Genomic DNA, 57,671 nt, shown 5'->3' on the forward strand with positions numbered 1-57,671 from the left:
TACTGGGTCAGTTTTCGGTCAGCGGCAACATCCTTGCCTTCTTCGCCCTTCTTGGCTTTGGATTTGTTGCGCGGGATGCCGTAGGTGTTGAAGCGACGGTCGTTCTCTACCGAGGCCAGGGAGACATCGTCGACGTTGAACGGCGGATTGGCCATTACATAATCGAACTGACCAAAGCTGTTGTGCGGGTCCTCGTAGTAACTGTTGGCCTGCATGATGGTGCCGCGCAGGCCGTTGACCGCCAGGTTCATCTTGGCCAGCTTGACGGTTTCCAGGGTCTTTTCCTGGCCATAGACATAGATATCGCCGTCGTTGGCGTGATTGGCGTCATGACGGTGTTGCTCGATGAATTGCGCGGACTGCACGAACATACCTGCCGAACCACAAGCCGGGTCATACACCTTGCCGCCGTGGGGCTCGATGATTTCCACCATCAGCTTGACCACCGAGCGCGGGGTAAAGAACTCTCCGCCGCCCTGGCCTTCGGAGAGGGCGAACTCGGCGAGGAAGTATTCGTAGATCTGGCCGAAGATATCGCCGCTGGCATCCTGAGGAATGTCATTGAAGGTGCGCAGCAGCTCCTTGGGTATGCCCTTGTTCTGCGCTGAGCGGGTCAGGCGGAAGTATTCGTCCTGCGGCAGCACGCCCTGCAGCTCAGGCTTGTATTCCTCGATGGCCTTCATCGCCTCCTTGATGGATTTGGCGATGTCTTTGCTGTCTTCCAGATTAAGTAGGTAGTCGTATCGGGCGTGGTCTGGCAGGTAGAAGCCGCATTTCTCGATGGCGATATCGGCCAGCGACTTCTCCATACGGGTGTCCTTGAAGACGAGAAAGTCCCGATGAATGGCCTTCTCATGCTGCTTGAACTTGTTGTCGGCGAACTTGAGAAAAATCAGCCCCAACACCGGGGTGGAATATTCGCTGGCCTTGAGGTCGGAGTTGGCGCGCAGGTTATCGGCAGCGCGCCAGAGATCGGCTTCGAGTTTCTGTAACTGCTCTTTGGTCATGGGGCTCTGCTTGGGAATTCGGGGATACTCAACATAATGTGAGGAGTATCCCAAGGCCTGCAGCTGCATTCCAGTCAATCACTGCCACTTCCGCAGAGAGCCCTGCCAGATTGGATCTGGTAACGAAGCCAAGCACATCCGCACATCCGCAGTTTTTCCACACCCGGCGCGCTTAGCTTAGCGAAAAGGGTTTAGACCGACTAATGCAACCCTTTGATTTTTAAATATTAAACGCTAAAGGGTGACTTTTAGAACTCCGAACGCAGGGGTCGTGGGTTCGAATCCCGCCGAGGCGCCAGATCATCAAAGGCTCCAAGTGAAAACTTGGGGCCTTTTTTGTTTGGCCAGAACAGCGGATATCAGCACTTCGCAGCTCACTTACGGGCCGGGCTAGCCTATCCAGCCCGGCCCTCAACAGCTCGGCAACGCGCTCATTCGAATCGAGCCGTTTTAGCCTGGGAATAGCCCGCATGGTAAGGTGTTAGCCCCTGCTCACCTTAAAAATGGGCACTCGAGGCCCTCACAAGAGCGATCTGGATGCAAGCCAAGGCCCACGAAGTTCCTGTGCCGCCGGTGCTGCAAGATCTGCGGGCCGGAACGGCGAAACTGCACGTCAGTCTGGAAAAAAAGCTTCCTTTTTTTCAGACCACTTCGACACGAATGCCTTTCAACGGCTGATGCAGGCGTACTACGGCTTCTATCTGCCGCTTGAAAACGCGTTGCTCGATGCCGCCGTGACACCGGCTGATTTCGATCTCGCCTCACGCCTCAAAGCACCCACCCTGCGCGAAGACCTGCTTGCTCTGGGCCTGTCAGCCGAGGACATCGAGGGCTTGCCGATCTGCCAGTCATTGCCCGCAATCAGCGACAGGCCGGCCTGCCTGGGCGTTTTATATGTGCTCGAAGGGGCGACGCTTGGTGGGCAAATTCTGCGCCGGGAAATGGCTTCACGGCTGGAGCTGAATGCCGACAACGGGGCGGCATTTCTCGACATCTACGGGGCGGAAACAGGGCGGCGCTGGCGCAATTTCATCGATTTTTTGAGTAGTCGACCACTGGATACGGTCGAACGTAGGGCTGTTGTCATGACAGCCCAAGCCACATTTAGCTGTTTCGAGCGCTGGCTTGAAAGCAGAGAGGTACTGATATGACCCCGCAGAACAAAGATGCTTTTGAGGAATTGCTGGCCAACTGCGCCGACGAGCCCATCCGCTTCCCCGGGGCGATTCAACCCCATGGTTTGCTGCTGACACTCAGCGAGCCCGACCTTGCGATCATCCAGATCAGCGCCAACGTCGAAACCTTGCTGGCATATACGCCGCAAGAGCTTATCGGCCAGCCGTTACACAGGCTGGTTGGCGAGACTCATGCCGAAGCAGTGCGCGAGGCGCTGGTACAGCCAGCGTTCGCCGACGCCGGCCCACTGCACGTTCATATCAATGGCACGACCTTCGAGGGCTTGCTGCACCGGCATCAGGGCGTGTTGATCCTGGAGCTGGAAATCCACGTCGAAAATTTCCAGCCGCGCAACGTCGCAGGGCTCAACACCAACCTGGGACGCATGCTCCAGCGCTTGCAAATGGCGACCACGCTGCAAGAGCTGTATGACATCAGCGTCAAGGAAATTCAGGCGATGACCGGTTATGACCGGGTGCTGATCTATCGCTTCGAAGAAGAGGGCCATGGTCAGGTCATCGCTGAAGCCTCCGCACCGTCAATGGAGGTCTTCAATGGTTTGTTCTTCCCCGCCTCGGACATCCCCGAGCAGGCTCGTGAGTTGTATCGCACCAATTGGCTGCGGATCATCCCCAATGCCGATTACCAACCCGTGCCCCTGGTGCCGAAACTGCGACCCGACACGCATACCCCGTTGGACTTGAGCTTCGCTACCTTGCGCAGCGTTTCCCCGATTCACTGCCAGTACATGAAGAACATGGGCGTGCTGTCGTCGATGAGCATTTCCCTGCTCAAGGACGACAAACTCTGGGGCCTGATCAGTTGCGGCAATCGCCAGCCGTTGCACGTACCGCATGAGCTACGCAGCGCCTGCCAGACGATCGGCCAGGTATTGTCGTTGCAGATCAGCGCCATGGAGTCGTTGGAAATCAACCGCCAGCGCGAAGAGAAAATCGATGAGCTGACGCTGCTCAATCAGGCAATGCTTGATTCGCCGCAGAATGTTTTCGATGGGCTGGCAGGGCAACCTGAGGTGCTGATGGCGCTGACCGGAGCCGGCGGCGTCGCCATCATCGAAGACAAGCAGTTGCACCGCTACGGCAACTGCCCGGAGCCCCAGGAAATCCGCGCGCTGCACAAATGGTTGCAGGAAAGAGGTGAACCGGTGTTTTCCAGTCACCACCTTGCTGGTGTCTATCCGCCTGCCGCGCAGTACCCGCAGGTGGCCAGCGGCGTGCTCGCGATGAGCCTGCCCAAACCGGTGGATAACGGTGTGTTGTGGTTCCGGCCGGAGGTAAAGGAGAGCATCCACTGGAGCGGCGACCCGCGCAAACCCATGGATCTGGAAAACTCCGATGCAGGCCTGCGCTTGCGCCCTCGCACATCCTTCGAAATCTGGAAGGTCGAGATGGCTGGTATCTCGACCAAATGGAGCCACGGAGATTTGTTTGCGGCCAACGACCTGCGCCGCTCGGCGCTGGAACATGACCTGGCCCGGCAAGTACGCCGCGAGCAGGAGGCGGTGCGTGCCCGTGACGAGCTGGTTGCCGTGGTATCGCATGATCTACGCAACCCCATGACGGTGATTTCGATGCTTTGCGGCATGATGCAAAAGACCTTCAGCTCTGACGGTCCGCATACGTCGCGACGCATCGCTACGGCACTCGACACCATGCAGCAGGCTGCCGGACGGATGAATACGCTGCTTGAAGATTTGCTCGACACGTCGAAGATCGACGCCGGGCGCTACACCATCGCCCCGCAGAAACTCGATGTCGGGCATATGTTCGAAGAAGCGCAATCGCTGCTCGCACCACTGGCCCTTGATAAGGACATCAGCATCTCCTTCGAGGCTGATCCCGATCTGCGGATTCACGCTGATCCAGAGCGGCTGTTCCAGGTGCTATCGAACCTTATCGGCAATGCCATCAAGTTCACCCCACGACGTGGCACGGTCGGAGTCCGCGCGAAATCCGTCGGTGGCGAGATCGTATTCACCGTGCGCGATAGCGGCGAGGGCATCCCCAAGGAACACCTGCCTCACGTATTTGATCGCTACTGGACGGCCAAGGATGGTAATCCGACCGGGACTGGGCTTGGTTTGTACATTACCCAAGGCATCGTGGAAGCCCACGGCGGACATATCGTCGTCGAGAGCGAATTGGGTGAGGGCTCGGAGTTTCAGTTCACGGTGCCAGCGCTTGCAGAGAGCCCCGCGTAGTATTTTTATCTACATGCTCTCGCCCATCTGACGCCTCTCTGGCGGCGAGAATTTTCGCCGCCTTTGGCGTCCGGGATCGGTCGGCCACTGCATCGCCAGGCAATGGAGAGAACACATATGGAAATTCTGCTGCTGATCACCGCCGCCTTCTTGGTGCTCTTCATCTACAGCTGGCGGCGCTCACGCCCCAGGCCTCTGCCGCGCAAGAGAAAGCACAGCGGTCTGAGCGGACAGGACTCCGGCTCAGGTTTCACTGACGGAGGTTTCGACTACAGTGGAGGAGGCGATGGTGGCGGCGGAGGGGGCGACTGATCGCTCAAATCACCCCCAAGGTCAGCGCCTTCAAGGTCGCCGCCGCACGCGTCGAGCAGTGCAGCTTGCGGAACACGCTCTCGACATGGGTGCGCACCGTGCTCGGGCTGATGCCCAGGTCGCGCGCCACTTCCTTGTTACTCGCCCCGCTGCTGATGCGCTGCAGGATCTGCGTCTCGCGTTCGCTGAGCAGGCCGTTGCCGGGCTTGCTGGTAAGCGGCGCCTGCTCGCCGTGCGCAGCGCTGATCACTGCCTGGCAGGCGCGTGAGTCAAAGCGGCCCTGCTCGGCTTCATCCAGTAATACGCGAGCAGCCTGATCGTCGCTGAAGGCCGGGCGCCAGGGGCGCTCACCGCGCAATGCGAGCCAAGCCAGTGCGGCGCTCAGCAGTCGGTGTTCGGCGCTCAGGGCATCACCGCTCAGCGAGCGGAAATAACCGCTGCCATCCAGCCGTTCGTAGGCATGCGCGGCCAGCTGTCCGGCTTCGCTCAGGCCACCGATCTGACTGCAGGCGCGGTGTGTCCAGTAGGGCACCAGGCGTATCGATTCGAGGTCACCTTCGAGCAGCGGGCCAGGCATGCTCCAGATGCGATTGGGCACGGCCGCGCGCCCCAGGCCATGGAGCAGCGCGGCCTTGGCCAGCAGTTCGATACGCGCGTCGGGCAAGCCCCAGAGCCGGCCGGCATCACGCACCAGATTCGACGCCTGGCGTGAATAGCCGGCCATCCAGGACAGCTTGAGATCGATCACGTCGCCCCACCAGGTTCAGCGAGACCTGCGGCCCGACGCCAGGCAGCATGCTCTCGGGCGTACGCAGTGCCTCCAGCCAATCCGCTGCGTGGTGGACAAGCAGCTCGGCGAGGTCCGCAGGATAGCGGCGGTCGCCCTGCGCACCGATCCACTCCAGCGCCGCCTCCAGACCGTGGACGCGCGAAAGGATTTCCAGATCCCCGGCCAGCACCACGTGATAGACCACCTGCGGAATATCGGGATGACGCAGGCCCAGCGGCCGGCCGCTGCCGTCGAAGCATTCGAAGATATGTCGCAGCCCCAGCTCGACCTGCGTCGGCAGAGCGAGCGTGCGGGCCACCTCACCGGCTACTTCGCAATGCACCACGGCCAAGGGTGTGGTGCGCAGCATAGCGCGCTGGCCGGCAGCATCCAGGGTGTGCGCGAGCATGTCGCGGCGCCCGCCGACATCGTCGCCAAACAGGCGCATGAAGCCCTCGGCGTTGGCCGTACAGCCGGACCAACGCAGCAGCGCCACCTGCCGGGCGGCATCGATCTGCGCCTGATCGCCGCCAGCAGCCTGCACCAACCACTGCGCCAGGCGCGCGGTACGCCGCGACTGGTCGATGGGCTGGCCCATGCTCAGGTCACCGACCATGGCCAGGGCCAGCATGGCGTCTTCGAGGGCGACGGCGTCATTCACCTGCATGGGCAGCTCTCCTGTTTTTTTGCCAGCCTCGGATAAACGACCGATACCGGGACACCGGCGCATTATCGACACTGAACTCCCCCAAGCACAGGAGATTCCATCATGTTCAATACCAAGCCGCTGATCCTCGCACTCGCCATCGCCAGCCCCTTCTTCGCCATCAATGCCCAGGCTGCCGAGGCCAAGCCGTCGGTGGTGATCGTCCACGGCGCTTTTGCCGACGGTTCCGACTGGGCCAAGGTCGTGCCGCTGCTGCAGGAAAAAGGCATCAAGGTCACCGTGGTGCAGAACCCACTGACCTCGCTGGTCGACGACGTGGCCGCCACCCAGCGCGTGCTGAACAACCAGGAAGGTGACGTGGTTCTGGTCGGCCACTCCTGGGGCGGCACGGTGATCACCGAAGCCGGTGCCGACGAGAAAGTGCGCAGCCTGGTCTATGTCGCGGCGTTCGCCCCCAACGCCGGCCAGTCCAGCGGCGAACTGTACGGTGGTTACCGCACCGCACCGGGTTCGAGCCAGATCGCGGCGGACAAGAATGGCTTCCTCTACCTGACGCCACAAGGCATGGCCGCCGACTTCGCCCAGGACCTGCCAGCCGCGCGGACGGCGGTGATGGCCGCCACGCAAGGCCCGATCCGCGCAGCGGCTTTCGATGAGCGCACCAGCGTCGCGGCCTGGAAGCAGAAGCCGTCCTGGTACCTCGTCGCCAGCGATGACCGCATGATTGTGCCGGAGATGCAGCGCGACTTCGCCAAGAAGATCGGCGCGCAGACCACCGAGGTCGCCGCCAGCCACGTGCCGCAGCAGTCGCGTCCGGCCGATGTGGCCAAGGTGATCATCCAGGCGGTGGAGAAAACCCAGGCTGCTGCTAAATAAAGATTCGGCCTTCAGAATGAAAAATGCCGCACCCTCACGGGTGCGGCATTTTTCGTTGCAGCGCGCCGATCAGCTCAGCGCGTCACGGCTGTGCACGCCGTCAACCAGACGCTGAATGCCCAGCGGGTTGGCGTTCTGCAGCGCCTCCGGCAGTACCTCGTCCGGGTAGTTTTGGTAGCACACCGGACGCAGGAAGCGGTGGATCGCCAGGGTGCCGACCGAAGTACCACGGGCGTCGGAAGTCGCCGGGTACGGGCCGCCATGGACCATGGAGTCGCAGACTTCCACGCCAGTCGGGTAGCCATTGAGCAGCACACGGCCAGCTTTGACTTCCAGCAGCGGCAGCAGATCGCGGAAGGCGCTCAGGTCTTCACGCTCGGCGATCAGGGTCGCGGTCAGCTGGCCGTGCATGCTCTGCAGGGCACGGGTCAGCTCGGCGCTGTCGGCGACTTCGACGACGATGGTGGTCGGGCCGAAGACTTCTTCCTGCAGCAGGTGGTCGCCTTCGAGCAGCATGCTCACGTCAGCCTTGAACAGCTGCGGTTGTGCCTGGTTGCCGGCCTGATCGTTGCCTGCCAGACGGCTGACCTTGGCATGGCCGCTCAACTGCGCCACACCGTTGGCGTAGCTGCGCAGGGTGCCGGCGTTGAGCATGGTCTGCGCCGGTTGCGCGCCGATGGCGTCGGCCAGGCCGGCGACGAAGTCGCTGAACTCGGCGCTGCGAATGCCGATGACCAGGCCCGGGTTGGTGCAGAACTGACCGCAACCCAGGACCACGGAACCCGCCAGCTCCTTGGCCACGGTGGCGCCACGTGCTTTCAGGGCGCCCGGCAGGACGATCACCGGGTTGACGCTGGACATCTCGGCGAACACCGGGATCGGCTGCGGACGGGCAGCGGCCATGTCGTACAGGGCGCGACCGCCTTTCAGCGAACCGGTGAAGCCGACAGCCTGGATGGCCGGGTGCTTGACCAGGATCTCGCCGACGCCGCCGCCGAAGATCATGTTGAACACGCCCTTGGGCATGCCGGTTTTCTCGGCGGCGCGAATCACTGCGTCAGCCACGCACTCGGCAGTGGCCATGTGGCCGCTATGCGCCTTGAACACCACCGGGCAACCGGCGGCCAGCGCAGAGGCGGTATCGCCACCCGCGGTGGAGAAGGCCAGCGGGAAGTTGCTGGCACCGAACACGGCGACCGGGCCGACGCCGATCTGGTACTGACGCAGATCCGGGCGCGGCAGCGGCTGACGATCCGGCAGGGCGCGGTCGATGCGCGCGCCGTAGAAGTCACCGCGACGCAGCACCTTGGCGAACAGGCGCATCTGGCCACTTGTACGACCACGTTCACCCTGGATGCGGGCAGCCGGCAGCGCGGTTTCGCGGCAGACCAGGGCCACGAAGTCATCACCGAGGGCGTCGATTTCGTCGGCGATGGCCTCGAGGAACTCGGCACGACGCACAGCCGACAGATTGCGGTAGGTCGGGTAAGCGGCGGCAGCAGCCTGGGCGGCCGCGTCGACTTCTTCCGGTGTGGCCTGGATAAAGGTGTACGGCAGCGCTTCACCGCTGCTGGCGTCGAGGCTTTTGTGCTCCACGGTGCCGGCAGCGCGGCGCTCACCGCCGATGTAATTGTGGCCAGTCAGACTCAGCATGGCGTTCTCCTGTCAGTGCATGGCGGGCAAGGCGCCATCGGGACAATGAATGAGGCCCGGCGGCAAAGCCGGGATGCACAACCACCTGCGCAGTTGTAGGACGTATGATAAGTGACAACATATCTATTTGTCCTCGGATACGTACGCTTGAAGCAAAGTAAGTTGCAATGCCTTGCAGACTGAATCAGGAAATCGGCCAAGCGAAATGGTGCGGATTGGGCGAAAAGCCCACGGACGCAATGGGAAAACTCCATGCGTGTTTGATGCGCGCGGTATGGTGCAAAAAACCGGTAGCCGGACGTTGGCCTGAACGATCACGACGCGGTGTGCGCCCCGGTATTGATGCAGTGGCTGTGGTTGCGCGGCCATGCGCTCTGCTGGCGCGGAGGCTCTCAGGCGCATGCCCTCGGGCTATCGATCAGCAGCCGAGACGGATCAACGATTGCTCAGGCCTGGACATCTGCAGCATCGTCCAGACCCGGGCGAGCAGGCGCTCTGGCCACCTCCAGGCGATCACGACCGCGTTGCTTGGCCTGGTAGAGCAGCTTGTCGACGCTATTGAGGAAATCCAGCGGTCGATCATGGGCGCCCGGCACGATGGTGCCCACGCCGAGGCTGATGGTGAGCAGCGACGACACCGACGAGCGTTCGTGGGCAATGCGCTGCTGGCGTACCTGCTGGCGGCAGCGCTCGGCGATATGGCGGGCGGCGGCTTCATCGGTCTCCGGCAGCACCAGCACGAACTCCTCGCCACCGAAGCGGCCGACAAAATCCCGTGGCCGGCTGGCCGCGCGGCTCAGCGCCTGGCCGACGCTTTTCAGGCAGTCGTCGCCCTGGATATGCCCGTAATGGTCGTTGAACTGCTTGAAGTGATCGATATCCAGCAGGATCAGCGACAGCGGCTGCTGAGTGCGCTGGGCATTGGCCCATTCGGTGGCCAGCACGCTGTCGAACATGCGCCGGTTGGCCACGCCGGTAAGGCCGTCCTTGTAGGAGTACTCCTCCAGCTGCTTCTGCAGGGTCAGCAGCTGTTCCTCGGTCTTCTTGCGCTCGCTGATGTCGAACATGAAGCCGATCAGCGAGTCCACCTCGCCGTTGTCGTCGCGCACCACGTGCACCACGTCGCGAATCCACACGTAATCACCGGCGGCGGTCAGTGCGCGGTAGTCGGCTTCGTGATCGACGCCGTTCTGCGATTGCGAGATGCAGAATTCCACCACTTTCTCGCGATCATCCGGGTGCATGCGCGTCGCCCAGTCCTCGGCGCTGACCCAGCTGGCCTGCGACCAGCCCAACAGACTCTCGATCTGCGGGCCGATGTAGGCAAAGGTCATGCTCTTCCAGTCGATCTTCCAGGGAATCGCCCGGGTGGACTCCAACAGGGTCTTGTAGACCGCCTGATCAGTTGCTTCGCTCATGCCCGTCACCTTTGCCCGCATTTCGCTTGGTTATAGCGCAAAAGCGGGTCAGCAAGGTGACGATCTGGCGAATGGCTATCAGGCCTCTTTGGCTTGCAGGCCGGCGTAGAGGCGGGTCAGCTCGTTGAGCTGGCGGAACAGCGAGTCGGTGCTGACGGTGATCACAGTGGGCACGAAGTCCTGCGAGGCGTGCAGGTCGATGCCCTTGAGGGTGAAGCCCCAATGAGCACGAGCGCGGCGCTGGGCGTTGGCGATTTCCTCGTTCGGCGTACCGCGGGCTTCCAGCTCCTTGAGGATGGTTTCGAAGTCGCTCACGGCCGTATCCAGCTTGGCATCCAGGTCCGGCGCCTGCACATGCCAGGACTTGGCCATGTAGAGCATGGCGATGCGCTGGGTTTGCACCCGCGCCCAGCCGGTACGGTGCACCGATGCGCCCATGGCGCCCAGGTGCTTACCCATCAGGTCACTGACGGTCTGTGTCTGCTGCAGCAGTTCCTCACTGGTGGCGAGCATCTGGACGGCCTTGGCCTGCTCCGGCTTGGCTTCCAGCTGCTGGCGGTAGGAGGCCCAGGTACCGTCGATCCTCGCCAGCGCGGCCTTGATCTCCGCAGTCGGCGCATAGGCGGTCAAGGCCTTGTGGCTGGCATCGAAACGCTCGATGGTTTCCTGCAGCTGGCGCTGGGCGGCATCCACGCGCACATCGGCACCCAGCATCAGGTAGTTCTTGGCCATGCGCTGGGTCAGCGAACGCTGCAGACCGGCCATGTTCATGGCTTCGGAATCGCTCAACTGCGCCAGGCTGGGCACGCTGACCAGTGCGGTGCAGGCAAGCAGGAGGAAAGTCAGGTACTTCTTCAACACGTCGGTACTCCAAAAATTCGAGAACGAGGCAATGCACCGGAAGCACACGCTACCGGTAACGGGTTGAACCCTTGAATACGGGGTTTTTATTGGAATGCGGGGGGCAGATTCGAAGGGCGCGGGGCCCGGATGCTGCGGAAAAGGGCGCGATGATAGCTGCTAAAACGCCATCATTCTGTGCGACCAGTCATGAAGCGGACGACTGGTCGCTGCCACACCTAAAAACGTTGAGGGAAAAGGCAGACGGGCGGAACTCATGCCCAACCCTCCAGGCGCATGGTCGCGCGTACCAGGCGCTGCTCTTCCTGCTCGATTTCCTGCAGGTTGTCACGAATGCTGTTGATGTGATCGCGCGCGGCGCGCTGGGCCTGCTCCGGCAGGCGTTCGATCACCGCGTGGTACAGGCGCGAATGCTGGCGGTCGATCTGCCGCTTCTGCGCCGGGCGGTGGTAGAGGTTGTTCACCGAGGCGAACACGGTGCTGAGCATCAGGTCGGTCAGCGACTGCAAGGTGTGCACCAGCACCGGGTTGTGCGAGGCCTCGCAGATGGCCAGGTGGAAGGCATGGTCGAGGCGCGCATGCTCACGCGGGTCGACCGGATTTTCCTGCGCATGGGCCGCCAGCATCTCTTCGTAACGCCGGGTCAGCAGGACGAAATCCGCCTCGGTACCGCGCAGCGCCGCCAGGCGCGCCGACTCGCCTTCGAGCAGGCCGCGCACCTCCAGCAGGTCATACAGGGTGCGTGGCTGCGAATTGAACAGGTGCATCAATGGGCTGGCGTCGCGCTCCCCGCTGAGCTTGGCCACCCGCGAATCACGTCCCTGCGCGGTGTCGATGATGCCGCGCCCGCGCAGCACTTTGAGCCCTTCACGCAAGGCCGAGCGGGAGATGCCCAGCTTTTCGCACAGGCGTCGTTCCGACGGCAGTGGCTGCCCTACCTTGAGCACGCCGTCGACGATCAGCCGCTCGATGCGTTCGGCCACCACATCGCTTACCTGCCGCCGTGCGACACCCTGTTGCCCGTCCATTCGCCACCTCCGCAGCACTGGTCGTACCAATTTTTAATGGCCACCTTAGATCGCGCACCTTACGGCAGGCAAGCCATATTGCATGAGACCTTAGGCCAACCCATGGCGAAAGCCTGACGAAAGAAACTGGTCCTACCAGCAGCAAAGAGAATGGACGTAAAAAAGCAGGCAGCCTAAACATGCAGCCAAGGTCGCAGCATGACCGCCAATAACAACAACGTCCAAGATTGAGCCTGCCATGAGCATTCTGTACGACGAGCGTGTCGACGGCGCGCTACCCGCGGTCGACAAGACCGCCCTACTGGCCGAGTTGCGCCAGAGCCTGCCCGATCTCGACATCCTGCACACCCAGGAAGACCTCAAACCCTACGAGTGCGATGGCCTGTCCGCCTATCGCACCACGCCCATGCTGGTAGTACTGCCCGAGCGCATCGAGCAGGTACAGCAGTTACTCAAGCTCTGCCACGCCCGTGGCGTACCGGTGGTAGCACGCGGCGCCGGCACCGGCCTGTCCGGCGGCGCGCTGCCGTTGGAAAAGGGCATCCTGCTGGTGATGGCGCGCTTCAACCAGATTCTCGAGATCAACCGCGAAGGTCGCTTCGCCCGGGTTCAGCCTGGTGTACGTAACCTAGCGATTTCCCAGGCCGCCGCGCCCTTCGACCTGTATTACGCCCCCGATCCGTCCTCGCAGATCGCCTGCTCCATCGGCGGTAACGTCGCCGAGAACGCCGGCGGCGTGCATTGCCTGAAGTACGGCTTGACCGTGCACAACCTGCTCAAAGTCGACATCCTTACCGTCGAAGGCGAGTTCATGACCCTCGGCAGCGACGCCCCGGACGCGCCGGGTTTCGACTTGCTGGCGCTGTTCACCGGCTCCGAAGGCATGCTCGGCATCGTCACCGAGGTGACGGTCAAGCTGCTGCCCAAGCCGCAAGTGGCCAAGGTGCTGCTGGCGGCCTTCGACTCGGTGGAAAAGGCCGGTCGTGCCGTGGGTGACATCATCGCCGCCGGCATCATCCCCGGCGGCCTGGAGATGATGGACAACCTGGCGATCAGGGCGGCGGAAGACTTTATCCACGCCGGCTACCCGGTGGAGGCCGAGGCCATTCTGCTCTGCGAGCTCGACGGAGTGGAGGCCGACGTCGCCGACGACTGCGAGCGCGTTCGTGAGGTGCTGGAGAAAGCCGGCGCCACCGAAGTACGCCTCGCTCGCGACGAGGCCGAACGGGTGAAATTCTGGGCCGGGCGCAAGAACGCCTTCCCAGCGGTCGGGCGCATCTCGCCGGACTACTACTGCATGGACGGCACCATCCCGCGTCGTGAGCTGCCAGGCGTGCTGCGCGGCATCGCCGAGCTGTCCGAGGAGTACGGCCTGCGCGTGGCCAACGTGTTCCACGCCGGCGACGGCAACATGCACCCGTTGATCCTGTTCGATGCCAACGTGCCTGGCGAGCTGGAGCGCGCCGAAGCCATCGGCGGCAAGATCCTCGAACTCTGCGTCAAGGTCGGCGGCAGCATCACCGGTGAGCATGGCGTTGGCCGCGAGAAGATCAACCAGATGTGCGCGCAGTTCAACAGCGACGAGATCACCCTGTTCCATGCGGTGAAGGCGGCGTTCGACCCCAGCGGCCTGCTCAATCCGGGCAAGAACATCCCCACCCTGCACCGCTGCGCCGAGTTCGGCGCCATGCATGTGCACCACGGCCAACTGCCCTTCCCGGAACTGGAGCGTTTCTGATGTCGCATGATTTCGACGCCAGCGCCGCGCTGCTGGAACAGGTCAACCACGCGCTGAACAGCGCCACCCCGCTGCGCATCCAGGGCAGCGGCAGCAAGGCTCATCTGGGCCGCGCCAGCACCGGCGAGGTGCTGGATACCCGCATGCATCGCGGCATCGTCAGCTACGACCCCACCGAGCTGGTACTCAGCGCCCGCGCCGGCACGCCGCTGGTCGAGATCGAGGCAGCGCTGGAGGCGAACAATCAGATGCTGCCATGCGAGCCGCCGCACTTGGGCGATGGCGCCACCCTCGGCGGCATGGTTGCCGCCGGGCTGTCCGGCCCGCGCCGCCCCTGGGCCGGCTCGGTACGTGACCAGGTGCTCGGCACCCGGGTGATCACCGGCCAGGGCAAGCTGCTGCGTTTCGGCGGCGAGGTGATGAAGAACGTCGCCGGCTACGACCTGTCGCGCCTGATGGCCGGCAGCTTCGGTTGCCTTGGCCTGCTCGCCGAAGTGTCGATCAAGGTGCTGCCCAAACCGCGCCAGGTGCTCAGCCTGCGCCTGGAAGTGGACGCCCTGCACGCCCTGAACAAGCTCGCCGAATGGGGCCAGCAGCCACTACCGATCAGCGCCGCCAGCCACGACGGTGCCGCGCTGCACCTGCGCCTGGAAGGTGGCGAGGGCTCGGTTCTGGCCGCGCGCCAGCGCCTGGGTGGCGAGGAGATCGATAACGGCTACTGGCATGAATTGCGCGAACAACGCCTGCCGTTCTTCAGCGCCAGCGGCACGCTATGGCGCCTGTCGCTGCCGGCCAACAGCGGTCTGCTCGACCTGCCCGGTCGCCAGATGATCGATTGGGGCGGCGCGCAGCGATGGCTGAAGACCAACGCCGACGGCGAGCTGATCCAGCGCGTGACGGCCAAGCTCGGCGGCCATGCCACGTGCTTCGCCGCCGGCCAGGCGCAACCTTTCCAGCCGCTGGCTGCACCGCTGCTGCGCTACCAGCGCCAGTTGAAGAACCAGCTCGACCCCCAGGGTATTTTCAACCCTGGCCGCATGTACGCCGAGGTATAAGACGTGCAGACCAATTTGAGTGAACAGGCCAAACGCCTGCCGCGCGCCGAAGAAGCCGAACGCATCCTGCGCTCCTGCGTGCACTGCGGCTTCTGCAACGCTACCTGCCCGACCTATCAGCTGCTCGGCGACGAGCTGGACGGCCCACGCGGGCGTATCTATCTGATCAAGCAGATGCTCGAAGGCAATGAAGTCACGGCCAAGACCCAACAGCATCTGGATCGCTGCCTGACCTGCCGCAACTGCGAAACCACCTGCCCGTCCGGCGTGCAGTATCACTACCTGCTGGACATTGGCCGTGAAGTGGTCGAACAGGCTGTGCCGCGACCGCTGAACGAACGCCTGTTGCGCCAGGGCCTGCGCGCCGTGGTACCGCGACCCGCGCTGTTCAAGACGCTGACCCAGGCCGGTCTGGCCCTGCGCCCGCTGCTGCCGGCCACACTCAAGGCCAAGCTGCCGCGCGAGATTCGCCCGGCCAAGCCGCGCCCGACCGAGCAACATGCGCGCCGCGTGCTGATGCTCGAAGGCTGTGTGCAACCAGGGCTGTCGCCCAATACCAATGCCGCCAGCGCACGCGTGCTCGATCGCCTCGGCATCAGCGTCACGCCGATCCACGAAGCCGGCTGCTGCGGCGCCGTCGACTATCACCTCAACGCTCAAGAAGCCGGGTTGCAACGCGCGCGGCAGAACATCGACGCCTGGTGGCCTGCCATCGAAGCCGGTACTGAGGCCATTGTGCAGACCGCCAGCGGCTGTGGTGCCTTCGTCAAGGACTATGGCCACCTGCTCGCCGGTGACCCGGTTTATGCGAACAAGGCAGCGCGGGTCAGCGCCCTGGCCAAGGATCTGGTCGAGGTGCTGCAGGGCGAGGCCCTGGAACAGCTGCAGGTGCGCGCCGAACAACGCCTGGCCTTCCATTGTCCCTGCACCCTGCAGCATGCGCAGAAGCTTGGCGGCGCGGTTGAAGGCGTGCTGACGCGTCTCGGTTTCGGCCTGACAGCGGTGCCGGACGGCCACCTCTGCTGCGGCTCGGCCGGCACCTATTCGCTGACCCAGCCGGAGCTGTCGCGGCAACTGCGCGACAACAAGTTGAACGCCCTGGAAAGCGGCAAACCGGACGCCATCGTCACCGCCAACATCGGCTGCCAGACCCACCTGGACGGCGCCGGGCGTACACCGGTGCGGCACTGGATCGAAATCGTCGAGGAAGCGATGGAATGATCACCCGTAACCTGGTGCAAACCTCGAATGGTCTTGCACAGGTAGGAGCGAGCTCTGCTCGCGAAGCTTTTGCTGTTAGCCATGGTTCGCGAGCAGAGCTCGCTCCTACGGATTAGCACGTAGCTCGGTCAGGGCATGCCCCTGACCACCAAAGCGGTGGATGTGAAAAGCGACATCCACCCTACAACTGATCACGAAGACACGAACACGAGGTATGCCATGCAACATAAAGCCGTACTCAGCCAAAGCGAAGTCAGCCAGATCCTCCAGGCAGCCCGCAGCGAAGCGCAGCAACAGGGCTGGGCCGTGGCCATCGCCGTGGTCGACGACGGCGGTCATCCGCTGGCACTGGAGCGCCTCGACGGCTGCGCGCCCATCGGCGCCTACATCGCCACCGAGAAGGCGCGCAGCGCCGCCATCGGCCGCCGCGAAACCAAGGGCTACGAAGACATGGTCAACGGTGGCCGCAGTGCCTTCCTCAGCGCACCGCTGATTACTTCATTGGAAGGTGGCGTGCCGGTGCTGGTGGACGGCCAGGTGGTCGGCGCCGTGGGCGTGTCCGGGGTCAAGGCCGAGCAGGATGCGCAGGTGGCCAAAGCGGGTATTGCGGCACTGTAAGCGATGGCGCACGCGCCTCGCGGCTAAATGGATCTGAAGAGCTTCGCCCTGGGGCGGGGCTCCTACAACACGTTGATTGACCCGCACCAACATGGGCGGAAGCAGACAGGAGAACAGCAACATGACCGAACGCGTGCAATGTCAGCGCCTGCAGGTAGCCGCCGAGCTCAAGCAATTCATCGAAAGCGAAGTGCTGCCGGGCAGCGGTATCGAGGCGGCGGCTTTCTGGAGCGGTTTCGACGCGCTGGTGCATGACCTGGCGCCGCGCAACCGCGCCCTGCTGGCTGAGCGCGATCGTCTGCAGACCGAGCTGGATGCCTGGCATCGCACCAACCCCGGCCCGATCCGTGACATGAACGCATACCGCACCTTCCTCGGCTCCATCGGCTATTTGCTGCCGCAGCCGAAGCAGGTCAAGGCGACCACTGCCAACGTCGACAGCGAGATCGCCACCCAGGCCGGCCCGCAGTTGGTGGTGCCAGTGATGAATGCACGTTACGCGCTCAACGCCGCCAACGCCCGCTGGGGCTCGCTGTACGACGCCCTGTATGGCACCGACGCGATCAGCGAAGAGGGTGGCGCCAGTAAAGGTCCCGGCTATAACGAAGTACGCGGCGCCAAGGTGATCGCCTTCGCCCGCGCCTTCCTCGACCAGGCCGCGCCGCTGGCCAAGGGCTCGCACGCCGATGCCAGTGCCTATGCCGTGGTCGCCGGCCAGCTACAGGTGACCCTGAGCGGCGGAGCACAGACCTACCTGGCGCAACCAGAGAAGTTCGTTGGCTTTCAAGGCGAGGCTGCCACGCCGAGCGCCGTGCTGCTGAAGAACAACGGCCTGCATTTCGAGATACAGATCGACGCCAATAGCCCCATCGGCCGCACCGACGCAGCCGGCGTGAAGGACGTGCTGATGGAAGCGGCGCTGTCGACCATCATGGACTGCGAGGACTCCGTGGCTGCCGTCGACGCCGCCGACAAGGTGGTGGTCTACCGCAACTGGCTGGGCCTGATGAAGGGTGACCTGGCCGAGGAGCTGGACAAGGGTGGCAAGCGCATCACCCGCCGGCTCAATGCGGATCGCGTCTACACCGCCGCCGATGGCAGTGAACTGACCCTGCACGGTCGTTCATTGCTGTTCATCCGCAACGTCGGCCACCTGATGAGCAACCCGGCGATCCTCGACGGTGAAGGCTTGGAAATTCCCGAGGGCATCCTCGATGCCGTGGTCACCAGCCTGATTGCCCTGCATGACCTGCAGCGCCGCGGCAACTCGCGCACCGGTAGCGTCTATATCGTCAAACCGAAGATGCACGGGCCGTTCGAAGTGGCCTTCGCCAACGAGCTGTTCGGTCGTGTCGAACAGCTGCTGGGCATGCCCGCGAACGCCCTGAAGATGGGCATCATGGACGAGGAACGGCGTACCAGCGTCAACCTCAAGGCCTGCATCGAGGCAGCCAGCGCGCGCGTGGCCTTCATCAACACCGGCTTCCTCGATCGGACTGGCGACGAGATGCACACCGCCATGGAAGCTGGCGCGATGCTGCGCAAGGGCGACATGAAATCCAGCGCCTGGATCCAGGCCTACGAGCGTAACAACGTACTGGTCGGCCTGGCCTGCGGGCTGCGCGGCAAGGCGCAGATCGGCAAGGGCATGTGGGCCATGCCGGACCTGATGGCAGCCATGCTCGAGCAGAAGATCGGCCACCCGAAAGCCGGCGCCAATACCGCCTGGGTACCGTCGCCAACCGCCGCCGTGCTGCATGCCCTGCACTATCACCAGATCGACGTGCAAGCGGTGCAGAGCGAGCTGGAACTGATCGACCTGGCCAGCCAGCGCGACAGCCTGCTCAACGATCTGCTCAGCGTGCCGGTCAGCGCCGAGCGGCCGTGGAGCGCCAACGATATCCAGCAGGAGCTGGACAACAACTGCCAGGGCATCCTCGGTTACGTGGTGCGCTGGGTCGAGCAGGGCGTCGGCTGCTCCAAGGTGCCGGATATCCACAACGTCGGCCTGATGGAAGACCGCGCCACCCTGCGTATCTCCGCCCAGCACATCGCCAACTGGCTGCACCACGGTGTGGTCAACGAGGCCCAGGTGCGCGAGACGCTGCAGCGCATGGCACAGGTAGTCGACGGGCAGAATGCCGGCGACCCGGCCTACCGCCCGATGGCGCCGAACTTCGAACAATCCCACGCCTTCCGCGCCGCCAGTGACCTGGTGTTCAAGGGCCGCGAGCAGCCGTCCGGTTACACCGAGCCGCTGTTGCATGCCTGGCGACTGCGCTTCAAAGAGGAGGTGTGAGCAACATCCACGCGTAGCCTGGGTTAACCCCGGAGATGGCGTGAAGGAGCAGTAACAAGCCCTGACGGTTTCTGACCGTCGGGGCTTTCGAGCATGAGCGCGACGATGGGTGATCCCTGCCGTCGCGGCTCGCGGAAAGGCCGGTGCCGTGGTGCCCGGCCCTTCCAGATGCGTGGCGCCGGGTATCCCCGGAAAACTGTGGTTCACAAGAAAAAGAAGGAACCAACCCATGAGTCAAACGCTGCTGTCCATCCTGGCCTTCGTGCCACTGGTGCTAGCGGGTGTACTGCTGATCGGCTTTCGCTGGCCAGCCAAGTACGCGATGCCGCTGGTGTTCGTCCTCACCGCCCTGATCGGCCTGCTGGCCTGGGACATGTCCCTCAACCGGGTCATCGCCTCCAGGGGCTGATACTCACGGCCGCGATCCTGTGGATCATCTTCGGCGCGATCCTGCTGCTGAACACCCTCAAGCACTCGGGAGGTATCGCGGCAATTCGCCGGGGCTTCTCCAACATCAGTCCGGATCGCCGCGTGCAGGCGCTGATCGTCGCCTGGCTGTTCGGCTGCTTCATCGAGGGCGCCTCCGGTTTCGGCACCCCGGCTGCCGTGGCCGCGCCGTTGCTGGTCGCCCTGGGCTTCCCGGCTCTGGCCGCGGTGGTGCTGGGCATGATGGTGCAATCGACGCCGGTATCCTTCGGCGCAGTGGGCACGCCAATCCTGGTGGGTGTCGGTTCGGGCCTGGACAGAACCGGCATCACCGAGCAACTGGTTGCCACCGGCAGCAGCTGGGAAGCCTTCTTCCACCTGATCTACTCGCGGGTAGCCATCACCCACGGCCTTATCGGCCTGCTGATGCCGCTGATCATGGTGATGATCATGACCCGCTTCTTCGGCAAGAATCAGAGCTGGAAGGAAGGCCTGGCCGTCGCGCCGTTCGCCATCTTCACCGCCTTCGCCTTCTCCCTGCCGTACATGGCAGCCGGCGTGTTCCTCGGCCCGGAATTCCCCTCGATGATCGGCGCCCTGGTCGGCCTGGCCATCGTGGTACCGGCCGCCAAGGCCGGCTTCCTGCTGCCGAAGGACACCTGGGACTTCGCTGAGCCGAAGGACTGGCCGTCCGACTGGATGGGCAAGATCGAGATGAAACTCGACGAGGTGGCCGGCAAGGCACCGATCTCCGTGCCCATGGCCTGGGCGCCCTACCTGCTGCTGGCGGTGTTCCTGGTGGTGTCGCGCACCTTCCCTGAGCTCAAGGCGGCGATGCTGGGCCTGAGCTTCGGCTGGAAGGACATCCTCGGTGAGACCGGCGTGTCCGGCACCATCGAACCGCTGTACCTGCCGGGTGGCATCCTGTGCATGGTGGTACTGGTGACCTTCTTCCTGCATCGCATGCGCTTCTCCGAGCTCAAGGCGGCGGTGGGCGAGTCGAGCAAGACCCTGCTCGGTGCCGGTTTCGTGTTGATCTTCACCATTCCCATGGTGCGTATTCTGATCAACTCGGGCGTAAACGGCAGCGACCTGGTGTCGATGCCGGTGGCCATGGCGCAATTGGTGGCCGACAGCGTTGGTGGCGTGTATCCGTTCTTCGCCCCAGCGGTCGGCGCACTGGGCGCCTTCATTGCCGGCTCCAACACCGTGTCCAACCTGATGCTGTCGCAGTTCCAGCTCAATGCTGCCGAGCTGATCGGCGTGTCCGGGGCGATGATGGTCGCTGTGCAGTCGGTCGGTGCGGCGGCGGGCAACATGATCGCCATTCACAACGTGGTGGCAGCCTCGGCTACCGTTGGTCTGCTCGGACGCGAAGGTATCACCCTGCGCAAGACCATCCTGCCGACGCTCTACTACCTCGCTGCAGCTGGCCTGATCGCGGTGGTGGCGATGTACGGCATGGCACTGACCGATCCGCTGATGACCGCTCGCTGACCGATGGCGGGCCGTGCACTGCGCGGCCCGACTTTGGTTGGTCCCTGGCTGGCGGCGATTGCCGCTAGCCCGCTTGGCGCGTCAGTGCAATTGCGGTAGCTTGCGTCGCGCAACACCGTGAGATTGGTCTGAGGTTTTTATGAAAAAGTGGCAATGCGTGGTCTGTGGACTGATTTACGACGAGAGCCAGGGCTGGCCGGATGACGGCATCGCTCCCGGCACCCGCTGGGAAGACGTGCCGGAAGACTGGCTATGCCCTGACTGCGGCGTCGGCAAGATGGATTTCGAGATGATCGAAATCGGCTGATCACGCCTGGTTTTCACGAAACGGCGACCCTCGGGTCGCCGTTTTGCTGTGCGTAATCTGATTATTCGCCGCCGACCGCGAAATTCGGCAGGCTGTTGACCGGCTGACGGAAGTTGAAGGGAATGGACTCGACCGCCAGCCCCACATTGCGCTGCACCACGAAATGCAGGTGCGGGCCGGTGCTGTTGCCGGTGTTGCCGGAGCGCGCCAACAGGCTGCCGGTTTCCACCCGCTGGCCTTCACGCACGCTGACCGAGCCCTTCATCAGGTGCAGGTAGACGCCCATGGTGCCGTCGTCATGCAGGATGCGCACGAAGTTGCCGGCCGGGTTGTTGCCGCGGCCGCTCTGCTGGTTCTCGGTCTTGACCACCATGCCAGCGCGTGCGGCGACGATGGGCGTGCCCTCGGGCATGGCGATGTCCACTGCATAGCGGCCCTTGGGCGTGAAATGACTGTAGGTGCCGTTGGCGCCCTGGGTCTGACGGAACGGACCGCCACGCCAGGGCAGCGGATAACGATGGATGCTCGGCTGCAGGCGCGGATCACCGAGGGCGTAGCGCAACCTGGGTTTGTAACGCAGTGGTTTGCTGGCGTCCTGCGCGGTGAGGGTAGCCAGGCGGATATTGCTGCGCGGTGGCAACACCCAGCGAATCGGTTTGTCCGGCGCGCCGATAGCGTTCTGTACCTGCTCCAGCTTCAGTTCGATTTCCACCGGGGCATACAGGTCATTGCGAATCAGCAGGGTTTCACCGGCTTCGTGCTTCTTGGTTTCCAGTTTCACCTGGTTGTCCAGGCGCTCGACCATGCGATCGTTGAACACGAATACCTGCGCGCCAGGCGCAGCCTGATCGCTATAGGTGACTACGCCGTTCTTGTCGACGTACTTGTAGATGGTCAGCGCAGCGGCCTGGCTGCAACAGGCCAGCAGACTGCAGAGAATAATTAGACGCCCTAGCATAACGACTCGGATCTTATGGCTTTTTGATATCCGGGTTAGCAAGACTAGCAGCGCAGCACGGAGCGCGCGAGACACCGACCGTCAGGCTGTGAACCGGCTCACCGCCATTGGTCGGCACAGCGCAGCGGATTGCATGCAGCTACGCGCCGGGGCTGAAATGCTTCTGTGCAGTGCCGCGGGCGATCAGCCGCGACAGGTAATCGAGTTTCTGCGGATCACGGTCGACGAATCGGAAAGTCAGTTGCAGCCATTCGCTGTCGGGCTTGGGTTCGAATGCCACCACCGCGTGCAGGTAGCCATTGAGCCGAGCGGTTTCCGCTGCTTCGCCCTGCTCCAGGTCGAGCACTGCACTCTCCAGCACCTGCGGCAGTTGTTCGGTGCGCTTGACCACCAGCAGTGCCTCCTTGAGGCTTAGCGCTTTGATCACACAAGCCATGCTACCCGCCGGCAAACGCAGCTGACCCTGGCCACGACCGGCTGGCGACTTGCTCGGGGCTGCCGGCGCTGGTGCTGCGCTCGGCTCAGCCTGGACCGCAGCCGGCACCGGAGCACTGGGTTTGACCACCTCAGCCTTGCCACCGGTGAGCGCGGCCAGCGAATCATTGGCAAAGCCGCCGCTGCTGAGCATCTTCGGCGGCGCGCTGGCGGCCAGGGCCTGCAGCTTGCCGGTGCGGCTCAGCGCCTTCTTCACCTTGGTCACCAGTTGCTCGTTGGAGAAGGGCTTACCGATGTAGTCGGAGACACCCGCCTGGATCGCCTGCACCACGTTCTCCTTGTCACCGCGGCTGGTGACCATGATGAAGGGCGTGGTTTTCAGGTTGTCCTGCTCGCGGCACCAGGTCAGCAGCTCGAGGCCGGACATCTCCGGCATTTCCCAGTCACAGAGGATCAGGTCGACCACCTGGCGGCTCAACATCTGCTGGGCCTTGCGGCCATTGATCGCTTCCTCGATCTGTACGCCGGGGAAATTGTCGCGCAACCCTTTCTTGACCAGATCACGGATAAAGGTCGCGTCATCCACCACCAGCACACTGACTTTGCTCATCGGCCACTCCTGTACGAATGGCAGTAAGCATAGTCATGGCCAGTGGCCTAAGGCCAACGGAAAACGTCGGACGTGCAACAAATCGCACAAACGAAACGGCCCGGGAAAGCCCGGGCCGTCGGCATCAAGCAGGCATCAGTCCCTGGACTTGCCCTCGACCTCTTCACGCATACGGGTCAGGCCGATGTGGCGCACATCGGTGCCACGCACCAGATAGATCACCAGTTCGGCGATGTTGCGCGCATGATCGCCGATGCGCTCCAGCGAGCGCAGCGCCCAGATCACGTTGAGCACGCGGGAGATCGAACGCGGATCTTCCATCATGAAAGTGACCAGTTCGCGCAGCGCGGTCTTGTACTCGCGGTCGACGGTCTTGTCGTACTGCGCCACCGACAGGGCCAGGTCGGCATCGAAGCGAGCGAAGGCGTCCAGTGCCTCCTGCACCATCTTGCGCACCTGATCACCGATATGACGAACCTCGACGTAACCACGCGGCGACTCGCCCTCTTCGCACAGCTGGATGGCGCGCTTGGCGATTTTTGTCGACTCGTCGCCGATGCGCTCGAGGTCGATCACCGACTTGGAGATGCTGATGATCAGACGCAGGTCGGAGGCCGCCGGCTGGCGACGGGCGAGGATGCGTACGCATTCCTCGTCGATGTTGCGCTCCATCTGGTTGATCTGGTCGTCGATCTCGCGCACCTGCTGGGCCAGGCCGGAATCGGCCTCGATCAGCGCGGTGACGGCATCATTGACCTGCTTTTCCACCAGGCCGCCCATGGCCAGCAGGTGGCTGCGCACCTCTTCCAGCTCGGCGTTGAATTGCTGGGAGATGTGCTGGGTAAGGTTGTCTTTGTTGATCATGTTTCGCTCCGCGAAAGTCCGGGTAGGGTGCGCCGTGCGCACCACAGGGCAGCTGCAACCGGTGCGCACAGCGCACCCTACGGGGTCAAATCAACCATAGCGACCGGTGATGTAGTCTTCTGTCTGCTTCTTGGCCGGGTTGGTGAACAGGGTGTCGGTGTCGCCGAACTCGATCAGCTTGCCCATGTACATGAACGCGGTGTAGTCGGAGACGCGCGCCGCCTGCTGCATGTTGTGGGTGACGATGACGATGGTGTACTTGCTCTTGAGTTCGTAGATCAGCTCTTCGACCTTCAGCGTGGAGATCGGGTCGAGCGCCGAGCAGGGTTCGTCGAGCAGCAGCACTTCCGGCTGCACCGCAACAGTACGGGCAATCACCAGACGCTGCTGCTGACCGCCGGACAGGCCCAGCGCCGAATCGTGCAAACGGTCCTTGACCTCGTCCCACAGCGCCGCGCTCTTCAGCGCCCATTCCACGGCCTCGTCGAGCACGCGCTTGCTGTTGATGCCCTGGATGCGCAGGCCATACACCACGTTCTCGTAGATGCTCTTGGGGAAGGGGTTGGGCTTCTGGAACACCATACCGACGCGGCGGCGCAGCTCGGCCACGTCCTCACCCTTGCGGTAGATGTTGCGGCCGTCGATGTTGATCTCGCCCTCCACACGGCAACCGTCGACAAGGTCGTTCATGCGGTTGAAGGTACGCAGCAGGGTCGACTTGCCGCAGCCGGACGGGCCGATGAAGGCGGTCACACGCTGCTTGGGGATATCCATCTTGACGTCGAACAGCGCCTGCTTCTGGCCGTAGTACAGGTTCAGGCCCGGTACGGCGATGGCCGTGGTCTCGTTGGCCAGGCTCAGGCTCTGCTTGTCGCGGCCGAGGGCGGCCAGGTCGATACCGTGGGTATGGGTTTCGTGTTGCATAAACTCACTCCGTTCGTAGCTACAAGCTGCAAGCTGCGCACCGGCGGTGCGCGACTCGTAGCTGCGTTAGTGATCCAGCGCCTTGTACTTCTCGCGCAGGTGGTTACGGATATAGACCGCGGTCAGGTTGAGCAGGGCGATGACGATCACCAGCAGCAGCGCCGTGGCGTAAACCAGCGGGCGCGCAGCCTCGACGTTGGGGCTCTGGAAGCCGACGTCGTAGATGTGGAAGCCCAGGTGCATGATCTTCTGATCGAGGTGCAGGTACGGGTAGTTGCCATTGAGCGGCAGGGTCGGCGCCAGCTTCACCACACCCACCAGCATCAGCGGCGCCACCTCACCAGCGGCACGGGCCACGGCCAGGATCAGGCCGGTCATCATCGCTGGGCTGGCCATCGGGATGACCACCTTCCAAAGCGTCTCGGCCTTGGTCGCACCAAGCGCCAGCGAGCCTTCGCGCACTGCCCGCGGAATCCGCGCCAGGCCTTCCTCGGTGGCAACAATCACCACCGGCAGGGTCAGGATCGCCAAGGTCAATGAGGCCCACATCAGGCCCGGCGTGCCGAAGGTCGGCGCCGGTGCGGACTCAGGGAAGAACAGTTGGTCGATCGAGCCGCCCAGCACGTAGACGAAGAAACCGAGACCGAATACGCCGTAGACGATCGAAGGTACGCCAGCCAGGTTGTTCACCGCGATGCGGATCACCCGGGTCAGTGCGCCCTGGTGCGCGTATTCACGCAGGTACACCGCAGCGATCACGCCGAACGGGGTAACGATCACCGCCATCAGCATGACCATCAGCACGGTGCCGAAGATGGCCGGGAAGATACCGCCTTCAGTGTTGGCCTCACGCGGCTCGGCGCTGACGAATTCCCACAGCTTCATGGCGTAGAAGCCGAGCTTGTCGACAGTGCCCATGGCGTTCGGACGGAAGGCGCGGACAATCTTGCCCAGTTCGATTTCAGTCTGACGACCATCGCTGGCGCTCAGGGTCACACTGTCACGGTTGATCTGCTGGGTCAGTGCCACCATGCGCTCTTCGAGCACCTTGTACTCGGCATTCAGCGCATCGCGGCGAGCGTCCATGTCAGCTTGCGCGGCGTCATCCAGCTTGCCCTGCAACTGCAGTTTGCGGCCTTCCAGACGGATCCGCTCGAGGCTGTGGTTGATGCGGCCGATGTCTTTCTTCTCCAGGCGCACCAGTTGCGCATGCAAATCATCGACGCGATCCAGACGCTCCTGCAGCGCAACCCAGGCCGCATCACCCTCGGCGATTACCTGACCGCTTTCCTTGACGTTGAGCAGGTTGCCGTAGAAGTTGCCCCACTCGCGACGTTCCAGCACCGTAATGCCCGCTGGCTTGCGCGGGTTGCTCAGCCACTCGCCGACCACCCAGGTGAAGTCGGCGCCGAACAGCTCGCGGTTACCCACTTTCATCAGCTCGCGGGTCATGAATTCGCCGCCCTCTTCGGCGACCGGCAGGCCTGCGGCCGCGAGACGAGCGCGCGGCACTTCCTCGACCTGCACCACCTCACCCAGCATCACCCGCGCTTCCTGACCAGGCACCTGGTAGTCGGCTTCGAGGATGTCGGCCGGCCAGAAGTGGCCCAGGCCACGAGAGGCGATCACCGCCAGCAGACCAAGGGTCATGATGATGGCGATGGCAACCGCGCCACCGCTCATCCACACGCCCGGAGCGCCGCTCTTGTACCAGGATTTCAGGTTGTTCTGTTTCACGGACATATACCTTCCAAAACCTTAGAGCGACGAATACTTGGTGCGCAGACGCTGACGGATCAGCTCGGCCAGGGTGTTCATGACGAAGGTGAACAACAGCAGCACCATGGCGGCCAGGAACAACACACGGTAGTGAGTGCCGCCAACCTCAGACTCGGGCATTTCCACCGCGACGTTGGCCGCCAGGGTGCGCATGCCTTCGAAGATATTCATGTCCATGATCGGCGTGTTGCCGGTGGCCATCAGTACGATCATGGTCTCGCCCACCGCGCGGCCCATGCCGATCATCAACGCCGAGAAGATGCCCGGGCTGGCGGTGAGAATCACCACGCGGGTCAGGGTCTGCCAGGGTGTCGCACCGAGGGCCAGGGAGCCGAAAGTCAGGCTCTTGGGCACACTGAACACGGCGTCTTCGGCGATGGAGTAGATGTTCGGGATCACCGCGAAGCCCATCGCCAGGCCCACCACCAGGGCGTTGCGCTGGTCGAAGGGAATGCCCAGGTCGTTGGACAGCCACAGGCGCATATTGCCGCCGAACAGCCAGTTTTCCAGATGACCACTGATGCCGATGGAGAACCAGCCCACGGCAATCACGACCGGGATCAGCAGCGCCGCTTCCCAGCCCTCGGGAACGCGATGGCGGATGGACTCAGGCAGCTTGGTCCAGAGGAAGCCGAACAGCAGGATGCCCACCGGCGTCAGCAGCAGCAGGCTGAAGATGCCGGGTAAATGGTTCTCCAGAAACGGCGCGAGGAACAGACCGGCAAAGAAGCCGAGAATCACCGTCGGCAGCGCTTCCATCAGCTCGATCACCGGCTTGACCTTGGTGCGCATGCGCGGCGCCATGAAGTAGGCGGTGTAAATCGCTGCCGCGATGGCCAACGGAGCAGCCAGCAACATGGCGTAGAAGGCCGCCTTGAGCGTACCGAAGGCCAGCGGCGAGAGGCTCAGCTTGGCCTCGAAATCGGTGTTGGCCGAGGTCGACTGCCAGACATAGTCAGGCTCCGGATAGCTTTCGTACCAGACCTTGCCCCACAGCGAACTCCAGGAGATTTCCGGGTGCGGGTTGTCGACCAGGAAACGCTGCAGCTTGCCATCCGACTCCACCAGCACACGACTGGCACGCGGCGACAGGGCAGCGATGGCGCCGCCTTCGGCGACCTGCTGCTTGAGCAGGGTGCGGTGCGCGGTGCTGTGGAAAATGCCCAGGCGGCCGTCGGCATCCAGCGCCATGAAACCCTTGCGGCGCTCCTCGGGCAGAATCTGGGTGATCGCGCTGCTGCCCAGTTGGAAGCTGCGGATCGACTGGAAAGTGGACTTGCCGTCCTTGTCACGCACCATGAACCACTGCTGGATGCCGCCCTTGGCGTCACCGATCATGATCGAGATACCGCCGAGCAGGCTGGTGGCGCTAGTCACACTGTTGGAAGCATCCTTGAGCAGCTCGTAACGACCATTGAGGCTGCGCTTGCGCAGGTCGAAAACGTCGGCACTGGAGCTGCCGTTGAATACGTACAACCACATCTGACGCGGGTCGAGAATCAGCTGGCTGATCGGCTCACCGATCTGCGGCAGGTTGATGCGCTCCTCGCTGACGCTCACCTCGCCGGTGAACAGGTTCTCTTCACGGCTCAGGCTGATCAGGTGCAGCTCATTGCCGGTGGAGCCGGCCAGCATCAGCGTACCGCTGTTGAGGTTGATGGCGATGTGCTCGAGTGGTCGGCCTTGCGGATCGACTTCGATAGCTGCCTCACCGTAGGGGTACTCGATCTGTGGTGCGATCGTGCGCACGTTGTCCGGGTAGCTGATCTTGTAGTTGTGCTGAATGATCAGCGCCTGGCCGTTGGACAGGCCCAGTACCACGCGGCGCGTGCCTGGCTGATCCTGGCTGACGGACGCAACCGAAACACCCTGCGGCAACGGCAACTGCAGACGCTGCAGGGCTTCGCCGGTCTTGAGTTCGAAGAACTGCACGGCACCGGAAGCGTCCAGGCGCATGGCCACCTGGTTCTGTTCCTCGATGGCCAGCATCAATGGCGCTTGCGCCTCAGCCAGCCAGGCCGGTTGCTGAGCCTGGCGAGAGGTCAGTTCAGCGCCCTGGAACATGGGCAGCACAACGTGGGCGAGATAGAAGAAGATCAGGGTGATGGCGCCCAGAACCGCCAAACCACCGATGGAGACATACCAACGCGCCATACGATCCTTCAACGCGCGCATACGGCGCTTGCGTTGCAGGGCAGGCGTATTGAAGTCGATCCCTAGCGGATTCTGCGAACGGTTCATGGATTCGTTTGCCAAGTCATTCATGCGAGAAGTCTCTGCGCGAGCTTGATTGCAGCGCATACGGCTGCCCAGGCTTGTCAATTTAGCGAGCTTGTGTGACAGAAAGATTACAGCCTGCTGACATGACGAAGCCCGCCACCCATAAGGTGGCGGGTTCGTCGAATGGCCTGGCTACCAGAGCCAGGCCATCACACTGGAAGCCTTACAGGCCCAGTTCCTTCATCGCTTTTTCGGCTACCTTGGACGGCAGCGGGATGTAACCGTCTTTCATCACGACGTCTTGGCCCTGCTTGGACAGCACCAGCTTGATGAACTCGGCATCCAGCGGGCTCAGCGGCTGGTTCGGTGCCTTGTTCACGTAGACGTAGAAGAAGCGGGCCAGCGGGAACTTGCCAGCCAGGGCGTTTTCTTCCGAGGCTTCGAAGGCTTCACCGCCCTTCTTGGACAGCGGTACGGCGCGAACGCTGGAGGTACGGTAGCCAATACCCGAGTAGCCAATGGCGTTCAGGGTGCTGGAGATCGACTGCACCACAGAAGCCGAACCCGGCTGCTCGTTGACGTTGGATTTGAAGTCGCCTTTGCACAGGGCTTCTTCCTTGAAGTATCCGTAGGTGCCGGATACCGAGTTACGACCGAACAGCTGCAGCGGCTTGTTTGCCCACTCGCCGGTCAGACCGAGATCACCCCAGGTCTTGATGTCCTTGTCGTTACCGCACAGGCGGGTGCTGGAGAAGATCGCGTCAACCTGCTCGATCGACAGCGACTTGATCGGGTTGTCCTTGTGCACGAACACCGCCAGGGCGTCGATCGCTACCGGAACGGCGGTCGGCTTGTAGCCGTACTTCTCTTCGAACGCCTGGATTTCGCTGTCCTTCATCGGACGGCTCATCGGGCCCATGTTGGCGGTGCCTTCGGTCAGCGCGGGTGGCGCAGTGGAGGAACCAGCGGCCTGGATCTGGATGTTCACGTTGGGGTAGTTCTTCTTGAACTCTTCTGCCCACAGGGTCATCAGGTTGGCCAGCGAATCGGAACCGACGCTGGACAGGTTGCCCGACACACCGGAAGTCTTTTCGTAGTTCGGCAGAGCCGGGTCGACGGCGGCTACAGCAGATACGGCGCTTACGCCAGCGGCGGCGAAAGTCAGGGCCGCCATCAAACGCTTCAGTTTCATGCCTTGCTCCTAGCAGGATAGTGTTGGATGGAACGGGCCCAAGTATCTGCAGGCCACGTGACCACTCTATGAAACGAATGTGACAGTTAAATGAACGTCGACGAGTTTCGGGTGTGACCGATAAAGCGCTTCGCGTGGGTTGGGGGGGAAGTGCGGGGGATACTGGACTGGCGTATTTGTGTGCGTATCGCTTACTGGCTTAGCACTATCCATTACCGAGTCCACTGAGCGTTTGGGTTGCGCCCCTTACGGGCGCCGCTCCGGGGGCCGGCTTACAAGGGCCGTCCATGGCCCTTTAAGCCTCTCGCCGCATCCATGCCGCTCGTCCCCCTACGCAACACCTAAGTTCGGCCTCCTGAAGGGGACCGGACCGCGAGCTTGCGAAATCTCCGGAAGATCAAAGTCGGTAGCGTTTGGCTTTTGCTCTTCAACTGCGATGGTACAGACGACGCCCAAGTCCCCTTCAGGAGGCCGAGTGGAATCGCCGCGTAAGGGGTTGAGCGACATGGATGTCGCGAGAGCTGCGATGGGCCAGGGGTGCCCTTCGCAGCGTGCCCCTGGAGTGGTGATGGAACGAGGGAACCCCGGCGCAGCCGGGGCCGGATGGTGGGGTGCCCTTCTCTTTGGTTACTTTCTCTTGGGCAAGCAAGAGAAAGTGACTCGCCCGTAAGGGGCGAAACCAAGACGAAAGATCGACACGCCAATGATCCTTGCCCGGATATAAATAGCGCTAAAAGAACACACAAACTTGCCGCCCTGGCCTGCCCATCCCCAATAAAAAGCCCCCACACGCAGTGCGTGCAGGGGCTCGTAACAACGTCGCAGTGATTACTGCATATTCTGCTTCAGCGCGCGCATACGGTCGTGGCAAGCCCGCACCTTGGGCATCTCCACGGCCAACAGGACACGGACGTCATTGTCCGCGCTTTCCAGCGCATCTTCGAAGGCATGCAGAATACGGTCCTCTGCCTCCTCCAACTGCGCAACGTAGGTGGCATCTTCATCCTTGGCCAGGGTCGCGCGGGTGTCGGCGTAGAACTGGCGCAGCTTGCCCAGCATGGTGCCGCCAGACGCCGGCTCGCTCTGGTTGGCCGCAACCTTGACGCTCAGGGCGTCGATCACTTCAGTCTTGGCACGCACCATGTCGCGGAACAGCGCCTGCAGGCGGATGTCCTTGACCTCATCGTGGGCATGCTCGTAGAAGCGCTTGCCGTCGCGGGTGATTTCGATCAGTTCATTGAGTTGTGCGGTCTTGCTGCTCATGGATTCTCTCCTTGGCGATGGGACTTGCGGGTTATCGGCCGCTCCAGCGGCCGCGATTGCTTGGTTCAACTGTTGATACGCAGGGCATCTGCATCGACGCCACGCACGCCGCGAATGTTGCGGGCGATCTCGACCGCCAGGCGCTTCTCGGCGCTGCTCAGCACACTGCCGCGCAGGCTGACGAGACCGTCGTCGGTGTTCACCGAAATGTTCATGGCGTCCAGGTTACGGCTGTAGAGAAAGCTGGCCTTGACCTTACTGGTGATCCAGCTGTCGCTGATGTTCTCGCGCGCTTCGTCGAGGGTGGTTTGCACTTCGCTGCTACTGCTGTCGGCAGTGCTGATGCTGAGGTGGTTGAACACCTCGCGCACACCATCGGTATTGGCTGCCAGTTGCCCCGCCAACTCCTTGGCCGCGGGCGTCTGTGCGTGACCACTCAGGGTGATGTTGCCGGTCTCGCTCTTGACCTGAATGTCCAGGCCACGGGTGTTGCTGTTCCACAGCAGCTTGGACTTGACCGTGGCGGCGAGGCTGGCGTCCTCGAGACGCTGCACCATCCCCGGCGGGTTGCCCTCGACGGCATCGCTGCCGACTTCGATGCGATTGTTCACCGAGTCGATGCCCTCTATGCTCAGCGCCACCTGCTCGGCCAGCTCCTTCTGCACGTCGTTCTCGACCTTGCCACCGAGGGTGGCCACGCCATCCTCCACGTCGATCTTGAGCTTGAACGGGTTGAGATGGCGGTTGAGCGCGAAGGCAGTCCAGATTGAGCCTTCCTGGCGCGCAGCTTCGAGCTGCGAAGCCAGCGCGCCCTCGGCGGCCTGGCTGGCCAATGGAGTCAGGCCGAGCAGCAAAGCAGTGCTGGCGGCCAGCATCAAGGGTTTGAACGGGGGCATGAGTTCACTCCTGTTCGTGAGACGATACGAGGAATATGGCAAGCCCCATGCCAGCCATGAAAGAACATAAATACTATGTAAAACAATAAGTTAAACACAGTAAAGGCACCCTGCCTGCATGCAGGGTGCAGTATCTGCGCATTCAGGCCGTGCAACTTGCACGGTTTTTACCTGACTAAGCTGCATCGACCAGCAAGACGGAGCACATACATGGCAGTTGCAGAGCAAACCAGCGGGCGCATTCTGCTGGTGGATGACGAAGCGGCAATCCTGCGTACCTTCCGCTACTGCCTTGAAGATGAAGGCTATGACGTCGCCGGGGCCAGCAGCGCGGCGCAAGCCGAAGCGCTGTTGCATCGACAGGTGTTTGACCTGTGCTTCCTCGACCTGCGCCTGGGCGAGGACAACGGTCTCGACCTGCTGGCGCAGATGCGCATCCAGGCGCCGTGGATGCGCGTGGTGATCGTCACTGCCCACTCGGCCGTGGACACAGCGGTCGACGCCATCCAGGCCGGCGCCGCCGATTACCTGGTCAAACCCTGCACTCCCGATCAACTGCGCCTGGCGGCCGCCAAGCAGCTGGAAGTGCGTACCCTGGCCGCGCGCCTGGAAGCGCTGGAGGGCGAGGTGCGCAAGGTCAAGGACGGGCTCGATTCACACAGCCCGGCGATGATGTCGATCCTGGAAACCGCGCGCCAGGTTGCGGCCACCGACGCCAATATCCTCATCCTCGGTGAGTCCGGCACCGGCAAGGGCGAGCTGGCCCGCGCCATTCACGGCTGGAGCCGCCGCGCCAAGCGTACCTGCGTGACCATCAACTGCCCGTCGCTGACTGCCGAGCTGATGGAGAGCGAATTGTTCGGCCATGCCCGTGGCTCCTTCACCGGCGCCAGCGAAAGCACCCAGGGCCGCGTCAGCCAGGCCGATGGCGGTACCCTGTTCCTCGACGAGATCGGCGACTTCCCGCTGACGCTGCAACCCAAGCTGCTGCGCTTCATCCAGGACAAGGAATACGAGCGCGTCGGCGACCCGGTCACGCGCCGCGCCGATGTACGCATCGTCGCCGCCACCAACCTGGATCTCGACGAAATGGTCCGTGAAGGGCGTTTCCGCGAAGACCTGCTCTACCGCCTCAACGTCATCACCCTCAAGCTGCCGCCACTGCGCGAACGCCACGAAGACGTGATGTCCCTGGCCGAACGCTTTCTCGCCCGTTTCGTCAGCGACTACGGCCGTCCGGCCTGCGCCTTCAGCCCCGAAGCGGCAGCGGCTCTGCAGGCATATCGCTGGCCAGGCAATATCCGCGAACTGCGCAACGTCATCGAGCGTGCCAGCATCATCTGCCAGAGCGAGACCGTGGAGATTGCCCACCTCGGCCTCGGTGGCAGCAACGAAGCACCAACCAGCACCGTGCGGGTCGGCGCACCGATGAGCCTCGAGGAGCTGGAGAAGGCCCACATCGCTGCGGTATTGGCCAGCAGCAGCACCCTCGACATGGCGGCCAAGACACTGGGTATCGATACCTCGACCCTCTATCGCAAACGCAAGCAGTACAACCTCTAACCATGGGACCACCATGAAGCTGTCGATGAAGCTTCGCACGCGCCTGTTTCTCAGCATTTCGGCGCTGATCACCGTGGCCCTGCTGGGCCTGCTGCTCGGCCTGTTCAGCGTCACGCAGATGGCGCGTAGCCAGAGCGAACTGATCCAGCGTGGCTTCGATGCCGTGCAGGTCGGCCAGAAGCTGCGCCAGCATCTGGGCGACGAGCTGATCGTGCTGATCGATCCGCAGCCTGACGCGCAGCGCCTCGAGACCATTCGCCAGTCGTTCCGCGCCACCTTCGAGGAAGGGATCAACACCAACCTCGGCGCCGACTACATACGAGGACTGGAACGCGCTGCGGAGCTTTACGACGCGATGGAAAAAGCGGCCAGCGGCGGCACCCCGCCTGGCGAAACGCCGCACAACCTGGGCGGTTACAAACCCTTCACCGAAGCCTTTCAGCGCTTGCGCAATCACCTGCTGGAACAGCAGGATCAGGTCGTCAACTGGGTCATCGCCGCCGAGCACAAGGCCGGCGAGCGTTCCCAGCTGATCGCCGGGCTTCTGGTACTGACCGGCCTGGCCGTGCTGGCGATCGGCGTACTCACCGCCCACGGCATCGCCCGCCGCTTCGGCGCGCCCATCGATATGCTGGTGCGCGCCGCTGACCAGATCGGCCAGGGCAAATACGATGTGGTACTGCCTGTATCGCCCGTGGTGGAGTTGGCAGTGCTGAGTCGCCGCTTCGGCCTGATGACCGAGGCGCTGCGCGAATACCATTCGAGCAACCTCAACCAGTTGCTCAGCAGCGAAGGCCGCCTGAAAGCCGTGCTCGACAGCATCGACGATGGCCTGGTCATCCTCGACGAGCAGGGCCGCATCGAGCACGCCAACCCCGTAGCGCTACGCCAGCTGTCCTGGCACGCCGATATCCTCGGTCAACCGATCGGACCGCTGCTGCCGGATCACGCCGTCGACGAGGCACTGCGCCAGGTACTCGCAGGCGAGCTGCTGTACGAACCGCCCGCCGACCTGCAGATCGAGCGCGACGGTGAAACCCGTCTGCTGGCCTGGGCGCTGACGCCGGTCCAAGTGAGCGAAGGTGGCAGCGTAGGGGCCGTGATGGTGCTGCGTGACGTCACCAAGCAACGCGCCTTCGAGCGTGTGCGCAGCGAATTCATCCTGCGCGCCTCGCACGAGCTGCGCACGCCGATCACCGGCATGCACATGGCCTTCAGCTTGCTACGCGAGCGCCTCTCGCTGCCGCCGAGTGGCCGTGAGCAGGAGCTGATGCGCACCGTCGATGAGGAAATGCATCGCCTGGTGCAGTTGATCGACGATCTGCTGAATTTCTCGCGCTACCAGAACGGCATGCAGACCCTGCAGCGCCGTCCCTGCGACCTGGCCGAGATGATCCGGCAGGCGCCGCAGCGCTTTGTCGAGAAGACCGCCGAGCGTGAAGTGACACTGGTCTGCGAGGTTCACGAACCGCTGCCGCGCCTGAGCCTCGATGCTGCACAACTGGAGCGACTGATCGACAACCTGATCGACAATGCCCTGCGCTACAGCAACCCGGGTGATGCAGTGCGGCTACAGGTACGCCGCCACGGCGAGCAGGTGATCGTCAGCGTGCAGGATGACGGCGAGGGCATCCCCTTCGAGCAGCAGGCTCGTATCTTCGAGCCCTTCGTTCAGGTTGGCAGACGCAAGGGTGGCGTCGGTCTGGGTCTAGCGCTGGCGCGGGAGATCGTGCAGTTGCACGGCGGCCAGCTCAGCGTTCACTCCCGCCCGGGCGAAGGCTCCACCTTCTACTTCAGTCTGCCGGTCTGAGGTCTCACCTGGACTGATGACTCGGGCAATAAAAAACGCCGCAATCTTCGCGGCGCTTTCTATTGCTTCGGTGCCGAATCACGCTCAACGCAGGACCGGATCGAACTTGATGCGGCGCCCGGCCATCAGCGCCACCAGGAAACCCAGGCCGAAAACGACGCTGGCTCCCTTGAGCAGCAGGGCGGAACCCTCTTCCAGGCCCGGGCTTAGCCACAATGCGGCCAGGCTCGACAAGGTCATGATCAACAACAGGATGGCACTTCTGGACATGGCAGGACTCCTTGTCGGTCAGAACACCCAGCGCTGGGTGCTGTTGGCAGGGCGCGGCTCACGGTTGGCGGTATCGGTGTCGCCATCGTCGGAAATACGCAGCCACTGGGCGTCGTCACCGATGGCGCCGACTGCGCGGGTAGGCTGGCTACGCAGTTCGGCGGAGCCGCCCTGCCGGGCACCGACACGGGACTCCCAAACGGGCGAGTTGGAAATGGTGAACTCAGCCGTCTTAGTAATGGCGCCAGCCGAGCCGGTGAAATCTTTGGCGTAAGCCCCGTTGACCAGCAATGCAGCGACGCAAAACAGGCTCAGTCGGACGATGTTCATGGCGCTTCTCCATCAGCAGGTCTGTCGGGGGCTTACACGACTGATTTTGCAGCGCTCATGCCAACATCAAATCACGAATAATATTCTTATAAATCAATGAGTTATTAATTTGTAAAATTTTTTGCCCCATGCACTTTGCAAGATGCATGAATTACGACACGTGCAATTTGCACGATCAGCTGCGACGCGGCAGCACGACACTGAAGCAGGCGCCCTCGCCGAGGCGACTGCTGAGCTCGATACGGCCACCGTGGGCCTGGACGATCTGCTCGCTGATGAACAGGCCAAGTCCAAGCCCTTGGGCGACGCTGGTACCGGATACCCGCTCGAACTGCTCGAATACGCGCCCCTGATCCTCTTCCGAGATACCCAGGCCCTGATCGCGTACTTCGGCACGAACCTGCTCACCCTCTGCCGCGACCCGTACCGATACCGGCTTGCCGCCACCGTAGCGCAAGGCGTTGGTCAGCAGGTTGGCGAGAACCTGCTCGATGCGGAACTCGTCCATCATCACCGGGGCCGGCCCCTCCACGTGCAGGTCGATAGGCGTGCCGGTATTGGTGTACTGCGCAGCCAGGCTCTCTACCACGCTGCCGGCCAACACACCGAGGTCACCCGGTTCCGGGCGCACGGAAAGCTTGCCGGTACGGATGCGCGAAACATCCAGCATGTCGTCGATCAGGCGGCTCAGGCTGCGGATCTGCCGCTCATCGCGCGTGATCATCTCCTGCAGCTTGTCGGGCGTGAAGGCATCCATGCGCCCCTGCTCCAGGCGCAGCCGGCGCAGTTGCACATCGAGGATCAGGCCGTTGAGCGGCGTGCGCAGCTCGTGCGAGGCGATGGACATGAACACGTCACGCATCTCCACCGCCTTCTGCAGCTCCGCCTGCGTTTCGCGCAGCTCCTCGAGTAGCGCCTCCTGTTCACGGCGCGCCGCCTCGACCACCTCCAGCTGCATGCTCAGGGCTTTGCGGTGGCGGTACAGCTCGACGAACATGGACACCTTGCTGCGCACCTCGAACGGCGACAACGGCTTGTGCAGGAAATCCACCGCACCGCTCTCGTAACCCCGGAAGGCATAGTCCATGTCGCGCCCGACCGCGCTGACGAAGATGATCGGAATGTGCTTGGTCTTCTCCGTGCCACGCATCAGCTCGGCCAACTCGAAGCCGTTCATGCCCGGCATCTTCACGTCGAGAATGGCCAGGGCGAATTCGTTTTCGAGCAGTAGCGACAACGCCTCATCGGCACTGCTGGCCTGGAACACGGTGCGATCCTCGCTCTGGATCAGCGAACGCAGGGCCAGGAGGTTTTCCGGCAGGTCGTCGACGATCAGCACCTTGGCTTCAATCTTCCTCAGCATGGCAGGGTATCCAGTTCGGCCAGCAGCAGGCGCATGGCATTGATAGGCAGGAGAAAATCCGGTTTGAGCAGCGCCAGCGCGGCATTCGGCATGGTGGGCACCAGCGCGTCGGCCGGGTCCTGTACCAGTGTCAGCCCACCGGCCTGCTGAACAGCCAGCAGGCCGAAAGCGCCATCCTCGTTGGCGCCAGTCAGCAGCGCAGCAGCCAGGTGCTCGCCGTAGGCATCGGCAGCAGACTCAAAGAGGATGTCGATCGAGGGCCGGGAGAAATGCCGCGGCTCCTCACGACTGAGGGAAAAGCTGCGCTCGGTTTCGATGGACAGGTGGTAACCCGCGGGCGCCACGTAAACCATGCCGCTGCGCAGGTATTCCTTGTCCTCGGCTTCCTTGACCGGCAGCCGTAGGCGCCGGGCAAGCAGGTCTGCCAGCAGGCTGTCGTTGCGATCCGGCTGATGCAGCAGGCACACCACCGGCAGCCGGTAGTCCGGCGGCAGGTCTTCGAGCAGGCTGAGCAAGGCTTCCACGCCGCCGGCAGAAGCGCCGATCAGTAGCGCCTGCAGCGGCGCACGAACCTGGCCGCGGAGGTTGATCCGCTGGCTGCTCATCGCTTGCGAAAAATCCGCTCGGGCCGCGACACGGCCTCGAACTGTCGGGCGTAGGCGGAGAAATCCAGGCTTTCCTTGCTGCCCAGGCCGAGAAAGCCGCGATGACAGAGGGACTCGTGGAACAGACCGAGGGCACGGTCCTGCAGGTCGCGGTTGAAATAGATCAGCACATTGCGGCACGACACCAGATGGGTTTCGGCGAACACGCTGTCGGTGGCCAGGCTGTGGTCGGCGAAGGTCACGTTGGCGCGCAGCGACTTGTCGAACAGCACGCGGTCATAGGCTGCCGAGTAGTAGTCGGAAAACGCCCGCTTGCCGCCGGATAGCTGATAGTTCTGGGTATAGGTGCGCAGGTTGTCGAGGGCGAAGATGCCCTGTTCGGCCTTTTCCAGCGAGTGCGGGTTGATGTCGGTGGCATAGATCATGGTGCGCTCCAACAAGCCTTCCTCGTGCAGCAGGATGGCCAGGGAGTACACCTCCTCCCCCGTACTGCAGCCAGCCACCCAGACCTTCAGCGATGGATAGGTGTGCAGCAGCGGCACCACCTGCTCGCGCAGGGCGAGAAAGTAGTCGGGGTCGCGGAACATCTCGCTGACCGGGATGGTGAGGTACTGCAACAGCTGCATGAACGCCTGCGGCTCGTGCAGGATGCGCTCCTGCAGCGCCGAAATGGTCGGGCAATCGAGCTGCGCCTGCGCCTGACGCACACGGCGCTTGAGCGAGGCTTTCGAATAATCGCGAAAGTCGTAGCTGTAACGCAGATAGATCGCCTCGATCAGCAGGCGCAGCTCGATTTCGTCAGGCATCACAGACGCTCCAGCTTGGGCATCCACACGCGGATCAGGGAGAACAGGCGATCCAGGTCGATGGGTTTGGCCAGGTAATCGTTGGCACCGACCTGACGGCAGCGCTCCTGGTCATCCTTCATCGCCTTGGCCGTCACCGCAATGATCGGCAGGTTTTTCCAGCGTTCTTCCAGGCGAATCTGCCGGGTGGCCTCGTAGCCATCCATCTCCGGCATCATCACGTCCATCAGTACAAGGTCGATGTCCTCGTGCTCGCGCAACTTGGCCAATGCCTCATGGCCGTTGCGCGCCACCTCCACCGAGGCGCCCTTCTGCTCCAACGCGCTGGACAGGGCGAAGATGTTGCGCACGTCGTCATCGACCAGCAGCAGGCGGCGGCCCTCGAACAGTTTGTCACGGCTGCGCGCGGTCTTGAGCATCTTCTGGTGCTCGCTGGACAGCTCGGCCTCGACCTTGTGCAGGAACAGGGTGACCTCGTCCAGCAGCCGCTCCGGCGAGCGTGCGCCCTTGATGATGATCGAGCGCGAATACTTGAGCAGCTCGGCTTCCTCGTCGCGGGTCAGGTTGCGCCCGGTGTAGACGATCACCGGCGGGAAGGAGCAGATGTCTTCCTCGGCCATGCGCCGCAGCAGCTCGTTGCCAAGCATGTCAGGCAACTTGAGGTCGATGATCATGCAGTCGAAGACGGTCGTGCGCAGTTTCTCCAGCGCTTCGCCGGCCAGGGCCACGGCGGTGATCTCGATGTCTTCGTCGCCGATCAGGCGGGCCACGCTGTCGCGCTGCAACGGGTCGTCCTCGACCAGCAGTACGCGCTTGACCTGCTGATTGAGCTTGGCCTCGAGCCTGCCGAAGACTTCCTTGAGCTGATCGCGACTGGTGGGCTTGAGCGCATAGCCAACCGCCCCCAGGTGCAGCGCGGCCTCGCTCTGATCCTCTACCGAGACCACATGTACAGGGATATGACGGGTCTGCGGATCATCCTTCAGACGTTGCAGCACACCGAGGCCTGAGCCGTCGGGCAGGCGCATGTCGAGCAGGATGGCGTCCGGACGATACTGCTGCGCCAGCTCCAGGCCTTCATCGGCGCAGGTGGCGACCAGACAGGCGTAGCCCAGCTCGTGAGCCAGATCAAAGAGGATACGGGCGAAGCGCACTTCGTCCTCCACTACCAGCACGCGACGACCACCATGCTCATCCAGGTGCTCACGATCATCGGCAAATGGTGCCGGCTGTCTGGGCATCGGTGCTGGTACAGCTGCAGCAGCAGGCGCGACAGCAACGGCCGGCACCACGGCAACCACCGGTTCGCTCGGCGGCTTGCTCGCGCCCCCAGCGTCGACCATGCGCTCGGGCAACAGCAAGGTGAAGGTACTGCCCTCGCCGGGCACGCTGCTGACGGTGATGGAGCCGCCCAGCAAGCCGGCCAGGTCACGCGAGATGGACAGCCCCAGGCCGGTGCCGCCATAACGACGGTTGGTGGTGCCGTCGGCCTGGCGGAAGGCCTCGAAGATCGCCTGCTGCTGATCGGCGGCGATACCGATGCCGGTATCATGCACGGCGAACGCCAGATAATGATCGTCCTGACGCGACACGCTCAGGGTCACGCCACCGCGGTCGGTGAACTTGAAGGCGTTGGACAGCAGGTTACGCAGGATCTGCTCGGCGCGCTGGCGGTCAGTGAACAGCACCTGCGGCAGCTCGCCCTGCTGCTCGATCACGAAACTCAGGCCGCGCTCGCCTGCTAGCGGTACGAACACATCATTCAGGCCCTCGAGCATGCTCGTCAGCGGCGTACGCTCAGGACGCACCTCGAGCTTGCCGGCCTCGACCTTGGCAATGTCGAGAATATCGTTGATCAGATTGAGCAGGTCGTTGCCGGCCGAGTAGATCGACTCGGCGAACTTCACCTGCTCGTCGTTGAGGTTGCCATTACCGTTCTCCGCCAGCAGCTTGGCCAGGATCAGCGAGCTATTGAGCGGCGTGCGCAGCTCGTGGCTCATGTTGGCGAGGAATTCGGACTTGTAGCGGCTGGCGCGCTGCAGCTCTTCGGCGCGCTCTTCCAGTTGCGCCTGGATACGGCCAAGGGTGGTGTTGCGCTGATCGAGTTCGTCGCGCTGGTCGGCCAGTGTCTGCGCCTGCTCGGAGAGCTTCTCGTTGGTCTGTTCGAGTTCGGCCTGTTGGGTTTCCAGGTGGGCCTGAGACTCCTTGAGCACACGAGCCTGCTGCTCCAGTTCCTCGTTGGCGGCACGCAGTTCTTCCTGCTGGGTCTGCAGCTCCTCGTTGAGTTGCTGGGTTTCGCCCAGGATGTCCTGCAGACGCTGACGATAACGGGCCGCCTCCAACGCATTACCCACATTGCCGGCGATGGCGTCGAGAAACTCGCGCTCGCGTGGTTCCAGCGCACGCATGAAAGCCAGTTCGATCACGCCGTTGACGCGATCCTCCGATTGCAGCGGAACCAGGGCGACGCTGACCGGCAGGCCCTCGCCAAGGCTCGACGCTACCTTTATGTAATCGGCCGGCAGGTCATCCAGGCACACCACACGACGCCCGCGGGCGGCCTGCCCAACCAGGCCTTCTCCGCTGTAGAAATGCGCCTTGAGGCCAGCGTCTTCGCTGAAGCCATAACCGGCCACCCGCTTCAGGTCGCCGGTTTGAGCATCACGCAGATAAAGGGCAGCAACCACGCAACCCAGGTACTCAGCTAGAAATTCAAGAGAGCGATCCGCCAGCTCCTGCACACGCGGCTGGCCCACAAGTCGCTCCGCCAGCAGATTCTGACCACCACCCAGCCAGGCACGACGGCGCTGCTCGTCCGCGTAGTCCGCCTGCTTGGCCATGGCCTGGGAATAGGTCTGCGAGAGGTTCATCAGCTCTCGACGCCCGAACAGCGCCAACAGAGCGCTGAACAGGATGCTGACCACCAGGTAGATACCCGCCCCCCACAGCGTGGTGTTGCTGACATTGGCATTACGCTGCTGACGCAGTTCGCGCTCGCTGTTGATGAAGGTGTCGAGCTCACGTCGCATGCCATCAGTGAGGTTCTTGCCGCGGCCACGCCCGACTTCAGCCATGAAGTTGCCGCCGGAACGGCGACTGGCGATGACTTCCTGAGCATACAGATCCCATTGATCCTGCATGGCCAGCAAACGTTCGAGACGCTGCACCTGCGGCGGGTTGTCCGCGACCATGTCAATGAGCTGCTCGGTCTGTGGCCGGAACTTGCCGCGTGCCTGCTCGTAGGGCGCCAGGTAATCCTCCTCCCCACTGAGCAGGTAGCCGCGCATACCGGTCTCCATGTCGAGCGTCAGCTTGTAGATTTCACTGGCTCGGTTGAGTACCTGGTCGGTGTGTTCGACCCAGCGGATCACACTGAGCAGGTAGCCGATCAATACCGCAAAGCACAAAGCGCCAACCAGCCCAAGGCCCAGCGGCAACCCGACGTTGCGATTGAGAATTCGGCGAAAACCCTGCTCGTCCATTGCGGACTCATTCGACATTGGGACGTCCATTCGATGGTTGTCTCGCTTCTTCTTATCTATCCGGGGAAGGCGTATGGCACACTGACCGCGCGCATTCCCCGAAGTTTGCCAAACATTTGCGCATTCTGCGCGCGAAAACAGAGACTCAGATGACCGAAACCGATTGTGCTGCCACCAAAACCATCCTGTTGGTTGAGGACGACGACGTCGTGCGCCAACTCACCGCTGAAGTGCTGGGGGAGTTCGGTTATTGCGTCCACGCCCTGCGCGACGGCCCCAGCGCGCTGGAGCTGCTGCACACCGCGCAGCATTTCGACCTGCTGATGAGCGACATCGGCCTACCGGGGATGGATGGCCGTGAGCTGGTAGCCGCAGCGCGTCAGCTGCGGCCGACTCTGCCAGTATTGTTCGCCAGCGGCTACAACGAACGCGAATTGCTCGAAGAAGTGCGCGCCCGCGACAGCGCGGCGGCCACCGACAGCATCGTCAAGCCCTACGATTTACAGCTATTGGAGCAGCGCCTGAGCGAACTGGCAGGCTGACGAAGCGGCATCTAGGCTGATGGCAGGCCACTCAACAGGAGCGCCTGCCGATGCGTTACGCCCCCTCACTTTGTCTCGCTCTGCTCACGGGTTTACTACTGGGCGGCTGCGCCAGCCAGACCACCCAGCCTGCACAATTCTCGGGCTATCTTCCCGATTATTCCCAGCTCCAGCCCGCTACCTCTGCCACTGGCGCGCCAGTGCTGCGCTGGATCTCGCCGCAATTCAGCAACGTGCGCTACACGACGGTGTACGTAGAGAAACCAAGCTTCTACCCGCAGCCGACACCGAGCGATCAGGTCAGTGCGCAGACGCTGGACAACGTCCGTGACTACCTGCACCAGGCACTGATCCGTGAGCTGCAGGGGCGTATGACGGTCGTCAGCGAACCGACCAGAGACAGCCTGGTACTGCGCAGCGCGATCACTGGCGTGACGGTGTCGACCGAGGGGCTCAAGGCCTATGAGGTGATTCCCGTGGCGCTCGTACTCGCAGCCGCAACCACAGCAGCCGGCACCCGTGACCGCGACAGTGCGATCTTCATCGAGATGGAGGCGCTCGATGGTCGCACCAGCGCCCCCATGCTACGCGTGGTACGCAAGGGCCATGGCCTGGCGCTGGAGAACAGCAGCACCCAGCTGACCCTTGACGACCTCAAACCCGTGCTGGATGTCTGGGCGCGCGACGCGCGTGACTTCCAGCCAGGCCCACGGTGATCAGCCGGCCGCCTGCAGGTTGAGCACCAGCAGGCGCGCGGCGGTTTCGGCGTCCGGCTGGCCGTCGTAGTTGGCCGGGCGATACTTCATCTGGAAGGCGGCGATGACGTTGCGCGTCGCCTCGTCCAGCTCACCATGCTGCGGCACCGTATAACCGTTCTGCGCCAACTGCTCCTGGAACCACTGCACGCTGGGCAGGCTGGTGCTGAACAGTGCCTGCTGGCGGGCCACAGCGTCCTCGTTCGGCCAGGGCACCAGGCCCTCGTCGGCCAGACGCTTCCAGGGGAACAACGGGCCCGGATCGACCTTGCGCTGCGGCGCCACATCACTGTGCGCAATGATCGAGCCCAACGGTAACTGGTGACGCTTGACGATGTCCTTGAGCAACACGATCAGGGTATCGATTTGCTGCGGCGCGAAAGGCTGCCAGTAACGGCCGGCCGGCGTCTGGTAGTAGCCCTGGTTGACCAGTTCGATACCAATGGTGGTGCTGTTGAGCCAGGTGCGCCCCTTCCATTCGCTGACGCCGACATGCCAGGCACGCCGATTTTCATCCACCAGGCGGTAGACCGTCGGCGGTGCATCACCGATCAGGTAATGGCTGCTCACCTCGGTCTGCGTCAGCAAGTCGAGCGAGCGTTGCAGGTCAGCGGAGGTGTAATGCAGCACGATGTATTGCACGCGGCTGTTCTGGCCGGTCGCGGTATGGCTGTCGTCGATACGCAGACCACCGGTGCAACCGGCCAGCAAAACGAGGACGAAGGTAAGGCAGAGAGACTTCATGCGTGACCGAATACGCTTTGCAGGTTATCCAGCAGCATGTCGACGCTGAGCATGATCAGTAGCATGCCCATCAATCGTTCCACCGCCATCAACCCGCGATTACCGAGGAACCGCTGCAGAAACGACGCCTGCAGCAGGATGAATGCCGTCGCCGCCCAGGCCAGGATCAACGCGAGGTAGAGCTCCCAGAGCGGTCCGGTGTGAGTGTTGCGCAGGGTCATCAGCACCGCGAGTGCCGAGGGCCCGGCCACCGCCGGCGTGGCCAGCGGCACCAGCATCGGCTCACCGTCCGGCACGTCGCCGAGCAGGCCCTGCGGGCTGGGAAAGATCAGGCGCATGGCGATGACAAACAGGATGATACCGCCGGCAATCGCGGTTGCCTCCCGTGACAGCCCGAGGCTGGTGAGGAATTTGTCACCAAAGGTGAGGAACAGCAGCAACAGGCCGAGGGCGAACAGCAGCTCGCGCGCGGCAATCCACAACCGCCTGCGCGGCTCGACGTTCTTCAGCGCGGCGATATAGATGGCGATATTGCCGAAAGGGTCGGTGACCAAAAAGATCAGCACGGCGATGCTGAAGATGTCCATGGGCGTCTCCGGTGGCTAGTGCGCATAGTCTAGGGCCTTGCGGGGTCGCCTCGCGAGTCGGCGCAGCAGTCATATTCGAGCGTTTTCGTCGATCCAGGAAATTTTGTGACCCAAACCCTCGCCCAAGTTCTCGACAACTACCGTCGGTAAAAATGTATACAAAGTGGTAGCCAAGATCACAACAAAATGTCTACATTGACCAGACAAGAACAACAGCGAGTAGCTTTCCCCATGACTTCCACCCCCAACAGCGCGCCCGTGACCCAGCGTCCTGAGGACGAGAATCTCGGTATCAGCGCAAACTTTGCTTACGGCTTGCAGCATGTCCTGACCATGTACGGCGGGATCGTTGCGGTTCCCCTGATCGTTGGCCAGGCTGCCGGACTGTCACCCGCCGATATCGGCCTGTTGATCGCTGCCTCACTGTTCGCCGGCGGCCTGGCTACCTTGCTGCAAACCCTCGGCCTGCCTTTCTTCGGCTGTCAGTTACCACTGGTGCAGGGCGTCTCGTTCGCCGGGGTGGCGACCATGATCGCGATCATCGGCAGCGATGGCGCCGGGGGCATCCCGGTGGTGCTCGGCTCGGTGATCGCCGCGTCCCTGATAGGGCTGCTGATAACGCCCGTGTTCTCACGCATCACCAAGTTCTTCCCGCCCCTGGTGACCGGTATCGTCATCACCACCATCGGCCTGACGCTGATGCCAGTGGCCGCGCGCTGGGCCATGGGCGGCAACAGCCGCGCCGCGGACTTCGGCAGCATGGCCAACATCGGCCTGGCTGCCTTCACCCTGGCCACCGTGCTGCTGCTGAGCAAGGTCGGCAGCGCCAGCATCTCGCGCCTGTCGATCCTGCTGGCGATGGTCATCGGCACCCTGGTTGCCGTGGCCTTTGGCATGGCGGACTTCTCCCAGGTCCTGAACGGACCGCTGCTGGCCATGCCCGAACCCCTGCACTTCGGCATGCCGGTGTTCAAGGTGGCCGCCATCCTGTCGATGGTCATCGTGGTGATCGTGACCCTGGTGGAAACCTCGGCGGATATCCTCGCCGTTGGCGAGATCATCGGCACCAAGGTGGACTCCAAGCGCCTGGGTAACGGCTTGCGCGCCGACATGATCTCCAGCATGTTCGCCCCGCTGTTCGGCTCCTTCACGCAAAGCGCTTTTGCCCAGAACGTCGGCCTGGTGGCCGTGACCGGGGTGAAGAGTCGCTACGTGGTCGCCAGCGCCGGCCTGATTCTGGTCACTCTCGGCCTGCTACCGGTAATGGGCCGCCTGATCGCTGCCGTACCGACTGCCGTGCTTGGCGGTGCTGGCGTCGTGCTGTTCGGTACCGTGGCCGCCAGCGGCATCCGCACCCTGGCCAAGGTCGACTACCGCAACAACATGAACCTGATCATCGTCGCCACCTCGATTGGCTTCGGCATGATCCCCATCGCCATGCCGAGCTTCTACCACCACTTCCCGGCCTGGTTCGAAACCATCTTCCATTCGGGCATCAGCTCGTCGGCGATCATGGCAATCCTGCTCAACCTGCTTTTCAACCACTTCACCACGGGCAACTCGGATCAACAGTCGGTGTTCGTCGCCGGTACCGAGCGCAGCCTGCGCTACCGCGATATTGCCGCGCTGCATGAAGGCGACCACTTCGTCGACGGCAAGCTGTATGACGCGCAGGGTAACGAAGTACCCCTGCAGGACGACAGCGACCACGCCCCGCGAACTCGCAACACCCCGACGGCCAGCACGCAGTCGGCAGAAGCGACGTCATAGGGAAGTTTGACCGGCGCTTTGCGAGCCGCGGCCTCTACCGCGGCTCCGACCGAACAGATCAGACTGCCTGTTCGACCCGGTTACGCCCCGTGCCTTTGGCACGGTAAAGCGCCTGATCGGCACGCTCGAAGGTGACCTCGGTGGCCTCGCCATTGCGAAACTCGGCGATACCCGCGGAGAAGGTGATGGTCACCGGCTCCCCCTTGAAGTGGAACGGGCAGGCCTCGATTGCCGCGCGCAGGGTCTCGAGAAGCTGCACACCGCCCTCCAGCGGCGTTGCAGGAATCAGCAAAACGAACTCCTCGCCACCAAAACGGGCGATGAAGTCGGTCTTGCGCAAACGCTTGTTGAGCTCACCGGCAATGATCTTCAACACCCGATCACCGGCCAGGTGACCATAGCCATCGTTGATCCGCTTGAAGTGATCGATATCCAGTACCGCCAACAACAACTGGCCGCCGTAGCGTTGGCGACGAGCGACTTCCAGATCCAGACGCTCACTCCAGGCGGCACGGTTGGCCAACCCGGTCAGGGGATCCAACAGGGACTTCTGTCGCTGTTCTTCGATGTGCTCGCGAAACTGCTGCGCCTCCTGCTCCATCTCGGCGACACGCTTGACCAGGCCCTGTAGCCGCTCGGCCACGTCGTCCTCACTGCTATCGCGCTGACGCTGATGATTGCTGACGCTCTGCAGCAACCCCTCCAGGCGCTGCTCCAGGGCCTGCTTGAGCGACTCCAGATCACCCGCATCCTGCACGCTTTGCTGCAGGTCGCTGACCTGATCACGCAACTGCTGATTGAAGTTGCGCGCACTTTCTGCCGACGCGCTGTACCCCTCATGTGCCTGGCTGAGGGTTTCGATGAAGGCCGCCAGGCGCTCATTGAGTTGCTTGAGATAGCCCGCGAACTCACGCTGGCCGCTATCGGTGACGGCCAGCACCAGCACAGCCAGGTCATCCAGCACCGGCACCAGCTCGTACCAGTTGAGATTGCCCTCCAGCCGCAGGCGCAGCGCGTCACCTTGCGGCAGATGGCGCGCCGGCAGCTCGAGCTCGTCGAGCAGGCCACGCAGACTGCTGGCGATATGCGGCGCCACCGCGCTGTATCCAGGTTCGCTGCTGGGCAATGAAAACGGGCTGTCGTCGGCACCCTCCTGCCGCACCAGCCCCGGCGGCAGAGGCAGGCTATCGAGCACGGGCGAAGCCTCGTGGAGCTGATGCTGGGCCGGCGCGCTAATCACTCTGGCAACACGGGGAGGCGACTCGTTCGCTAGCGCGACGGTGGCAGGCGCGGATGCTGGCGTTGGCGTTGGCGTTGGCGTTGGCGTTGGCGTTGGCGTTGGCGCCGACTCTGGTGCGGGCTCCTCGATAAGGCTAGCGGCCTCAGCGACACGGTCCGGCGCATCCTCATTGCTTTCGCTGGTCTCGCTGCGCGAGCCGAACAGGCGCTGAAGCAGGCCTGGTTGTTCCTGCGCCGGAGCCTGCAGAACGGTCAGCGCCTGGCCCTGCAGATTACTCAGCTGGCTGAGCAGCGCCGGGAGCAGATACTGGTGCGCGGTGGCATCCTGCAACTGCTTGCCCAGTGATTTGAGTGCCTTGCGCACCTCGCGGGGCGGCTGCAGACGCTGCAGTTGCTCGATCAAGCCAGCCAACGCAGTCGCAGCCTCTCCGGCACGCTGCTGACGGCGCTGCTCGGAATCCAGCACAGCCTTTTCCAGACGCGGGATAAGGCCGCCCAATGCAGCGTCCATATCGTCGCGGCGAAGAATTTCGCGCATTTCCTGCATGCATTGATCGACCGCCTTGTCCGCGCCCTCGGCGGCCAGGCTGCTGCGCACCAGCCCCCGGCGCAGCAGATCCAGGCGCAACTCCCAACGGCGGTCGAGCTTCTCCTGCTGCTCCAGGCTGCTCAGGTACTTTTCTTTCCAGCGTTGCGCGTCATCGCTCATACGGCTTACTCGGGAGATGGCGTCTTCAGCATAGGCATTTGCGCAGCATTCTGTGCTTCCGGCAGGCGGATTTCCACGGCCACGGGAAGGTGATCGGAAATCGGCTGACTGAGCACATCGACGCGCCCCAGCTCGAGCTCGGAACTGATCAGAATATGATCAAGGCAGCGCTGCGGTCGCCAGCTGGGGAAGGTCGCTTCGACCTGCGGCGCGATCAGGCCGAGGTCGCGCAACGGGGAGCTCTCCAGCAGGTCGACAGCATGGGTGTTCATGTCGCCCATCAGCACCAGGTGGCGAAACTCGCTGACACGCTCACGAATGTAGGCCAGTTGCCGCGTTCGGGTGCGAGCTCCCAGCGCCAGATGCATCATCACTACACCCAGTGCATGCTCACCTTCGCCCAAACGCAGGAAGATCGCACCACGCCCAGGCGGGCCGGGGAGCGGATGGTCTTCCAGCAGAGAGGGACGCAAACGGCTGAGCACGCCATTGCTGTGCTGGGCGAAGCGCCCGAGATTGCGATTGAGCTGTTGGTACCAGAAGGGAAAGGCCCCCTGCTGGGCAAGGTACTCGACCTGATTGATGTAGCCCGAACGCAGGCTGCCGCCATCGACCTCCTGCAAAGCCACCAGATCGAAGTCGGCGAGCAGATCACCGATGCGCTGCAGGTTGCCGGCACGTCCGGCATGGGGCAACAGATGCTGCCAGCTACGGGTCAGGTAGTGATGATAACGCTGGGTATTGATGCCGACCTGGACGTTGAAACTGAGCAGACGCAACAGGCCGTCGGCCGGCCAGTCGCTATCGGGCGAGCAGTGCGGGTTGATCTGTGGATCGCACAGACCAACCGCACGTGTCTTTCGCCAGCGGCGCAGCATGCTTCGCGCCTGCGGCCGCTTAAAGCGCCTCGCGCTCCTTGGCGATCAGGTGGTCAGCGACCTGCAGGGTCTGCTGTGGGCCACCGGCCGAGCCCAGGTCGAAGCGATACTTGCCACCGACTACCATCACCGGTACGCCAGTGATCTGGTAGGCCATGGCCAGTTTCTTGGCCTTTTCCATCTGGCCTTTGACGGCGAAGGAGTTGAAGGTCTTGAGGAAGGCATCACGATCAACGCCCTGGGTGGCGACGAAATCGGCAAACTCTTCGGCCGAAGCCAGCTTCTTCTTCTCCTGGTGGATGGCGTTGAACACGGCGTCATGCACCTTGTGCTCGACCTTCATGCTTTCCAGGGTAATGAACGCCTGACCATGCACGTTCCAGATGCCACCGAACAGCGCCGGTACGCGGACGAAGTTGACGTCTTCCGGCAGCTTCTCGACCCAGGGGTTGAGAGTCGCTTCGAACTGATAGCAGTGCGGGCAGCCGTACCAGAACAGCTCCACCACTTCGACCTTGCCAGGCTTGGACACCGGCACCGGGCTCTTCAGCTCGACGTACTGCTGGCCAGCCACCGGCTCGGCGTGAGCAGTGATACCGAACAGACTGCTGAGGGCCAGAGCGGCGCCGAGAATCAGGTTACGCATGGGGTACTCCTTGGTAGTAGGCATCGCCTCGTGGCGAATCGCTAGTAAGACCGGACGACACGAGGCAGGTTCCGGCCATTGTAGCCGCGGCGCAAATGAAAAAGGGTGGCCGTAGCCACCCTTTGTCTTGCCAAAAGCAACGATGGTCCGTCAGTGCAGGCCCTGGATGAAGCTGGATACAGCTTCGATATCCTTGTTGCTCAGTTTGGCAGCGATGGCGCGCATGATCATCGCGTCGCCGTCGTTGGTGCGGTTGCCTTCGCGGAAGTCAGTCAGCTGCTTGGCCACGTACTGAGCGTGCTGGCCGCCCAGGTGTGGGAAGCCGGCAGCGGCCAGGCCAGCGCCGTTGGGCGAATGGCAACCGATGCAGGATGGCATGCCCTCTTCCAGCTTGCCGCCACGGAACAGTGCTTCACCACGCTCGACCAACTTGGGATCGGCGGCACCAACGCTCATCTTCTGACTGGAGAAGTAAGCGGCGATGTCAGCCATATCCTGTTCGCTGAGGTTGTCCAGCATGCCGGTCATTTCGACCACCGGACGGGCACCGGACTTGATGTCGTGCAGCTGCTTGAGCAAGTAACGCTCGCCCTGACCGGCCAGCTTGGGGAAGTTTGGTGCAGGGCTGTTGCCATCGGCGCCATGACAGGCACCACAGACAGCGACTTTGCCCTGACCGGCTTCGGCATCGCCAGCAGCCTGTGCCACGCCAGTGAGGCCCAGGGTCAACAGCAGACTCACGAGTACTTTGTTCATCAGCTAATCCAATTACGGCTAAGAGAGAAAGGGTTATCGAGCGGGCTTACTCACTCGGTCATCAGCTTGATGACCGCCTGGTAATCCTCGGCCGAGCAGTCCATGCACAAGCCGCGCGGCGGCATGGCATTCAAACCATTGGTAACGCTCTGCACCAGTGTATCCATGCCCTTGGCCAGACGCGGCTCCCATGCGGCCTTGTCACCCTTCTTGGGCGCCGTGGGAATCTGGCCGTTGTGGCATACACCACAGGAACGGTCATACACAGCTTGCGGATCCTGAGCAGCATAGCCGTTGAACGACAACATCATAACGGCAGCAGCAAGCAGCATTTTCTTCATCAGATCAACCTCATCAGGGTTGGGAACGTCCTGCTTTCTATCGAGCAGAGATTTAATCGCTCCCGGCAATTGGGTTCCTGCGGGTGGGACAAAGCGCACACAAAATCTGCGGCATTATATACTGGCAACACTGAAACGGAAACGACGCCCCCTGCCGCCCCCTCTGGGGCGCAGCAGGTGCGCGGAAATGTCGCAAGCCCTCGAACCACTGAACAGGAATCGAGGCATCCACCGGATACCCCCATGCTCCCGAAAAATCCCATCATCGGTCTGTGCCAGCAGGCCAGCTTCCTCATCAGCGCCGCCAAGGTCGATCAGTGTCCGGAGGACAGCGGCCTGGAGGTGGCCTTCGCCGGCCGCTCCAACGCTGGCAAGTCGAGCGCGCTCAACACCCTTACCCACGCCAGCCTGGCGCGCACCTCGAAAACACCGGGACGCACGCAGTTGCTCAACTTCTTCCGCCTGGACGACGAGCGTCGCCTGGTCGACCTGCCCGGCTACGGTTATGCCAAGGTACCCATCCCGCTCAAACAGCACTGGCAGAAACATCTGGAAGCGTATCTGGGCAGCCGCGAGAGTTTGAGCGGCCTGGTTTTGATGATGGATATCCGCCATCCGCTGACCGAGTTCGACTGCATGATGCTGGACTGGTCGGTAGCCAGCGGCATGCCGCTGCATATCCTGCTGACCAAGGCCGACAAACTGGCTTTCGGCGCAGCGAAGACCACCTTGCTCAAGGTGCGCCAGGAAATTCACAAGCAGTGGGGCGATGGCATCAGTATCCAGCTGTTCTCGGCGCCTAAGCGCATGGGCGTGGAAGAGGCGCAGATGGTGCTGGCCGGCTGGTTGGATCTGTTGCCGGAAGAGGATGAAGAAGGCGCCGAGGAATAAGTCGTAGGGTGCGCTGTGCGCACCGAGATCGTAGGGAGTATTCGGTGCGCCCGGCGCACCCTACGGAGCTGCAGCCGCCCGGTTTGACTTGAGAAGCCCTCTCCCACAAGCGGTAGAGGGTCGTCAGAATGCAGCTAGCGGCACTTTTCTATAGGCAAAAAAAACCCCGAGCTTCGTATGGGGAGGGAGAAGTTCGGGGTTCAAGGTCTGAACCGCTAGGGCGGGGTTCAGATGTCTGCCAACACTTAACACAACAAAGGAGCATTGAAGGGCTTAACGGCCATTCATGAACTCTGACCGGGTGGGTTTGCAGAAAGTTCATTGCCGTCTTAAAAACCATTTGCAATAAGAAAGCGCCTTTTGATTCCCTGAAACCCAAAAGCTAGAGCGGCCGCGGCTCCATGCCGCGGCGACGAGCCTCAATGCGCCTCGTCCCAATTGGCGCCGACGCCGACTTCCACCAGTAGCGGTACATCCAGGTCGGCGGCGCCACTCATCAGGCTCTTGAGTTTGGCGCTGACCTCGTCGATCAGTTCCTCACGCACCTCCAGCACCAGTTCGTCGTGCACCTGCATGATGATGCGTGCATCGATGCCGCTGTCCTGCAACCAGCTGTCCACGGCGATCATGGCGCGCTTGATGATGTCCGCGGCGGTGCCCTGCATCGGCGCATTGATCGCCGCGCGCTCGGCGCCCTTGCGCATGGCCTGGTTCTGCGCGTGGATCTCCGGCAGATACAGGCGACGGCCGTAGACCGTCTCCACATAGCCCTGCTCGGCAGCCTGCGCGCGGGTGCTTTCCATGTAGGTCAGCACCCCCGGATAACGGGCGAAGTAACGATCGATGTAGGCCTGCGCCTCCTTGCGTTCGACGTCGATCTGCTTGGCCAGGCCGAAGGCGCTCATGCCGTAGATCAGGCCGAAGTTGATCGCCTTGGCCTTGCGCCGCTGGTCGCTGGTCACCTCTTCCAGTGCCACACCAAAAACCTCGGCAGCAGTGGCCCTGTGCACGTCCAGATCATGGTGGAAGGCATCGAGCAGACCTTTGTCCTTGGCCAGGTGGGCCATGATGCGCAACTCGATCTGCGAGTAGTCCGCCGCCATCAGCTTATAGCCCTTGGGCGCAACGAAGGCCTGGCGGATGCGCCGGCCTTCGGCGGTGCGGATCGGGATGTTCTGCAGGTTCGGGTCGCTGGAGGACAGGCGGCCAGTAGCGGCGACCGCCTGGTGATAGCTGGTATGGATACGCCCGGTGCGCGGGTTGATCTGCTCCGGCAGCTTGTCGGTGTAGGTGCTCTTGAGCTTGCTCAGGCTGCGGTACTGCATCAGCACCTTGGGCAGTTCGAAGTCCTGCTCGGCCAGTTCTGCCAGCACCGCTTCGGCGGTGGAGGGTTGGCCCTTGGCAGTCTTGCTGATCACCGGGTAGCCGAGTTTTTCGTAGAGGATCACGCCGAGTTGCTTGGGCGAGGCGAGGTTGAATTCCTCACCGGCGATCTCGAACGCCTTGCGCTCCAGTTCCACCAGTTTCTCGCCCAGCTCGACACTCTGCTCGCCGAGCAGCTTGGCATCGACCAGCGCGCCGTTGCGCTCGATGCGCGCCAGCACCGGTACCAGCGGGATTTCGATGTCGCGCAGCACCTTGGCCAGGGACGGCACAGCTTCGAGGCGTCCCCACAGTTCCTGATGCAGACGCAAGGTCACGTCGGCATCCTCGGCGGCGTACGGGCCGGCCTGCTCCAGGGCGATCTGGTCGAAGGTCAGCTGCTTGGCGCCCTTGCCGGCGATATCCTCGAAGCGGATGGTGCTGTGGTTCAGGTACTTCAGCGCCAGGCTGTCCATGTCGTGACGGGTGGCGGTGGAGTCCAGCACGTAGGATTCGAGCATGGTGTCGAAGGCCACGCCCTGCACCGTGATCGGTGTGCTGGCGTTGGCCAGGACGTTGATGTCGTACTTGGCGTGCTGGCCGACCTTGGCCTTGGCCGGGTCTTCGAGGATCGGCTTGAGCGCCTTGAGCACTACGTCGCGGTCGAGCTGCTGCGGCACGCCCATGTAGGAATGCGCCAGCGGCACGTACGCCGCCTCGCCGGCCTTGACCGCGAAGGACAGACCGACCAACTGCGCCTGCTGGGCGTCGATGCTGGTGGTCTCGCTGTCGAAGGCGATCAGCTCTGCCTGCTCCAGTTTCTTCAGCCAGGCATCGAACTGCGCCTGCTCCAGTACCAACTGGTAATCACCATTGCTGGCTGGTGCTGGCTCGGCGGTTTCCTCAACGGTGTCACCAGTCGGCTCGGCGAACAGATCGCCAGCCGGCGCAGCAGCCTTGGCCGCCAGCGCCTTGTTCTGACGCAGCAGGTCGTCCAGCCAGTTCTTGAACTCCAGCTCGCCGTAAAGCTCCACCAGCGCGGCCTGATCCGGTTCGCCGGGATGCAGCGACTCGATCTCGATATTCAGCGGCACGTCGGTCTTGATGGTCGCCAGCTGATAGGACAGGTAGGCCATCTCGCGGTGCTCTTCGAGCTTGGCTGGCAGGCCCTTGGCGCCACGGATCGGCAGCTCGGGCACCTTGTCGAGGTTGGCGTAGAGCACGTCGAGGCCGCCGCCGATACCAACCAGCAAGCCCAAAGCGGTTTTCTCACCGACACCAGGCACACCCGGAATGTTGTCGACCTTGTCGCCCATCAGCGCCAGGTAGTCGATGATCAGCTCAGGGCCGACACCGAATTTCTCCTTTACGCCATCGGCATCGTAGACGCTTCCCGTCATGGTGTTGACCAGCGTAACGTGCGGGCAGACCAGCTGCGCCATGTCCTTGTCACCAGTGGAGATGACCACGTCGCGCTTTTCCCCGGCCGCCTGGCGAGCCAGGGTGCCGATCACATCATCGGCTTCAACCCCCTCGACGCACAGCAGCGGCAACCCCAGGGCACGCACGCTGGCGTGCAGCGGCTCGACCTGGACGCGCAATTCGTCCGGCATGGATGGCCGATTGGCCTTGTACTCGGCGAACAGCTCGTCGCGGAAGGTGCCGCCCTTGGCGTCGAAGACCACGGCAAAGGGGCTGTTCGGGTACTGCTTGCGCAGGCTCTTGAGCATGTTCAGCACGCCCTTCACCGCTCCGGTGGGCATGCCCTTGGAAGTGGTCAGCGGCGGCAGGGCGTGGAAGGCGCGGTACAGATAAGAGGAACCGTCGACCAGAACGAGGGGAGCTTGGCTCATGCGCGGGATCAACCTTTTCGGCGGGTGCAGCGGTAGAATGGCTGCATCGGTGAACAACGAAGGAGCAAGATTACCATGGGTACATTGAATCGCCTGTTGCTGGTCGGCCTACTGGCCTGTGTCCCCCTTGCTGCTCACGCCGAAGATCCGGTATCCGGCGACCCGGATGTGACCATCCGCCAGGACGGCGACCGAACCATTCAGGAATACCGGGTCAATGGCTTCCTCTACGCCATCAAGGTCATCCCGAAGAACGGTAAACCCTACTTTCTCGTTCGCGCCGATGGCAGCGACGGCAACTTCGTACGTTCGGACGATCCGGACATGTTGATCCCGTCCTGGGAAATCTTTAGCTGGTAAGGCAATTAAGGTCTGATATGTCGGTATTCACCCCCCTGGAGCGTCATGAGCTCGAAGTCTTCCTGGCTCCCTATGGGCTTGGCCGGTTGCGTGACTTCCAGGGCATTGCTGCGGGCAGCGAAAACAGCAACTTCTTCGTCAGCCTGGAGCAGGGCGAATATGTCCTGACGCTAGTGGAGCGCGGCCCGGTGGCCGACCTGCCGTTCTTCATCGAATTGCTCGACGTGCTGCACGACGCCGGCCTGCCGGTGCCCTACGCCCTGCGGACGCAGGACGACGAGGCATTGCGCACCCTGGCGGAGAAACCGGCGCTATTGCAGCCCCGGCTGTCAGGCAAGCATGTGCGCGAGGCCAACGCCCATCACTGCCAGGAAGTGGGTAGCCTGCTGGCGCGCATTCACCTAGCCACTCGCGAACAGCCGGTGGAACGTCGCAGCGACCGCGGGCTGGATTGGATGCTGGCCGAAGGTCCGAGCCAGGCGCTGAAGCTTGATGAACAGGCGTTGCCGCTACTACGTGATGCACTGGCCGAGATCGCCGAGCTGAAGCCGCGCATCCTCGCCCTGCCGCGTGCCAACCTGCATGCCGACCTGTTCCGCGACAACGTGCTGTTCGACGGCAACCACCTGGCAGGGGTGATCGACTTCTACAACGCCTGCTCGGGGCCGATGCTCTACGACCTGGCCATCACCCTCAACGACTGGTGCTCGAACGAAGACGGCAGCCTCGATGGCGCTCGCGCCCGTGCGCTGCTAGGTGCCTATGCAGCGCTACGCCCGTTCAGCGCTGCCGAAGCGGAGCTGTGGCCAGCCATGCTGCGCGTGGCCTGCGTGCGTTTCTGGCTGTCACGTCTGATCGCCGCCGAGTCGTTCGCCGGGCAGGAAGTGCTGATTCATGATCCGGCCGAATTCCAACGGCGCCTGGCACAACGTCAGCAGGTCAACCTGCCGCTGCCGTTCGCGCTTTAGGGCAAGCCCCGTAGGGTGCGCCGTGCGCACCAATGCCTTTGAGCGCACGCCGGTACGCGCGGCGCACCCTACAATCCCAAACTCAGGGCAGTAGCCCGGATGAGATCCGGGAAACTCTGTGCCATACAGCCTTGATGGTAACGGTTCGCAGGCGCACCCAAGCCGATCAGCTACCCGAAACCAGTCCCGGCAATTGCTCGGCCAGTTTGGCGTTGTTGATCGGCGCACGGATGAAGCCGCGCTGGGTGCCATCCGGGCCGATGATCACCAGATTGCCGCTGTGATCGACGGTGTAATTTTCCTTGCTGGTGTCAGCCGGGATGTAGGGAATGCTCACCGAGTTGGCGAATTTCTGCAGGGTTTCCTCTTCGCCGGTCAGACCTTTGAAGCCCGCATTGAAGAAGCCCAGGTACTTGCTCAACTGCTCCGGCGTATCGCGATGGGGGTCGACGCTGACCATCACCACGCTCAGCCGTGCGCGAGTTTCTTCGGGCAGCTGGGTCTGCAATTGGCGCAGCTGAGCGAGGGTGGCCGGGCAGATGTCCGGGCAGAAGGTATAGCCGAAGAACAGCAGCTTCCAGTCACCCTTGAGCTGATCAACCGCGACTTCCTTGCCCTCCTGATCGACCAGGCTCAGCGACGGCAGGCTCCGGTTCTGCGGCAGCAGGACGATACCTGCGTCGAGCAGCGCCGCCGGGTCGCCCTGGCTTTTGCTGCTGAGCACCTTGTTGACGGTAAGCCCCAGCACCAG

46 protein-coding genes and 3 pseudogenes (1 of these 49 running past the window's edge) are annotated in these 57,671 nt (G+C 62.8%); 19 read left to right on the forward strand and 30 right to left on the reverse strand.

Going from position 1 to position 57,671, the window contains the following annotated elements; all coding sequences use genetic code 11:
- On the reverse strand, nt 1-1,007 hold a 1,007-nt coding region (locus CXP40_RS16730; protein WP_157831691.1), incomplete at its 3' end, for a class I SAM-dependent DNA methyltransferase.
- 537 nt (nt 1,008-1,544) lie between these two features.
- Here CXP40_RS16730 and CXP40_RS16735 point away from each other — a divergent pair.
- The 3 genes and pseudogenes from CXP40_RS16735 (at nt 1,545) to CXP40_RS23860 (ending at nt 4,716) form a co-directional block, all read left to right on the forward strand.
- Nucleotides 1,545-2,158: pseudogene (locus tag CXP40_RS16735) on the forward strand (biliverdin-producing heme oxygenase).
- Nucleotides 2,155-4,404, forward strand: a complete 2,250-nt coding sequence (locus CXP40_RS16740) for an ATP-binding protein (protein WP_106734692.1) — start codon at nt 2,155-2,157, stop codon at nt 4,402-4,404. Before CXP40_RS16735 ends, CXP40_RS16740 begins: the two are co-directional and overlap by 4 nt.
- A 117-nt stretch (nt 4,405-4,521) precedes the next feature.
- The gene (locus CXP40_RS23860) at nt 4,522-4,716 is read left to right on the forward strand and encodes a hypothetical protein (protein ID WP_218239052.1); all 195 of its coding nucleotides are present in this window, start codon (nt 4,522-4,524) and stop codon (nt 4,714-4,716) included.
- A 4-nt stretch (nt 4,717-4,720) separates the two neighbouring features.
- Here the strand turns inward: CXP40_RS23860 and CXP40_RS16750 are convergent.
- Nucleotides 4,721-6,152 (reverse strand): annotated as a pseudogene (locus CXP40_RS16750) (HD domain-containing phosphohydrolase).
- Nucleotides 6,153-6,254: 102 nt separating this feature from the next.
- Between CXP40_RS16750 and CXP40_RS16755 the strand changes: the two are divergent.
- Nucleotides 6,255-7,028 carry an alpha/beta fold hydrolase gene (locus CXP40_RS16755; protein WP_106734693.1) on the forward strand — a complete coding sequence of 258 codons (774 nt, stop codon included), beginning with the start codon at nt 6,255-6,257 and terminating at the stop codon, nt 7,026-7,028.
- A gap of 69 nt (nt 7,029-7,097) precedes the next feature.
- Here CXP40_RS16755 and CXP40_RS16760 read toward each other — a convergent pair whose 3' ends face one another.
- The 4 genes from CXP40_RS16760 to glcC all read right to left on the reverse strand — a co-directional run bounded on the left by CXP40_RS16760 (nt 7,098) and on the right by glcC (nt 11,988).
- Entirely contained in the window at nt 7,098-8,681 is a 1,584-nt protein-coding gene (locus CXP40_RS16760; protein ID WP_106734694.1) for an aldehyde dehydrogenase (NADP(+)), read from the reverse strand.
- A gap of 446 nt (nt 8,682-9,127) precedes the next feature.
- Complete coding sequence (locus CXP40_RS16765; RefSeq protein WP_106734695.1) at nt 9,128-10,099, reverse strand: sensor domain-containing diguanylate cyclase; 972 nt, start codon at nt 10,097-10,099, stop codon at nt 9,128-9,130.
- A 78-nt stretch (nt 10,100-10,177) separates the two neighbouring features.
- Entirely contained in the window at nt 10,178-10,960 is a 783-nt protein-coding gene (locus CXP40_RS16770) for a type IV pili methyl-accepting chemotaxis transducer N-terminal domain-containing protein (RefSeq protein WP_106734696.1), read from the reverse strand.
- Between the two features lie 254 nt (nt 10,961-11,214).
- On the reverse strand, nt 11,215-11,988 hold the full coding sequence (gene glcC, locus CXP40_RS16775) for a transcriptional regulator GlcC (RefSeq protein ID WP_072423634.1): 774 nt from the start codon (nt 11,986-11,988) through the stop codon (nt 11,215-11,217).
- Between the two features lie 238 nt (nt 11,989-12,226).
- Here glcC and glcD point away from each other — a divergent pair, with 238 nt between their 5' ends.
- From glcD to CXP40_RS16810, 7 genes and pseudogenes are all read left to right on the forward strand, one after another.
- On the forward strand, nt 12,227-13,726 hold the full coding sequence (gene glcD, locus CXP40_RS16780; RefSeq protein WP_106734697.1) for a glycolate oxidase subunit GlcD: 1,500 nt from the start codon (nt 12,227-12,229) through the stop codon (nt 13,724-13,726).
- Nucleotides 13,726-14,781 carry a glycolate oxidase subunit GlcE gene (glcE, locus tag CXP40_RS16785; RefSeq protein ID WP_106734698.1) on the forward strand — a complete coding sequence of 352 codons (1,056 nt, stop codon included), beginning with the start codon at nt 13,726-13,728 and terminating at the stop codon, nt 14,779-14,781. Before glcD ends, glcE begins: the two co-directional genes overlap by 1 nt.
- Before the next feature lie 3 nt (nt 14,782-14,784).
- A complete protein-coding gene (glcF, locus tag CXP40_RS16790) occupies nt 14,785-16,002 on the forward strand; it encodes a glycolate oxidase subunit GlcF (RefSeq protein ID WP_106734699.1) in 1,218 nt (405 codons plus the stop codon).
- Between the two features lie 219 nt (nt 16,003-16,221).
- Nucleotides 16,222-16,620, forward strand: coding sequence for a heme-binding protein (locus tag CXP40_RS16795; protein WP_106734700.1), 399 nt, complete (start codon nt 16,222-16,224; stop codon nt 16,618-16,620).
- Between the two features lie 121 nt (nt 16,621-16,741).
- Nucleotides 16,742-18,919, forward strand: a complete 2,178-nt coding sequence (locus CXP40_RS16800; protein ID WP_106734701.1) for a malate synthase G — start codon at nt 16,742-16,744, stop codon at nt 18,917-18,919.
- Between the two features lie 229 nt (nt 18,920-19,148).
- Nucleotides 19,149-20,842 (forward strand): annotated as a pseudogene (locus CXP40_RS16805) (L-lactate permease).
- 139 nt (nt 20,843-20,981) lie between these two features.
- The gene (locus CXP40_RS16810) at nt 20,982-21,149 is read left to right on the forward strand and encodes a rubredoxin (RefSeq protein ID WP_003242223.1); all 168 of its coding nucleotides are present in this window, start codon (nt 20,982-20,984) and stop codon (nt 21,147-21,149) included.
- A gap of 61 nt (nt 21,150-21,210) precedes the next feature.
- Here CXP40_RS16810 and CXP40_RS16815 read toward each other — a convergent pair whose 3' ends face one another.
- The 9 genes from CXP40_RS16815 to CXP40_RS16860 form a co-directional block, all read right to left on the reverse strand.
- Nucleotides 21,211-22,107 (reverse strand): M23 family metallopeptidase, encoded by an 897-nt coding sequence (locus CXP40_RS16815; RefSeq protein WP_106734702.1) that lies wholly within the window; start codon nt 22,105-22,107, stop codon nt 21,211-21,213.
- A gap of 139 nt (nt 22,108-22,246) precedes the next feature.
- Nucleotides 22,247-23,152 carry a response regulator gene (locus tag CXP40_RS16820; protein ID WP_106734703.1) on the reverse strand — a complete coding sequence of 302 codons (906 nt, stop codon included), beginning with the start codon at nt 23,150-23,152 and terminating at the stop codon, nt 22,247-22,249.
- 135 nt (nt 23,153-23,287) lie between these two features.
- The gene (phoU, locus tag CXP40_RS16825; RefSeq protein ID WP_106734704.1) at nt 23,288-24,016 is read right to left on the reverse strand and encodes a phosphate signaling complex protein PhoU; all 729 of its coding nucleotides are present in this window, start codon (nt 24,014-24,016) and stop codon (nt 23,288-23,290) included.
- A gap of 90 nt (nt 24,017-24,106) precedes the next feature.
- A complete protein-coding gene (gene pstB / locus CXP40_RS16830; protein WP_013713351.1) occupies nt 24,107-24,940 on the reverse strand; it encodes a phosphate ABC transporter ATP-binding protein PstB in 834 nt (277 codons plus the stop codon).
- 66 nt (nt 24,941-25,006) lie between these two features.
- Nucleotides 25,007-26,683, reverse strand: a complete 1,677-nt coding sequence (gene pstA / locus CXP40_RS16835) for a phosphate ABC transporter permease PstA (protein WP_177429691.1) — start codon at nt 26,681-26,683, stop codon at nt 25,007-25,009.
- 15 nt (nt 26,684-26,698) lie between these two features.
- The gene (locus CXP40_RS16840) at nt 26,699-28,984 is read right to left on the reverse strand and encodes an ABC transporter permease subunit (RefSeq protein ID WP_106734705.1); all 2,286 of its coding nucleotides are present in this window, start codon (nt 28,982-28,984) and stop codon (nt 26,699-26,701) included.
- Between the two features lie 178 nt (nt 28,985-29,162).
- Nucleotides 29,163-30,131, reverse strand: a complete 969-nt coding sequence (locus CXP40_RS16845; protein WP_106734706.1) for a PstS family phosphate ABC transporter substrate-binding protein — start codon at nt 30,129-30,131, stop codon at nt 29,163-29,165.
- A gap of 828 nt (nt 30,132-30,959) precedes the next feature.
- On the reverse strand, nt 30,960-31,394 hold the full coding sequence (locus CXP40_RS16855) for a PA2169 family four-helix-bundle protein (protein WP_106734708.1): 435 nt from the start codon (nt 31,392-31,394) through the stop codon (nt 30,960-30,962).
- A 65-nt stretch (nt 31,395-31,459) separates the two neighbouring features.
- Nucleotides 31,460-32,290, reverse strand: a complete 831-nt coding sequence (locus tag CXP40_RS16860; protein ID WP_106734709.1) for a BON domain-containing protein — start codon at nt 32,288-32,290, stop codon at nt 31,460-31,462.
- 210 nt (nt 32,291-32,500) lie between these two features.
- Here CXP40_RS16860 and algB point away from each other — a divergent pair, with 210 nt between their 5' ends.
- Both algB and CXP40_RS16870 read left to right on the forward strand, forming a co-directional pair.
- Nucleotides 32,501-33,853, forward strand: a complete 1,353-nt coding sequence (gene algB / locus CXP40_RS16865; RefSeq protein WP_106734710.1) for a sigma-54-dependent response regulator transcription factor AlgB — start codon at nt 32,501-32,503, stop codon at nt 33,851-33,853.
- Between the two features lie 13 nt (nt 33,854-33,866).
- Nucleotides 33,867-35,663, forward strand: a complete 1,797-nt coding sequence (locus CXP40_RS16870; RefSeq protein WP_106734711.1) for an ATP-binding protein — start codon at nt 33,867-33,869, stop codon at nt 35,661-35,663.
- Nucleotides 35,664-35,747: 84 nt separating this feature from the next.
- On the opposite strand, the gene CXP40_RS16875 is transcribed toward CXP40_RS16870, so the two are convergent.
- From CXP40_RS16875 to CXP40_RS16900, 6 genes are all read right to left on the reverse strand, one after another.
- On the reverse strand, nt 35,748-35,933 hold the full coding sequence (locus CXP40_RS16875; RefSeq protein ID WP_106734712.1) for a PA3371 family protein: 186 nt from the start codon (nt 35,931-35,933) through the stop codon (nt 35,748-35,750).
- 18 nt (nt 35,934-35,951) lie between these two features.
- A complete protein-coding gene (locus CXP40_RS16880) occupies nt 35,952-36,263 on the reverse strand; it encodes a hypothetical protein (protein WP_106734713.1) in 312 nt (103 codons plus the stop codon).
- A gap of 175 nt (nt 36,264-36,438) precedes the next feature.
- Nucleotides 36,439-37,626 carry a hybrid sensor histidine kinase/response regulator gene (locus CXP40_RS16885; protein ID WP_106734714.1) on the reverse strand — a complete coding sequence of 396 codons (1,188 nt, stop codon included), beginning with the start codon at nt 37,624-37,626 and terminating at the stop codon, nt 36,439-36,441.
- Nucleotides 37,620-38,231, reverse strand: coding sequence for a chemotaxis protein CheB (locus CXP40_RS16890; protein WP_106734715.1), 612 nt, complete (start codon nt 38,229-38,231; stop codon nt 37,620-37,622). The genes CXP40_RS16885 and CXP40_RS16890 overlap by 7 nt, the downstream gene beginning before the upstream one ends.
- A complete protein-coding gene (locus CXP40_RS16895) occupies nt 38,228-39,037 on the reverse strand; it encodes a protein-glutamate O-methyltransferase CheR (protein ID WP_013713339.1) in 810 nt (269 codons plus the stop codon). Before CXP40_RS16895 ends, CXP40_RS16890 begins: the two co-directional genes overlap by 4 nt.
- The gene (locus CXP40_RS16900) at nt 39,037-42,537 is read right to left on the reverse strand and encodes a response regulator (RefSeq protein WP_106734716.1); all 3,501 of its coding nucleotides are present in this window, start codon (nt 42,535-42,537) and stop codon (nt 39,037-39,039) included. Before CXP40_RS16900 ends, CXP40_RS16895 begins: the two co-directional genes overlap by 1 nt.
- A gap of 131 nt (nt 42,538-42,668) precedes the next feature.
- On the opposite strand from CXP40_RS16900, the gene CXP40_RS16905 reads away from it, so the two are divergent.
- Nucleotides 42,669-43,061 carry a response regulator gene (locus CXP40_RS16905; protein ID WP_055985996.1) on the forward strand — a complete coding sequence of 131 codons (393 nt, stop codon included), beginning with the start codon at nt 42,669-42,671 and terminating at the stop codon, nt 43,059-43,061.
- 50 nt (nt 43,062-43,111) lie between these two features.
- Nucleotides 43,112-43,777, forward strand: coding sequence for a DUF3313 domain-containing protein (locus tag CXP40_RS16910; RefSeq protein ID WP_055985999.1), 666 nt, complete (start codon nt 43,112-43,114; stop codon nt 43,775-43,777).
- Here CXP40_RS16910 and CXP40_RS16915 read toward each other — a convergent pair whose 3' ends face one another.
- Nucleotides 43,778-44,560 carry an N-acetylmuramoyl-L-alanine amidase gene (locus tag CXP40_RS16915; protein WP_055986002.1) on the reverse strand — a complete coding sequence of 261 codons (783 nt, stop codon included), beginning with the start codon at nt 44,558-44,560 and terminating at the stop codon, nt 43,778-43,780.
- On the reverse strand, nt 44,557-45,147 hold the full coding sequence (locus CXP40_RS16920; protein ID WP_037001645.1) for a MarC family protein: 591 nt from the start codon (nt 45,145-45,147) through the stop codon (nt 44,557-44,559). The genes CXP40_RS16915 and CXP40_RS16920 overlap by 4 nt, the downstream gene beginning before the upstream one ends.
- A 231-nt stretch (nt 45,148-45,378) precedes the next feature.
- Between CXP40_RS16920 and CXP40_RS16925 the strand changes: the two genes are divergently transcribed.
- Nucleotides 45,379-46,917, forward strand: a complete 1,539-nt coding sequence (locus tag CXP40_RS16925; protein ID WP_106734717.1) for a nucleobase:cation symporter-2 family protein — start codon at nt 45,379-45,381, stop codon at nt 46,915-46,917.
- A 58-nt stretch (nt 46,918-46,975) separates the two neighbouring features.
- On the opposite strand, the gene CXP40_RS16930 is transcribed toward CXP40_RS16925, so the two are convergent.
- From CXP40_RS16930 to CXP40_RS16950, 5 genes are all read right to left on the reverse strand, one after another.
- Nucleotides 46,976-48,865 (reverse strand): diguanylate cyclase, encoded by a 1,890-nt coding sequence (locus CXP40_RS16930; protein WP_106734718.1) that lies wholly within the window; start codon nt 48,863-48,865, stop codon nt 46,976-46,978.
- A gap of 5 nt (nt 48,866-48,870) precedes the next feature.
- Nucleotides 48,871-49,743 (reverse strand): endonuclease/exonuclease/phosphatase family protein, encoded by an 873-nt coding sequence (locus CXP40_RS16935; RefSeq protein ID WP_055986009.1) that lies wholly within the window; start codon nt 49,741-49,743, stop codon nt 48,871-48,873.
- A 19-nt stretch (nt 49,744-49,762) separates the two neighbouring features.
- Entirely contained in the window at nt 49,763-50,389 is a 627-nt protein-coding gene (locus CXP40_RS16940) for a thiol:disulfide interchange protein DsbA/DsbL (protein ID WP_017676421.1), read from the reverse strand.
- 150 nt (nt 50,390-50,539) lie between these two features.
- Nucleotides 50,540-51,145 (reverse strand): cytochrome c, encoded by a 606-nt coding sequence (locus CXP40_RS16945; RefSeq protein WP_017676420.1) that lies wholly within the window; start codon nt 51,143-51,145, stop codon nt 50,540-50,542.
- A 50-nt stretch (nt 51,146-51,195) separates the two neighbouring features.
- The gene (locus tag CXP40_RS16950; protein ID WP_017676419.1) at nt 51,196-51,486 is read right to left on the reverse strand and encodes a cytochrome c5 family protein; all 291 of its coding nucleotides are present in this window, start codon (nt 51,484-51,486) and stop codon (nt 51,196-51,198) included.
- 243 nt (nt 51,487-51,729) lie between these two features.
- Between CXP40_RS16950 and yihA the strand changes: the two genes are divergently transcribed.
- On the forward strand, nt 51,730-52,377 hold the full coding sequence (gene yihA / locus CXP40_RS16955; protein ID WP_055986012.1) for a ribosome biogenesis GTP-binding protein YihA/YsxC: 648 nt from the start codon (nt 51,730-51,732) through the stop codon (nt 52,375-52,377).
- 419 nt (nt 52,378-52,796) lie between these two features.
- Here yihA and polA read toward each other — a convergent pair whose 3' ends face one another.
- Nucleotides 52,797-55,592 carry a DNA polymerase I gene (gene polA, locus CXP40_RS16960; protein WP_106734719.1) on the reverse strand — a complete coding sequence of 932 codons (2,796 nt, stop codon included), beginning with the start codon at nt 55,590-55,592 and terminating at the stop codon, nt 52,797-52,799.
- A 75-nt stretch (nt 55,593-55,667) separates the two neighbouring features.
- Between polA and CXP40_RS16965 the strand changes: the two genes are divergently transcribed.
- Entirely contained in the window at nt 55,668-55,952 is a 285-nt protein-coding gene (locus tag CXP40_RS16965; RefSeq protein WP_037002230.1) for a DUF2782 domain-containing protein, read from the forward strand.
- A gap of 17 nt (nt 55,953-55,969) precedes the next feature.
- Complete coding sequence (locus CXP40_RS16970) at nt 55,970-56,920, forward strand: homoserine kinase (RefSeq protein WP_055986022.1); 951 nt, start codon at nt 55,970-55,972, stop codon at nt 56,918-56,920.
- Nucleotides 56,921-57,086: 166 nt separating this feature from the next.
- On the opposite strand, the gene CXP40_RS16975 is transcribed toward CXP40_RS16970, so the two are convergent.
- Nucleotides 57,087-57,671, reverse strand: the 3' portion of a protein-coding gene (locus CXP40_RS16975; RefSeq protein ID WP_099524929.1) for an SCO family protein. Its footprint extends 48 nt past the window's final position; only the last 585 of its 633 coding nucleotides appear in the window; its start codon lies beyond the right edge, outside the window; the stop codon is at nt 57,087-57,089.

Origin of the sequence: Pseudomonas sp. YY-1 (assembly GCF_002843095.1) — a bacterium.
Taxonomy (GTDB): Bacteria; Pseudomonadota; Gammaproteobacteria; order Pseudomonadales; family Pseudomonadaceae; genus Aquipseudomonas; species Aquipseudomonas sediminis_A.

Bases quoted from the DNA above. Each gene is read 5' to 3' on its own strand.
- CXP40_RS16945 (WP_017676420.1), bottom strand. From the start codon at position 51,145: ATGAACAAAGTACTCGTGAGTCTGCTGTTGACCCTGGGCCTCACTGGC.
- CXP40_RS16855 (WP_106734708.1), bottom strand. From the start codon at position 31,394: ATGAGCAGCAAGACCGCACAACTCAATGAACTGATCGAAATCACCCGC.
- CXP40_RS16765 (WP_106734695.1), bottom strand. From the start codon at position 10,099: ATGAGCGAAGCAACTGATCAGGCGGTCTACAAGACCCTGTTGGAGTCC.
- CXP40_RS16965 (WP_037002230.1), top strand. From the start codon at position 55,668: ATGGGTACATTGAATCGCCTGTTGCTGGTCGGCCTACTGGCCTGTGTC.
- CXP40_RS16740 (WP_106734692.1), top strand. From the start codon at position 2,155: ATGACCCCGCAGAACAAAGATGCTTTTGAGGAATTGCTGGCCAACTGC.
- CXP40_RS16915 (WP_055986002.1), bottom strand. From the start codon at position 44,560: ATGAAGTCTCTCTGCCTTACCTTCGTCCTCGTTTTGCTGGCCGGTTGC.
- glcE (WP_106734698.1), top strand. From the start codon at position 13,726: ATGTCGCATGATTTCGACGCCAGCGCCGCGCTGCTGGAACAGGTCAAC.
- pstA (WP_177429691.1), bottom strand. From the start codon at position 26,683: ATGTCCGTGAAACAGAACAACCTGAAATCCTGGTACAAGAGCGGCGCT.
- CXP40_RS16845 (WP_106734706.1), bottom strand. From the start codon at position 30,131: ATGAAACTGAAGCGTTTGATGGCGGCCCTGACTTTCGCCGCCGCTGGC.
- CXP40_RS16755 (WP_106734693.1), top strand. From the start codon at position 6,255: ATGTTCAATACCAAGCCGCTGATCCTCGCACTCGCCATCGCCAGCCCC.
- CXP40_RS16815 (WP_106734702.1), bottom strand. From the start codon at position 22,107: ATGCTAGGGCGTCTAATTATTCTCTGCAGTCTGCTGGCCTGTTGCAGC.
- CXP40_RS16890 (WP_106734715.1), bottom strand. From the start codon at position 38,231: ATGAGCAGCCAGCGGATCAACCTCCGCGGCCAGGTTCGTGCGCCGCTG.
- CXP40_RS16875 (WP_106734712.1), bottom strand. From the start codon at position 35,933: ATGTCCAGAAGTGCCATCCTGTTGTTGATCATGACCTTGTCGAGCCTG.
- CXP40_RS16820 (WP_106734703.1), bottom strand. From the start codon at position 23,152: ATGAGCAAAGTCAGTGTGCTGGTGGTGGATGACGCGACCTTTATCCGT.
- glcC (WP_072423634.1), bottom strand. From the start codon at position 11,988: ATGGACGGGCAACAGGGTGTCGCACGGCGGCAGGTAAGCGATGTGGTG.
- CXP40_RS16930 (WP_106734718.1), bottom strand. From the start codon at position 48,865: ATGAGCGATGACGCGCAACGCTGGAAAGAAAAGTACCTGAGCAGCCTG.
- CXP40_RS16795 (WP_106734700.1), top strand. From the start codon at position 16,222: ATGCAACATAAAGCCGTACTCAGCCAAAGCGAAGTCAGCCAGATCCTC.
- algB (WP_106734710.1), top strand. From the start codon at position 32,501: ATGGCAGTTGCAGAGCAAACCAGCGGGCGCATTCTGCTGGTGGATGAC.
- CXP40_RS16905 (WP_055985996.1), top strand. From the start codon at position 42,669: ATGACCGAAACCGATTGTGCTGCCACCAAAACCATCCTGTTGGTTGAG.
- CXP40_RS16810 (WP_003242223.1), top strand. From the start codon at position 20,982: ATGAAAAAGTGGCAATGCGTGGTCTGTGGACTGATTTACGACGAGAGC.
- CXP40_RS23860 (WP_218239052.1), top strand. From the start codon at position 4,522: ATGGAAATTCTGCTGCTGATCACCGCCGCCTTCTTGGTGCTCTTCATC.
- pstB (WP_013713351.1), bottom strand. From the start codon at position 24,940: ATGCAACACGAAACCCATACCCACGGTATCGACCTGGCCGCCCTCGGC.
- CXP40_RS16760 (WP_106734694.1), bottom strand. From the start codon at position 8,681: ATGCTGAGTCTGACTGGCCACAATTACATCGGCGGTGAGCGCCGCGCT.
- CXP40_RS16935 (WP_055986009.1), bottom strand. From the start codon at position 49,743: ATGCTGCGCCGCTGGCGAAAGACACGTGCGGTTGGTCTGTGCGATCCA.
- CXP40_RS16900 (WP_106734716.1), bottom strand. From the start codon at position 42,537: ATGTCGAATGAGTCCGCAATGGACGAGCAGGGTTTTCGCCGAATTCTC.
- yihA (WP_055986012.1), top strand. From the start codon at position 51,730: ATGCTCCCGAAAAATCCCATCATCGGTCTGTGCCAGCAGGCCAGCTTC.
- CXP40_RS16970 (WP_055986022.1), top strand. From the start codon at position 55,970: ATGTCGGTATTCACCCCCCTGGAGCGTCATGAGCTCGAAGTCTTCCTG.
- CXP40_RS16800 (WP_106734701.1), top strand. From the start codon at position 16,742: ATGACCGAACGCGTGCAATGTCAGCGCCTGCAGGTAGCCGCCGAGCTC.
- CXP40_RS16950 (WP_017676419.1), bottom strand. From the start codon at position 51,486: ATGAAGAAAATGCTGCTTGCTGCTGCCGTTATGATGTTGTCGTTCAAC.
- CXP40_RS16870 (WP_106734711.1), top strand. From the start codon at position 33,867: ATGAAGCTGTCGATGAAGCTTCGCACGCGCCTGTTTCTCAGCATTTCG.
- CXP40_RS16920 (WP_037001645.1), bottom strand. From the start codon at position 45,147: ATGGACATCTTCAGCATCGCCGTGCTGATCTTTTTGGTCACCGACCCT.
- CXP40_RS16885 (WP_106734714.1), bottom strand. From the start codon at position 37,626: ATGCTGAGGAAGATTGAAGCCAAGGTGCTGATCGTCGACGACCTGCCG.
- CXP40_RS16895 (WP_013713339.1), bottom strand. From the start codon at position 39,037: ATGCCTGACGAAATCGAGCTGCGCCTGCTGATCGAGGCGATCTATCTG.
- CXP40_RS16860 (WP_106734709.1), bottom strand. From the start codon at position 32,290: ATGCCCCCGTTCAAACCCTTGATGCTGGCCGCCAGCACTGCTTTGCTG.
- phoU (WP_106734704.1), bottom strand. From the start codon at position 24,016: ATGATCAACAAAGACAACCTTACCCAGCACATCTCCCAGCAATTCAAC.
- CXP40_RS16925 (WP_106734717.1), top strand. From the start codon at position 45,379: ATGACTTCCACCCCCAACAGCGCGCCCGTGACCCAGCGTCCTGAGGAC.
- CXP40_RS16940 (WP_017676421.1), bottom strand. From the start codon at position 50,389: ATGCGTAACCTGATTCTCGGCGCCGCTCTGGCCCTCAGCAGTCTGTTC.
- CXP40_RS16910 (WP_055985999.1), top strand. From the start codon at position 43,112: ATGCGTTACGCCCCCTCACTTTGTCTCGCTCTGCTCACGGGTTTACTA.
- CXP40_RS16840 (WP_106734705.1), bottom strand. From the start codon at position 28,984: ATGAATGACTTGGCAAACGAATCCATGAACCGTTCGCAGAATCCGCTA.
- glcD (WP_106734697.1), top strand. From the start codon at position 12,227: ATGAGCATTCTGTACGACGAGCGTGTCGACGGCGCGCTACCCGCGGTC.
- polA (WP_106734719.1), bottom strand. From the start codon at position 55,592: ATGAGCCAAGCTCCCCTCGTTCTGGTCGACGGTTCCTCTTATCTGTAC.
- CXP40_RS16880 (WP_106734713.1), bottom strand. From the start codon at position 36,263: ATGAACATCGTCCGACTGAGCCTGTTTTGCGTCGCTGCATTGCTGGTC.